Consider the following 41995-nt stretch of genomic DNA (forward strand, 5'->3'; position numbering starts at 1 on the left):
GTTGGGCTCGGACACCAGCCGCACGCGCGGCAGGCGCACCGTGCCGGTCACTTCCACGCCGGCCGCCACTTCCTGGTTGCGGCGCATGGCGCGGATGTTCAGGTTGGGATTGTCCACCGGCCCGTTGAAATTGACGATGCCGCGCTCGATGTCCAGCTTGCGCCCGAACGCCTCGTAGGTGCCGTCGGTCACGCGGATGGTGCCGGTGGCGCGCAGCGGCGTGAGCGGCGCGCTGCGCACGCCGAGCTGGCCGCCCAGCCGCAGGTCGGCGCCGGCGCCGCGGAAGCGGAAGTTGTCGCCGAGGTCCAGCGTGAGGTCGATCAGCGGGCTGAAGCGGCCGGCCGGCTTGGTTTCCGGCACCGGCGTGGCGGCGGTCTTCAGCTCGCGCTGGTCGCGCCGGCGCACCACCACCACGTCGTCGCCAAGCACCGGGGCGCCGGCCTTGGGCAGGTCGAACAGCCCGCGGTCCACGCGGAACTTGCCGCGGATCACGATCTGGCGGTTCTCGTTGAGGATGCTGGCGTCGCCGGAAACGATCAGCGTGCGCTCCGGGCTGGCGAAGATCTGCAGCTTGTCGGCCACGATCCGGCCGGTCAGGTTGGGGTCGGTGTCGCCCAGCTTGATGTTGCCGGTGGCGACGATCTTGCCGTCGCCGCCGTGGAACTCCACCTGCCGGAGCTCGATCGTGTCCTGGTCCAGCGCCACGCGCACCACGCCGCCAGTCAGGCGGATGCCTTCGTCGTACAGCGTCAGCGCGATGTCCTCGCCGTCGATGTTGCCGGTCAGCAGCGGCTTGCCCACCGTGCCCGCCAGTTGCAGCACGGCCGCCAGCCGGCCCTCGAACGCATATTGCGGGCCGCTCAGCGCCTCGAGCGTCTTGAGCCGGGGGATGTCCGCCGTCACCTTGCCCGCCAGCGCCGAGGCCGGCGTCACCGTCATCAGGCCCTGTTCCTGCAGCAGCCCGGCCGAGGCGTCCACCGTCACCCGGCCCAGCCGCGAAGCCTCGATGCCGCCGCGCAGGTTGACGCGGTTGCCGGCCAGGTCGGCGCGCAGCGCGCTCTCGCCCAAACCCAGCGTGGTGAAGCCGCGCCCCGCGTTGACCGAGAGGTCGCCGCTGCGCCGGCGCAGCTCGGCGAAGCCGGCCGCGCTCTCGGCCAGCGTGACGTTCCAGCGCCCGTCCAGCACCAGGTCCGAGCGCAGCGGCGGCGCCTCGCCGGTGAACGCCTCGGCGAGGCGCAGCAGGTTCGCCACCTCCAGGCCGTCGAGCTTGCCCTGCGTGCGGATGCGCCCGTGGTCGAACTCGAAGCCGTCCACGTCGACGCGGGCGTGCTCGAACTGCAGGCCGGCCGCGCCCAGCTTCACGCGCTGGTCCGCCACCTGCAGCGACGCCGGCGCCAGCAGGCGCACGTTGGCGGTGCCGCGCTCCTCGAGCGTGCGGATGGTGCCGCTCCAGCCCGCCGCCCCCTGCCACGCGCCCTGCCCGGCCAGGGCCAGGTCGAGCGGCTTGCCGTGCATCGCGCCGGCCGCCTTGAGGTCGAACACGTGGCTGGCCTGGGTGCCGCTGATGGAGGCGTCGAGCGTGCGCAGCGCGGCGAACGGGCCGCGGTAGTCGCGCACGTTGAGCTGCAGCGCCAGCGTGCCGTCCAGGCCGCCGCGCAGATCGGCCTTGCCGCTGGCGCTGGCCACCTTGTGCGGGCCCACCGCCAGCGCCTGCGCGCTGTAGCTGCCCGCCACCTCGGGCCGGGCCAGCGTGCCGGTGATGTCGGCGTCGAGCTTGAGCAGGCCGGCCACGCCAAACTTGAGCCGCTCGAGCTGGGGCGCGTCCACGTGCAGCCTGAGGCGATCGCCGCGCGCGCCGAAGCTGCCGTCGAGGCGGGCCTGGTTGCCGGCCATGTCGAGCGTGGCCTGGCTCGGCAGCAGGCGCTCGCCGGCCAGCCGCAGCTTGCCCTCGCCGCGCATCGGCAGGCCCGCGTAGACGCTGTCGCCCACCGTGAAATCGAGCGCCACGCGCCGCTCGGGCGCGAGCGTGCCGCTGGCGGCGAACTCCGCGTTGATGTTGCCGGGCGCCACCGCGGCCAGCCGCGCGGGGTCGAAGTTGGCCAGCTTGCCCTTGAAGCTGAAGGGCTGCGCGTCCTTGAGCGAGAGCGTGCCCTCGGCGCTGAGCGTGCCGCGGCCGATGCCGGCGCGCAGCGCGGTCAGCGTCACCGCGTCGGCGTCGAGGCGCGCGTCGGCGAACAGCTTGAGCTCGCCGCCGGACAGGTCCACCGCCAGGCTCTGGCGGCCCGGCTCCAGCCGCACGATCACCGGCCCGGACAGGCGCACGCGGTTCAGGCTGCCGTGCAGCGCCTTGGGGTCGAGGTCGCGCACGTCGAGGTCGAAGCCGCCGCGGCCGTCGCGCAGCGCGCCGCTGCCGCGGATCTCGCCGCCGCCCGGCAGCGCCACGCGCAGGTCGCGCACCACCTGCGAGGCCTCGCTCACCTCGATGCGCGCCTGCGCGGACGCCACCGGCAGGCGCTGCGCGTCGATCGGGCCGGCCTCGTGGTTGACCACGCGCACCTCGCCGGCCACGCGCAGCGGCGCCGCGCCGGCCGCTTGCGCCGCCGGCGCGGAAGCCCCGGCGGCCGACGCCCCCGCGGCGGCCGGGGCCGGGGCCGGGGCCGGGGCCGATGCCGATGCCGATGCCGGAGTCGATGCCGCGGCCCCGTCCACCGGCCGCAGCTCGGCATGCACGGACAGGTTGGCGCGCGGCGCCGACGGGCTGAACAGTTGCGGGTTGATCTGCTCGGCGTCGATGCCCACGTGGGTAAACGGCACCTTGCCGAACGGCGTCAGGTCCGCCGCGGCGCGGCCGCGCAGGCGGTCGCCGCTGGCCTCGGCCTGCGCGTGCAGCGCGGCCAGCGTGCCGCTCACGCCGGCGCTGATGCTGAACGATTCCTTCTGCCAGTTGCCTTCGAGCAGCGCCCCGCCGTTGAGCGCGAACGGCGCCTGGCCGGCGAGCTGCGCGTTGGCGGCCAGCTTGCCGTAGGGCGTGAGCAGCTGGTCGATGCTGACGCGGTGGCGCAGCCCGTCCGAATGGAGCGAGCCCGCCAGCCCGGAGAACACCAACTCGTCGGGCGTGGCCGGCGGCCCCTGCAGCAGCGCCAGGCGCTCCAGCGTGAGCGAGTCCACGTCCACCGCGAGCGGCAGCTCGAGCGACGCCGGCAGCGTGGCCGGCGCGCTGCCGGGCGCGGCCGGCGCGGCGGGCGGCAGGCGCAGCGTGACCTTGCCGATGCGCAGCCAGTTCACGTGCAGCCGCGCCGGCGACCAGCCCAGCGCCCAGTCGCCCTCGGCGCGGTCCACCGTGACGCGGGTCTGGCCGCTGGCGAAGACCACGTCGCGCAGGCGCAGTCCGTGCGCCACCGTGCCGCCCTCCAGCGTGCCCGACAGGGCGCCGGCGGAAAGCCGCGTCGCCAGCGACCACAAATGGCGCGTGCCGGCTTCCGTGCGCAGCGCCAGCACCACCGCCAGCACCGTGGCCACCAGTGCCAGCAGCACGAGCGCGGCCAGCCAGGCCAGCCAGCGTCCCAGGCGACGGCGGCCCGGCCGCGGCGGCGGCGGCGCGCCGTCGCCGGCCGGCACCGGGGGCATGTCGGGAATGCTCATGCGGCAGGTCCTCCGCGGGCGGGCGCGCGCAGCGTCATCAGAATGCGACTCCCAGCGAGATATGCGGGCGGAACTGCTTCTCCTGGATGCCGTAGCCCACGTCGAGCTGCACCGGCCCGACCGGGCTGCGCCAGCGCGCGCCGATGCCCACGCCGTTGTAGAGCCGCACGCCGGTCAGGTTGTCGGTGGCGGTGCCGGTATCCCAGAAGACCGCCACGCCCCAGTCGTACAGGAACCAGTATTGGTATTCCAGGCTGGCCGTGCCCAGGTACTTGGCGGGCAGCACGCTGGCGCCGCTGCGCGTGCCGATGGACTGGTAGCCGTAGCCGCGGATCGAATCGGTGCCGCCGGCGCGAAAGCGCAGCGAGGCCGGCACGCCGGTCACGTCGCCGCGAGTGATGTCGGCGCCCAGCTCCAGCCGGGCCACCACGAGATCGCGCTTGCCCACCGGGATGTACTGGCGGATGCGGCCATAGAGGCGGAAGAAGGTCTCGTCGCTGAGCACGTGCTTGGCCGCCACCCCGAGCTGCGTGTTGATGACGTTGCCGCGCCGGGGGAAGACCGGGTTGTCGACGTCGCGCCGGGTCCAGGCGAAGGCCGGCACCAGCGCGCGGCTGAGCTGCGCCTCCTCGCCGTAGGGCTGCAGGCTGTCGTAGTAGTAGTCCAGCGACAGCGTGGTGTCGTACTTCTCGCGCGAGCGCGAGCGCTTGAGGCCCGTGCGCAGGCTGGTCAGGTCGGTGCTTTCCAGGTCGATGGTGCGCTCGTAGCTGCCATAGACGCTGTTGCGGTAGGTGCGGGTGTCGGGCGGCATGGCCACCTCGGCGAAGGCGTACTGGCGCTTCTGCTCGATGCGGGCCTGCGAGTCGAACACCCAGGCGCGGTTGAACAGGTTGTAGTACGAATAGCGCCCCTCCACCTGGGCCCCGGTGTCGGTGGTGTAGCCCACGCCCGAGGTGAGCCGGTTGGCCGGGTATTCGCGCACGCGCACGTGGACCGGCGCGGTCACGCGCTCGGCGTTCTGGTCCAGCGGCGGGTCGGCCGGCGCGCCGGACGGCTGGTCGTCGGCGCCCTGGTCGTCGGTGCTCCGGGCGTCGCTCTGCGGGCCCAGGTCGATCTCCACGTTGGAGAAATACGGCTGGTTCTGGATCGCGCGCTGGAACTCGAGCAGCCGCTCCACGCGGTAGGGCTCGCCCTGCGACAACGGGTTGACGTTGCGGATGATCTGCTCGGGATAGCGGCGCAGCCCGCTGATCCGCAGCGGCCCGAGGCTGTAGGCCGGCCCGCTGGCGTAACGCGCGTTCAGGTCGGCGGCGCGCTCGTCGGGGTCGACGCGCGCCTGCGAGCCGGCCAGCCGCGCGCCGTAATAGGTATGGCTCTGCAATTCGGCCAGCGCGTCGTCCTTGGCCTTGTCCCAGTCCGCCTGGCGGAACGGCTCGCCCGCAGGCAAGCCCCATTTGGCGCGCAGCTCGGCCACCTGCGCCGGCGACTGGGTGGCGGCCGGGCCGGTCACGTCGACGTCCACGTTGCGGATCAGCGTGCGCGCGCCGGGCTCCACGGTGAGGTACACGGTGCGCTGGTCGCCGCGGCCTTCCACCCGCGTGGTGGTGGCCGGGTCGAAATAGCCTTCGGTGGAGGTGAACTGGCGCACCTGCTCGCCCACGGTCTCGACCATGTAGTTGAACTGGTCCGGCGAGATGTCGTCGCGCGTGCGGTAGCGCGACAGGTCGAGGTGCTCCTCGAGCATGTCCTTGATCGCCTTGGGCGCGTCCACCTCGACCTTGTAGGTGGCCGCGGCCGGCGGCGCGCACAGCGCCAGGACGGCCCAGACAACCCAGCCGGCCGGCGTGGCCGCCGGCGGCAGTCGCCGCGAGCGGCGCCGGACGGACGCATTCCCCGGCGGCGGGCCGGAGGGCGCGGCAGGCGGCAGGCGCTCGTTCCCTGGATCCATCCTCATCGATCGGTGCACTTCATGCGAAGTCGACATTTGACCACACCGCGCGCCCAGCCTGCCGATGCGGGCGAAAAAGAGCGCCCGCGTGCGGCCCCGGCCGGGCCGCCCCGGGGAGGGTCCGCAGGCAGACCCGCGCGCAAACCCCTGCCGGCGCCTGCCGATACGGTAAAATCCCGGCTGCCCCTTCAATTTCACCAATTTCCCCGTCATGGCTGCCTACGAATCGGATATCACCCAGTTCCTGAAGTCGCTCAAGGAAGAGCGCCCGTCGCTCGAGACGGAACAGCGCCAGGGCCGCGCCCTGCTGTGGGACAAGGCGCCGATCAACCTCGAGGAACGCGATCGCGCCATCGCCTCGCGCGTGGCGCAGAAGCCCTACGTCTACGCGCTGGACTGAGGCAGCCGCCGCGCCGCCCCCGCCCCCGATGAACCAGAGCGAGCAGGACAAGCTGTCGCTGGCGATCGAGCTGCCGAGCGTCGCGCCCGGCCAGGACTCCACGCCCGCGGCGGTGGACGGCATGGCCTTCGCGCGCCTGTACGGCGAGCCGCTGTTCAAGCTGCCGCAGGATCTCTACATCCCGCCGGACGCGCTCGAGGTCTTCCTGGAAGCGTTCGAAGGCCCGCTCGACCTGCTGCTGTACCTGATCCGCAAGCAGAACTTCAACGTCCTCGACATCCCGATGGCGCAAGTGACGCGCCAGTACCTCGCGTATATCGAGCAGATCCGCAAGAGCAACCTGGAACTGGCCGCCGAGTACCTGCTGATGGCGGCCATGCTCATCGAGATCAAGTCGCGCATGCTGCTGCCGGTCAGGAAGACCGACAGCGACGAGGAAGCCGAGGACCCGCGCGCCGAACTGGTGCGCCGCCTGCTGGAATACGAGCAGATGAAGCTCGCCGCGATGCGCATCGACCAGGTGCCGCAGCTCGGCCGCGACTTCCTGCACTCGCAGGTGTACATCGAGCAGAGCCTGGCGCCGCGCTTCCCCGACGTGGAGCTGACGGACCTGCAGGCCGCCTGGGCCGACGTGCTCAAGCGCGCCCGGCTCAACCAGCACCACAAGATCTCGCGCGAGGAATTGTCGGTGCGCGAGCACATGAGCAACATCCTGCGCCGCCTGCAGCATGCGCGCTTCATGGAGTTCACCCAGCTCTTCGACGAAGCGGTGCGCTCCGGCAAGGGCGTGCCGGTGGTGGTGGTCAACTTCATCGCCATGCTCGAGCTGTCGCGCGAGTCGCTGGTCGAGATCACCCAGGCCGAGCCCTTCGCGCCGATTTATGTGCGATTGGCGTACATTCCCAACTAGTCCGCATTCCCCGGCGCCGTCCGAACGGCGCGACTTGCTCTACAATCCGCCGACAGCCGGCGCCGACAAGAGCGCCAGCCCGGTTCCCCACCCGCCGCCATCCGCGCGGGACCACGCCGGGCATACTCCTACCACGACCAGCACACCAACTTCATGAAAGTCATTTCCTCCATTCACGAGTTGCGGGACCAGTTGCGCGGGCAGAACCGGGTGGCCTTCGTGCCGACGATGGGCAACCTGCACGAAGGGCACCTGTCGCTGATGCGCCTGGCGCGCCAGCACGGCGACCCGGTGGTCGCCTCGATCTTCGTCAACCGGCTCCAGTTCGGGCCCAACGAAGACTTCGACAAGTACCCGCGCACGCTGCAGGATGACATCGAGAAGCTGCAGAAGGAAGGCGTCTATGTCCTGTTCGCGCCGACCGAGCGCGACATGTACCCCGAGCCGCAGGAATACCGCGTCGAGCCGCCGCACGACCTCGGCGACATCCTCGAAGGCGAGTTCCGCCCCGGCTTCTTCAAGGGCGTGTGCACCGTGGTGATGAAGCTGTTCTCGTGCGCGCAGCCGCGCGTGGCCGTGTTCGGCAAGAAGGACTACCAGCAGCTCATGATCGTGCGCCGCATGGCCAACCAGTTCGCGCTGCCGATCGACATCGTGCCGGCCGAGACCGTGCGCGCCGAGGACGGCCTCGCGCTGTCCTCGCGCAACCGCTACCTGACCCCCGGCGAGCGCGCCGAGGCGCCCGTGCTCTACCAGACCCTGCACCAGGTGCGCGACACCGTGCTGGCCGCCAACAGCGCCAGCGCGGACCTGGCCGCGATCGAGGCCGGCGCCGTGTCCGCGCTGGCCGCGCGCGGCTGGAAGCCGGACTACGTCGCGGTGCGCAAGCGCGCCGATCTGCAGCCGCCCAGCCGCGAGGAGTTCGTCGCCGGCGAGCCGCTGGTGGTGCTGACCGCCGCCAAGCTCGGCGCCACCCGCCTGATCGACAATCTCGAGATCTGAGCCGCGGGCGAAGGCCGGCCGGTCGCGGCGGCGCCCTGGGTGTCAGGCCGGCTCGCCGCCATCCTCGTCGTCTTCGAGCACCTCGCGCACGGCGTCCTCGATGAGGCCGAAATACGCCTCCGGCACTTTGTTCGCATACCGCTTTCGTTTCTTGTTGGAGAGGGTTCCGCCCGCGTCCAGGCAGATGACGACCAAGGTGCTGAGGTCGCTTCCGATCATGTCCACCTGATCGTTCACCCGGCGCAGCACCTTGTCGTACCGCTGGAGGAAAACGGTCTCCTGGCGCAGTTCCACATCCAGTGCCAGCGCGGCCATCCTGAAACCGAACTCCACGCACGGGGTGGCATCCCAGAAGCGGAAGATGGCGTCATCGGCCTTGAAGTCGAACGTGTATTCGCCTTCACCGATCCAGCTGACTTTCACCCGCTCCCTGGCCGGGCGCGAATACGATTGCAGCGCAGCCAGGTACTCGTCCTCATGGTGCTTCATCGCCACCGACACCGGCAGAAGCAGGCCTTTGGCCAGCTTGCCCGAGCTGCACAGGGCCTTGTGAAACATGAAGCGGGACAAGCGGCCATTGCCATCCCAGAACGGGTGGATGAATACGAACCCGAATGAGGCGATGCCTGCCGCGACGATCGGGTCGATCTGGCCCGGCGCATCATTGGCGAATGCCATCCACTCGGCCATGAGCGGCTCGACAAGCTCGGGCCGCGGCGGCACGTAGGTAACGCCGCTGGCGCCACGGCCAGGGCCGCGCAGCCAGTTCTGCCCGGTCCTGAACTGGTCGGCCTGCAGATGGGGATTGCTCACCGTCGACGACTGGAGCTCGCAGAGGTAGTCCTCGCTGAGCCGGCGGCCGTCGTGAGCCTGGTGGAGCAACTGCACGAAGAGCTCGGCTTTGTCCTCGCTGGGCGTTTCGCGCTCAATGGCGTAGGAGTCCTCGGTCTCATGGAGGTACGCCCACGCCAGCGCGCGGTCGCGCATTTCGGGCCCCAGGCCGTCCAGGAATTCGGCGGTACGCTCCAGGACCCGGCTTTGGATGCCGGCCATGATCGCCGGCGTGCGTTCCACCGTGGCGCAGTAGGCGAGCGTGCCCAGGCCGTTGAAATTGACCCGCCATCGTGGGTCGCGCCGCGCCAGCCCCGTCACGTAGCGGGCCGGGTCGAACACGTCAACGTAGGCGGCCGTGGTTTCCGGATGCCCTGCCAGCCGTTGCCCCGTGAAATGCTCCCAGAGGTAGGCTGCCACTCGCACGTACTGGCCATTCGGCGTATCGCAGACCGCCCGCAGCACGCGCTGCGCGGGAATCAGCGGCAGTGCCTGTGCAAGCACCTGGAGATTCACGCCTTCGTGTTTGAGCGCGAACAGGAGGTGTTCAAGCCTGTCTTCGGTCCGGGGCGCAACCGAAGCCGGCACCGCGATGAAACCGTGCTCGACGAGCACGCGCGTGACCGGCCGGACCTCCGCCTGGCGCTTGAGAGGAAAAGCAGATAGCCCGTCCGCGCGGCGCAAGAACTCGTATCCCACCACGGCCATGTTTTTCCTCACCGGACAATGATTTCTCTCAGAATCACAGTGTAGGACAGGCTTTTGTTCAGTAGTGCCCCAAACAACACGCCGTCGGGGAGGGCCCACGTGCATCGCACACATGGATTTTCTTCAGCGAGACCGGATTTTATTCAGAAACGCCGAAATTCCCTGAATTTCTTTGTCGGCATCTCGCCTCAGGCGCCCCTGACCCCGCCGACCTGCGCCCGCGCCATCGTGCGCGCGACATGCCTGCGGTGGCCGCGCCGCCGCTTCCACCAGATCAGGAAGCCGGTCAGGCCGAACGCCAGCGGCGCCAGGCCGAACACCGAGATGAAGATCCGCCCGGGCAGCCCGAACGCCTCGCCGGTGTGCAGCGGGTACATCCAGTTGAGGAAGGTGTCGCCGGCGGGCGCCTTGAGCGGATCGCGCACCGCCACGCGCTGGCCGGTATGGGCGTCGAGCCAGAGCCGGGTGGCGCCGGTGTCGCGGCGCACCTCGCCGGGCTGGCGCAGGCGCACTTCGAACGGATCGCCGGGCTTGCGCGGGAAGCTCACGCGGGTGACTTCGGCCGCCGGGTACAGGCCGCGCGCGGCGGCGACCGCCTGCGTGATGTCCAGCAACGGCGTGCCGGCCGGCGCGGGCGCCGAGACCGGCTTGCCCGGCGGCGTCACCGTCATCACGCTGGCCACGATCGGCGTCACCCACTTGGGCAGGTTCAGGTACCAGCCGGAGAACGCCATCGTGGCCAGCACCGGCGCGGCGAAGATGCCGGCGGTGCGGTGCAGCGAGTAGTTGAAGCGCGACCACGAGCCGCCGTGGCTGATGCGGAACGCGCGCAGCAGCGCGCGCGGCCGGGGCTTGGGCAGCCACAGCAGCACGCCGGCCACGACCAGCACCAGCACCAGCATGCCGGTCACGCCGAGGATGGTGCGCCCGGTCTCGCCGGACAGCAGGTAGTGGTGCAACTGGAACAGCGTGGGCATCAGCAGCGGGCGCGACAGGCCCGGCTGGCCCCAGATGCGCTCGCCCTTCACCGCCAGCGTGACCGGGTCGACCATGACCTGGCGCGAGCGGCCCTCGCCGCCCGGCCCCTTGAGCGGATACCAGGCGACGAAGACCTCGCGCGGCGAGGACGGCAGCATCAGCATGCGCGGCCGGCCATAGCGCGGGTCGGCTTCGAGGCGCCCGGCGACGGCCTTGATGGTGGCCGGCGCCAGCGGCATCGGCACGTCCGCCGTGGCGGTCAGCAGTTCGGGATTGATCAGCGCGTCGAGCTCGTCGCGCCAGGCGATGGTGGTGCCGGTCAGCCCCAGCATGATGAACAGCAGCCCCAGCGACAGGCCGATGTACAGGTGGGTCTTGACGATGACGACGCGCAGGCGGCCGGTGACCATGAGGACGGGAATCCGTGTGTGGGGTGGGTAAGGCGCACAGCATGCGGCGACAGCAGGCAAGAGTACCTGGCAGGCCGCCGGCAACAATGAGAATGCGAAGGATTCGCGATTCTATCAGGACGGCCGCGCGGCTGTGCATTGGCTGTGTAGCGGCCATATGTCAGCGGTGTCAGCAATGCCGGCGGTGCCGGCGGACGCGCGAGTTGGCGCAGAATGTCGGTCCGGGGCCGGCGCGGCCCCAGGAACCGCCGGTCCCCTGGACCGGACCGGCCAAACCATGACCGACATGAACAGGACCATCGAACTGACCCCGGCCGGCCCGCACGACGCGGCGCTGGTCGCCTCGCTCCACGCGCGCAGCTGGCAGCACGCCTACCGCGGCATCCTGCCGGACGGCTACCTGGAGCACGAAGCCCCGGCGCAGCGCCTGCGCACCTGGCACGCGCGGCTGGTGGAAGGCGCCGAGGCGCCGCTGGAGGTCACGCTGGCGCGCGTGGACGGCGAGCCGGCCGGCTTTTCCTGCCTGCAGCCGCAGGCCGAGCCGGCCTTCGGCATCTACCTGGACAACCTGCATGTGATGCCGCAATGGCACGGCACCGGCGTGGGCAAGCGCCTGCTGGCCGCCTGCGCGCGCCGCGTCGCCACCGGCTGGCCCGGGCAGCCGCTGTTCCTCTACGTGCTGGACGCCAACGCGCAGGCGCGCGAGTTCTACCGGCGGCTGGGCGGCGCCGAGAGCGAGCCGTTCGAGGACCCGTTCCCGGGCGCCGGCCTCATCGTGACCGTGCGCCGTGTCAGCTGGGGCGACGTGGGCGCCCTGCTCGCGCGGCTGGGCGGCTAGGCCGCCGAGGCATCGTTGGCCGCATCGGGCGCGGCCTCGGGCAGCGCCGACGCGCCCGGCGCCCGCGGCGCGCCGGCCCCGGTGGCCCCGTTGGCCCTGGCGGCGGCGGGATCGAGCCAGCCGATGATCGGCTGCCACTGCTCCCAGTCGCGCGCCACGCGCGACGGCGCCACGTCCCACAGCGTCAGGCCGTGCGCGGCCAGCTGCACGTAGTTCTGCGTGTCGCGCAGGAAGCCGAGCACCGGCAGCCCGAGCCCCGCCACGAAGCGCTGCAGCTGCTCGGCCGCGCGCGTGCGCAGGTCCACCCGCATGCCGATCACGCCCACCGCCACGTCGCCGTGGCGCACGCGCTTGTCGTCGGCCAGGCGCGCGAGGAAGTCCTGGGTGGCGAGGATGTCGAACATGGATGGCTGCAGCGGCACCACCACGCGGTGGGCCAGCTTCATCACCTCGTTGAAGCGCCAGCCGTGCAGGCCGGCCGGCGTGTCCAGCACCACATGCGTGGTGCCCTTGGGCGGCCGGGCGATGTGGTCGGAGCTGATTTCCCAGGTGCGGATCGCGGGCGCCGTGGGCGGGCGCAGGCCCAGCCACGCACGCGAGGACTGCTGGCGGTCGGTGTCGCCCAGCATCACCGCGTGGCCGGCGCGGGCAAAATAGCCGGCCAGGTTGGTGGCCAGCGTGGTCTTGCCTACGCCGCCCTTGGGATTGGCGATCACGACTACGGGCATTTCCGGGCTCTCCGCAAGCGATTTCCAGGGCGGCCGCCATCGGGCGCCGCATCGGCTCCTGCCGCCCGCGACGCCGATGCCGCCGGCCCTGGCGGCGCGGGCCCGCGTGCGAGTTTAGCAGTTGGCGGCGGCTTCGTGACAGCCGCCCGCGGGCGTTTGCAGCGGGGCAAACAGCGCGGCCAGGTCCAGATGGGCGGCCAGCGTGTCGGCCAGCCGCGCCAGCGAGGCCTCGCGCAGCGCCGCCAGGTCCACGCCCTCGGCCCGCGCCAGCCCGGCCCAGCGCAGCAGCGCGCCGCACGCGGCGGGCTGGTCGAACAGGCCGTGCACGTAGGACGCCAGCACCTGCCCGTCCTCCGACAGCGCGCCGTCCGGGCGCGCGCCGTCGAGCCACAGCGCCGGCCGCGCCAGCGCCGGGCCGGTGCTCACGCCCATGTGGATCTCGTAGCCCTGCACCGCCGCGTCCCCGCTCTCCAGCGCCAGGCGCCCGGCCACCACGCGCAATTGCTTGTGCGGCGCCAGCTCGGTGGCGTAGTCGAGCAGGCCGAAGCCGTCGCTGCCGCCGGCCGGGCCTTCGTGGCCGGCCGGGTCTTCCACGCGCCGGCCCAGCATCTGCATGCCGCCGCAGATGCCGATCACCTTGCCGCCGTAGCGCAGGTGCCGCCGCAGCGCCGCTTCCCAGCCGTTGGCGCGCAGGAAGGCGAGGTCGGCGCGCACGCTCTTGCTGCCGGGCAGCACGATCAGGTCCGCTGGCGGAACCGGCATGCCGGGGCCGACGAAGCGCAGGTCCACCTGCGGATGGGCGCGCAGCGCGTCGAAATCGGTGTGGTTGGAAATGCGCGGCAGCACCGGCACGATCACGCGCAGCAGCTCGCCGTGCTTGGCCGCCTGCGCGCCGATGATGGCGTCCTCGGCATCCAGGTGCAGGCCGTGCAGGTAAGGCAGCACGCCCAGCACCGGCTTGCCGGTGCGCGCCTCGAGCCAGTCCAGGCCCGGCTCGAGCAGCGCGATGTCGCCGCGGAAGCGGTTGATGACGAAACCCTTCACGCGCGCGCGCTCCGAGTCCGACAGGCAGTCGAGCGTGCCCACCAGGTGCGCGAACACGCCGCCGCGGTCGATGTCGGCCACCAGCACCACCGGGCAGTCGACCGCCTCGGCAAAACCCATGTTGGCGATGTCGCGCTCGCGCAGGTTGATCTCGGCCGGGCTGCCGGCGCCTTCCACCAGCACCACCTCGTAGGCATCCGACAGGCGCCGGTGCGACGCCAGCACCGCCTGCATCGCCACCGGCTTGTAGGCGTGGTAGTCGCGCGCACTCAGGTCCATGCGCGCCTGGCCGTGGATGATGACCTGCGCGCCGGTATCGCTGCTGGGCTTGAGCAGCACCGGATTCATATCGGTGTGCGGCGCCAGCCCGGCGGCCTGCGCCTGCAGCGCCTGGGCGCGGCCGATCTCGCCGCCGTCGGCGGTGACGGCGCTGTTGAGCGCCATGTTCTGCGGCTTGAACGGCGCCACGCGCACGCCGGCGCGCGCCAGCAGGCGGCACAGGCCCGCCACCAGCGTGCTCTTGCCCGCGTCGGAGGTCGTGCCCTGCACCATCAAGGTACCGCGCAAGCCACCCGGCAGCGCGCCGGGACCGGCTTCGGAGAGAGGATTTTGCATCGCGGGATTATCGCACCCGCCTGCGCGCCGGCGGCGGCCTCGCCGAGCGTGCGGAGCCCGGATGCGCCCGCTACAATACCCGGATGACGCCGGCCAACGCTTCCGCTACCGCCACCGAGCCCGCCGCCACGGCCACCGCCGTGCCGCAAGGCGAGCGTGCGCCCCGCGCCGCTGCGGCGCCGCATGCCGCCGCTGCCACCGCTGCCGCCGGACCGGCGCGCCAGCTCACGCTGGTGCTCGGCGGCGCGCGCTCCGGCAAGAGCCATTTCGCCGAGCAGCTGGCCACCGACCACGCCGCCGCCTGCGGCGGCCCCGTCACCTACATCGCCACCGCGCGCCACGACGACGACAGCGCCGACGAGGAAATGCAACTGCGCATCGCGCTGCACCGCGCGCGCCGCCCGGTCGACTGGGGCCTGGTGGAAGCGCCGCTGCACCTGGCCGACGCGCTCTACGCCAACGCCACCCGCGACGGCTGCATCCTGGTCGACTGCGTCACGCTGTGGCTCAACAACCTGCTGTTCCTCGACGCGCGCAGCTATCCCGAGCACGGCCTGGTGACGCCGCCGCCCGCGTTCACCGAGGAAATCGACGCGCTGCTGGCCGCGCTGCCCACGCTGCCCGGCCACGTGATCCTGGTCTCCAACGAGATCGGCTTCGGCGTGGTGCCGATGGGCGCCATCACGCGCTTCTACGTCGACGAACTGGGCCGCCTCAACCAGAAGCTGGCCGCCGCCGCGGACCGCGTGCGGCTGGTGGTGGCCGGCATTCCCGTGAGCGTCAAGGGCGCCGATCCGGCGTGCTGATACTGTCCGCGCTTTTCACCTGGCCCGCCTGCGTGGCGGCGGCCGTGGCCGGCGTGCTGCTGGACCAGTGGCTGGGCGAGCCGCGCCGCTGGCATCCGCTGGTCGGTTTCGGCAACCTCGCCGCCGCGCTCGAGCGGCGCGTCAACCGCGGCGGCGCGCCGCTGCGCCAGCGCATCGCCGGCATCGGCGCGTGGCTGCTGATGGTGCTGGTGCCCGCCGCACTCACCGCCCTGCTGGTGCAGGCCGCCGCGCAACTGAGCGTGGCGCTGGCCTGGCTGCTGCAGGCGCTGGCGTTGTACGCCGCGCTCGGCGCGCGCAGCCTGCACCAGCACATCGCGCCGATCGCCACCGCGCTCGCGCGCGGCGACCTTGCCGAGGCGCGCCGCCTGACCGCGCGCATCGTCTCGCGCGACACCGCCGACGCGGACGCCGAGGCGGTGGCGCGCGCCGCCTGCGAGTCCGCGCTGGAAAACGGCAACGACGCCGTGTTCGGCGCGCTGTTCTGGTTCCTGCTCGGCGGCGCGCCGGCCGTGGTCGCCTTCCGCCTGGCCAACACGCTCGACGCGATGTGGGGCTACCGCACCCCGCGCCTCGTGTATTTCGGCTGGGCCGCGGCGCGGCTCGACGACCTGCTCAACCTGATTCCCGCGCGCCTGACCGCGCTGTCCTACGCGCTGCTCGGCCACACCGCGCAGGCGCTGCGCTGCTGGCGCGCGCAGGCGCCGGCCTGGTCCAGCCCCAACGCCGGGCCGGTCATGGCGGCCGGTGCCGGCGCGGTCGGCGTGGCCCTCGGCGGCCCCGCGCGCTACCACGGCGAATGGGAAGACCGCCCGCCGATGGGCGCGGGCGCGGCCCCCGGCAGCGCCGAAGTGCGGGCCTGCCTGCGGCTGGTCCGGCGCACCTTGTGGCTGTGGCTGGCCCTTGCCGCCGCCAGCGCCATCCTCCTTCATTTCTTGCCCGCATGACCATGCCCATCCGCCACGGCGGCGACCTGCTCGCCGCCGAGCGCCGCTACGGCCGGCCCGCCGCCGGCTGGCTCGACCTCTCCACCGGCATCAACCCCGACGGCTATCCGGTGCCGGCGCTGCCCGCCGACGCCTGGCAGCGCCTGCCGCAGGACGACGACGGCCTCGCCGCGCTGGCCGCGCGGGCCTGCGGCGCCGCGCACGCGCTGCCGGTGGCCGGCTCGCAGGCCGCCATCCGCGCGCTGCCGCTGCTGCTGCGGCCGGGCCGCACGGGCGTGGCCGCGCAGGGCTACAGCGAATACGCGCCCGCCTTCGCGCGCGCCGGCCACGAGGTGGTGGCGCTGGCCGAGGCGGACTTCGCGCGGCCGGACCTGCCCGCGCGGCTCGACCACCTCGTGGTGGTCAACCCCAACAACCCGACCGCGCGCACGCTGGCGCCGGACACGCTGCTGCGCTGGCACGCGCAGCTGGCCGCGCGCGGCGGCACGCTGCTGCTCGACGAAGCGTTCATGGACTGCACGCCCGCGCTGTCGCTGGCGGCGCACGCGCACCGGCCCGGGCTGGCGGTGCTGCGCTCGCTCGGCAAGTTCTACGGGCTGGCCGGCGTGCGCTGCGGCTTCGTGCTGGCCGAACCCGCGCTGCTGGCCGCGCTGTCGGCGCATCTCGGCCACTGGACCGTGGCCGGCCCGGCGCGCGCGGTGGCGCGCCTGGCGCTGGCCGACACGGCCTGGCAGGACGCTACGCGCGCGCGGCTGCGCCAGTCCGGCGAGCGCCTGGCGGCGCTGCTGCGCGCGCACGGGCTGGCGCCCGCGAGCCATGCGCTGTTCAGCTGGGTGCCGCACGCCGATGCCGCGCGGCTGCACGACGCGCTGGCGCGGCAAGGCGTGTGGACGCGGCTGTTCGACGCGCCCGGCAACGGCGCGCCGCCGAGCCTGCGCCTGGGTTTGCCGCCGGCGCGCGACGACGCCTGGCAGCGGCTCGACGCCGCCCTGGCCAGTGCTTGCGGCCACGCCTCCAATCCCACCCATGCATGAGCCGCACATGAGCCGCCCGCCGATGATCCGCGCCCTGCTTTCCCTCTCCGTCCTGCTCGGCTGTGCGCTGTGCGCCGGCGCCCACGCCACCGTCTCGGTGGTCGACGACGCCGGCCAGACCGTCACGCTGGCGCAGCCCGCGCAGCGCGTGATCTCGCTGGCGCCGCACGCCACCGAGCTGCTGTTCGCCGCCGGCGGCGGCGCGCGCATCGTCGGCACGGTGAGCTACAGCGACTATCCGCCGCAGGCGCGCGAGATCCCGCGCGTGGGCGACAACAAGGCGCTCGACCTCGAACGCATCGCCGCGCTCAAGCCGGACCTGATCGTGGTGTGGCGCCACGGCAATGCGCAGAAGCAGACCGACCGCCTGCGCGCGCTCGGCCTGCCGCTGTTCTTCAGCGAGCCGCGCAAGCTCGACGGCATACCCGGCAATATCGAGCGGCTCGGCACGCTGATGGGCACCGAACCCGCCGCCGGCGCCGCCGCGGCCAGCTTCCGCCAGCAGATCGACAAGCTGCGCCAGACCTACGCCGCGCGCGCGCCGGTGACGGTGTTCTACCAGGTCTGGCAGCAGCCGCTGATGACGCTCAACGGCCAGCACCTGATCAGCGACGTGCTGGCGCTGTGCGGCGGGCGCAACCTGTTCGCCAGCGAATCGCTGCTGGTGCCGACGGTCTCGGTGGAGTCGGTGGTGGCCGGCAATCCCGAAGTCATGATGACCGCGAGCATGGGCGCCACGCGCGCCGACCGCCCGCTGCCGGACTTCGCCATGTGGGAGCGCTGGAAGCAGGTCACGGCGGTGGCGCGCGGCAACCTGTACGCGATCGACGGCGACCTCGTCAACCGCGCCGGGCCGCGCCTGGCGCGCGGGGCGGAGATCATCTGCAAGGACCTCGACGAAGCGCGCGCCAGGCGGCCCGCGCAGTAGCGCCGAGACGGATCGTCAGATCCGGTTCCACCAGCGCAGCCGCGCCGCGCCGCCGCCCAGCGCGAAGCGGCAACTGGCGCCGAACGCCAGATCCCAGCCCAGCGTGGTGGCCAGCGGCACGCCGAGCCAGTGCGCGGCCAGCATGCGCATCGGCCCGGCGTGCGTGACCACCCACAGGCAATCGCCCGAATCCGCCGGCAGCGCATCGGCCCAGGCCGCCACGCGCGCCAGCGCCGCGGCCGCGCTCTCGCCGCCGTGCGGCGCCGCGTGCAGCAGGTCGGCGGCCCAGGCGTCCAGCTCCGCGCGCGGCACCGCGTCCCAGGCCAGCCCTTCCCAGCTGCCGAAATCCAGCTCGCGCAGGCGCGCGTCGGGCTCGGGCACGAGCGCATGGCCCGCGGCCAGCAGCGCCGCGGTCGCCCGCGCGCGCTGCTGCGTGCTGCACAGGATGCGCCGCGGGGCCAGCCCATCGAGCGCGGCCAGCATGCGCGCCGGCGCGGGCGCGACCGGCTCGGCCAGCGCGAGGTCGAACGCGCCGTAGCACAGGCCCGGCGCCACCTGCGGCTGCGCGTGGCGGATCAGGACCAGGTCCATGCCGCCGCCACGAGGTAGATCAGCAGTTCGGCCAGTTGCTGCGCCATGCCGAGGCAGTCGCCGGTATAACCGCCGATGCGCCGCACGAAGTAGCGGCCCAGCAGCCAGCGCAGCAGCGCCAGCGCGGCCAGCGCGGCGCCGGCGAACGCGGGCGACACCAGCAGCAGCGGCAGCGCGCCGCACAGCAGCGCGAAGGCCAGGCCGAAGCCGGACAGGCGCTGCGCCACCGGCTTGGCCTTGCCTTCGGGACGCACGTAGTCGAGCGTGGCGAGATAGCTCGCCGCGAGCGCGCGGCTGGCGCCGTGCGCGGCCACCAGCACCAGCAGCAGGTCCGCGGTGCCGCCGCGCATGGCGATGGCCAGCAGCAGCTGCCACTTGAGCAGCAGCGCCATCACCAGCGCGATGGCGCCGAACGCGCCGATGCGCGAGTCGTGCATGATGCGCAGCACGTCCTCGGCCCGGTAGCCGCCGCCGAACGCATCCACGCAATCGGCCAGCCCGTCTTCGTGGAAGGCGCCGGTGGCCAGCAGCGTCACCGCCATGCCGAGCAGCAGCGCCACGCCGGGCGGCCACCATTGCAGCGCGCCCCAGCTCGCCAGCGCGCCGAGCGCGCCCACCAGCAGCCCCACCAGCGGGAAATAGCGCGCCGCCGCGTTCAGGTAGTGCGGCGCGAAGCCGACCCAGCGCGGCACCGGCACGCGCGTGAAATAGCCGACCGCGGTGAGGAAGTAGCGAAGTTCGTCGAGCATGGGCCGGTGCCTGGGAGCGATCCGCGCAGTCTACGCCGACGCCGTGCTGACGCCGGCGCCGCCGAAGGTGGCCATCTCGCGCAGGAACGCGGTGGCCGACACCAGCAGCGGATAGGCCAGCGCCGCGCCGGTGCCCTCGCCCAGGCGCAGGTCCAGCGCCAGCAGCGGCTCGGCGCCGAAGCGCGCGAGCAGCTCGCGGTGGCCGTGCTCGTGCGAGCAGTGCGAGAACACGCAGTAGTCCAGCACCGCGGGATCGAGGCGCTGCGCCACCAGCAGCGCGGCCGAGGCGATGAAGCCGTCCACCACGATCACCATGCGGCTGGCGGCGGCGGCCAGGAAGGCGCCGGCCATCATGGCGACCTCGAAGCCGCCGAACGCGGCCAGCGCGTCGAGCGGCTCGACCGCATCGGCATGCAGTTCCAGCGCCTGCGCCAGCACCGCGCGCTTGCGCGCGAGGCCGGCGTCATCCAGCCCGGTGCCGCGGCCGATGCAGGCGTCGAGCGGCGTGCCGGCGAGCCGGCTCATCAGGCAGGCGGCCGACGAGGTATTGGCGATGCCCATCTCGCCGAAGGCGATCACGTTGGTGCCCAGCTGCGCGTGGCGCAGCACACGCGCCATGCCGGCGGTGAGCGCCGCCTCGGCCTGCTCCGCGCTCATCGCGCGCTCCCGCGCGAAGTTGCGCGTGCCGGCGGCGATGCGGCAGTTGACCAGCCCCGGCGCCGCCGGCAGCGGCGCGCGCACGCCGGCGTCCACCACCTCCAGCGCCAGCCCGTGCTGGCGCGCGAGCACGTTGATGGCGGCGCCGCCGCCGAGGAAGTTGAGCACCATCTGCGCCGTCACCTCGGCCGGATAGGCGCTCACGCCGGCATCGGCGATGCCGTGGTCGGCGGCGAACACGATCACCGCCGGGCGCCGGAGCTCGGGCGCGGTGCTGCCTGTGATGAGGCCGATCCGCAGGGCCAGCGATTCGAGCCGGCCCAGCGCGCCGAGCGGCTTGGTCTTGGCGTCGATGGCAGCCTGCAGCGCCGGGCGGAGAGAAGCATCGAGCGGGACGATGGCGGGAAACTGCATGATGTTCGAATACTCGTAGTCGTTCTGGAATCGCGTAGCGCGAGCTTACATCTCGATGCCGCGCTGGGCCTTGATGCCTTGCTTGAACGCGTGCTTGACCGGCGTCATCTCCGTCACCGTGTCGGCGGCGTCGATCAGCGCCTGCGGCGCGCCGCGGCCGGTGATCACCACGTGCTGCATCGGCGGGCGCGCGCGCAGGTCGGCGATCACGGTGTCCACGTCGAGGTAGTGCAGCTTGAGCGCGATGTTGAGCTCGTCCAGCAGCACCAGGCCGATGGCCGGGTCGCGCAGCAGGCCGCGCGCGACTTCCCACGCGGCTTCGGCCTTGGCCACGTCGCGCGCGCGGTCCTGGGTCTCCCAGGTGTAGCCCTCGCCCATCACGTGGAACGCGCACTGGTCCGGGAAGCGGCGCAGGAACATTTCCTCGCCGCTCGGGATCGCGCCCTTGATGAACTGCACCACGGCGGCCTGCATGCCGTGGCCGAGCGCGCGCACCACCATGCCGAAGCCGGAGCTGGACTTGCCCTTGCCGTTGCCGGTGGTGATGACGATCACGCCGCGCTCGTCCTGCGCGGCGGCGATCTTGGCGTCGACCACGTCCTTCTTGCGCGCCATGCGCGCGTTGTGGCGCTCGTCGCGCGCGGCGTCTTCCGGCGTGGGGGTGGAAGTGGTATTGGAGTTGGGTTCGGTCATGATGAAATTCCGTCTTGTTCGTCTGGCCCGCCCGGGTGCGGGTGGAAGGCGCCGTGCGCGATCAGCGCGGTATGCCGGCCGTCGCTGACGCTGACGATCGGCGTGCGCAGCGCGTGCGAGCAGTGCGCCGGCGTGAGGACGTCGGCGGCCGCGCCGTGCAGGCACAGGCCGTCCTCGGCCAGCAGCAGCGCGTGGGTGGCGTAGCGGCGCGCGAGGTTGAGGTCGTGCAGGATCACGATCACGGCATGGCGGCCGGCGCGCGCCAGGCCCGCCATCGTGTCCAGCACCATGATCTGGTGGCGCAGGTCGAGGTGCGCGGCGGGTTCGTCGAGCAGCAGCAGCGGCGCCTGCTGCGCCAGCGTGGCGGCCAGCGAGACGCGCTGGCGCTCGCCGCCGGACAGGGTCAGCACGTCGCGCGCGGCGAGCGCGTCGAGATCGAGCTCGCGCATCACCGCGGCGACGACGGCATCGTCCTCGCGGCGCGCCCAGCCCCAGCCCGACAGGTGCGGATGGCGGCCGACCGCCACCGCGTCGCGCACGCGCATCGAGAAGGTGTCGCTGACCGCCTGCGGCAGATACGCGCGCTGCAACGCGAGCGCGGCCGGCGCGATCTCCAGCGGCGCGCGGCCGTCGAGCAGCACCGCGCCGCCGTCCGGCTTGCGCAGCCCGGCCAGCACCGACATCAGCGTGGACTTGCCCACGCCGTTGGGGCCGACCACGCACCACAGCTCGCCGGCCCGCACCGACAAGCTCAGGCCGTCGAGCAGCACGCGCGCGCCGGCGCGCAACTGCAGGGCCTGCAATTCCAGCACGGGACAGTTCGAGACGGGTTCGTTCCAGCTTGGCATCGGCATCAGCGCGGCCTGCGCAGCAACAGGAAGAGGAAGGTCGGCACGCCCAGCAGCGCGGTGATGACGCCCACCGGCAACTGCGTCGGCGCGATCACGGTGCGCGCCACCAGGTCGGCCGCCATCAGCAGCGCGCCGCCCAGCAGCGCCGAGGCCGGCAGCAGCAGGCGCTGGTCGTTGCCCCACGCGAGCCGCACCAGGTGCGGCACCACCAGCCCGACGAAGCCGATCGAGCCGGCCGAGGTGATGGCCACCGCGATCGCCACCGAGGCCAGCACGAACACCGACATGCGCACCGCGCCCACGCGCACGCCGAGCGCCTGCGCCACGGTCTCGCCCATCAGCATGGCGTTGAGCGCGCGCGCCAGCGGCATGGCCAGCAGCACGGCCAGCGCCAGCGCGCCGAGCGCGAGACCGTAGCTGGCGGTGCCGCCGAGGTCGCCGGTCAGCCAGAACAGCATGCCGCGCAGGCGCGCCTCGGGCGCCACGCTCAGGATCAGCGTGATCAGCGCGCCCCAGCCCGCGGCCAGGATCACGCCGGTCAGCAGCAGGCGCGAGCCGGCCTCGTGGTGGCCGCCCTGCACCTGCGGATGCAGCAGGTCGCGCCGCGCCAGCGTGGCCACCAGCAGCATCGAGAACAGCGCGCCGCCGGCGGCGCCGGCCTGCACGGTCCACAGCGGCCACATCATCAGCATGGCGCCGAGCGCGCCGGTGGCCGCGCCGCCCGAGACGCCCAGCACGTAGGGCTCGGCCAGCGGGTTGCGCAGCAGCACCTGCATCAGCGCGCCGGTCAGCGCCAGCAGGCCGCCGCAGGCGAAGGCCGCGGCCGCGCGCGGCAGGCGCAGCTCGCGCACGATGGCGCTGGCGGTGTCGGCGGTGTCGGCGCCGCCGCCGGCCAGCGCGTGCCACACCTGCGCCGCGCTCAGCGGCACGCTGCCCACCGCCAGCGACAGCACGAACACCGCCGCGCCGGCGGCGGCGAGCATCAGCCAGACGGCCAGCGCGCGGCGCATCTCAGGCCGCCGTCAACGCTGGCGCCAGCCCAGCGTGACAAAGCCGGCGCGCCCCTGCGTGTTGTAGGGATAGGCGAGCTGGTAGTTCTTGTCGAACAGGTTTTCCACGCGGGCGGCGATGAACCATTGCTTGTCGATGTTGTAGCGGGCGTTGAGGTTGACGATACCGTATCCGCCCAGCGTGCGCGAGCCGCTGTCCAGGCGCGCCGACGAAATGACCCACTCGCCGCCGAGGCGGAAGTCGCCGAACTGGCGGCCCACGTCGAAGGCGGCGTGGCGGCGCGCGCGGCGCAGCAACTGGGTGTTGTTCTGCTCGTCGAGCGGGTTCTGGAAGGTCACGCTGGCGCCCACGTCGGTGCCCAGCAGGCGCGCGCGCCACGAGGCCTCGACGCCCTGCACCTTGGCTTCGGCGACATTCTGCGCCAGGTACAGGCCATTGGGCTGCAGCGCCGAGACGATCAGGTTGTCGTAGCGGGTCTCGAACGCGGTCACGCGCAGCAGGCCGGCGCCGTCGGTGCTGTACTGCGCGCCGAGCTCGACCGAGCGGGCGCGCTCGGGCTGGATGCCGGGCTGGCCGTAGCCGGGGTAGTACAGCTCGTTGAAGGTGGGCGCGCGGAAGGCGTTGCTGGCGTTGGCGATCAGCTTGAACGCCTCGGTCAGGTTGTAGCCGTAGCCCGCGAAGTAGCTGGCCTGGCTGCCGAAGTCCGAGTAGTGGTCGTTGCGCACGTTGAGCTGCAGCTGGTGCTTGCCCAGGCGGCCGTCGTAGCCGGCGAACACCGAGGCGATATTGCGCACCGGCGTGGCGTAGGAGCTCGAATCGAGCTCCTGCTGCGCGTACTCGGCACCGAACAGCAGCGTGTGCGTGGGCGCCAGCGCGTATTCGTTCTGCCAGGTGTACTGGCGGTTGCGCGTGTTGAAGCGGCTGTCGAACAGGCCGTTCCTGGTCGTGGTGCTGCGGTCCTCGCTCTGCGCCACCTTGAAATGCGTGCTCCAGTCCCGGCCCAGCTTGCCGTTGACGAAACCCGATACGGTGTAGAGCTCGCTGTCCATCCACCAGACGTCGGTCGGCTTGCCCGAGGTACTGTCGTAGGACAGCTTGCTCTTGGAGTAATAGGCCGTGACGCCCGCGTCCCAGTCGCTGGTGAAGCGGTGCTTGACCTGGCCCGACACGCTCTTGTTGTCGTAGGGGTTGTCGTTGGGATTGGCCTTGGGCTGCTGCTGCGGGTTGACGGCGGAGAAACCGTCGGTCTTGAAGATCGAGCCGGTAAGGTTGAACGAGGTGTCGCCGACCTGGCCGCCGTAGCCCACCGTGGCCTGGCGCGTGTTGTTGCTGCCGTACTCGATCTGCGCGTTGGCCGCGGGCGGCTTGCCCGCGCCGGTCTTGGTGAAGATCTGCACCACGCCGCCGATGGCGTCCGAGCCGTACAGCGCCGACACGTTGCCGCGCACCACCTCGATGTGGTCGATCTGGTCGGGCAGGATGTTGGCCAGCTGCGCCGTGCCGCTGCTGGCCGACGACACGCGCACGCCGTCGATCAGGATCAGGGTCTGGTTGCCGTTGGCGCCGCGCATGAACAGCGTGGTGTTGGCGCCCATGCCGCCGTTGGCGGCGAATTCCACGCCGGCCTGCGAGCGCAGCAGCGTGCGCAGGTCGGGCGCCTGCGAGTTGACGATGTCCTGCTGCGTGACCACGGTGGTGTGCGGCAGCGCCTCGGTCAGCGCCTGCGCGGTGCGCGTGGCCGTCACCACCACCGGGGCCAGCGGCGTGGCGGCGGGTTGCGTGGCCGGTTGCGTGGCCGGTTGCGTGGCAGATTGCGCGGCGGGTTGTGCGACCGGTTGCGCAACGGCAGGCTGCGCGGCCGGCTGCGGCGCGGGTTCGCTGTCGGGCGCCGGCTGGGCCTGGGCCAGGCCGTGCGCGCCGGCGGCGAGCACGGCAAGCAGGCCGGCGAACAATGGCCGGCGCGCGCGCGCGGCAACGAGAACGGGAACAGACTGGCGAAGCGCCGGCGATGCCGGCCGGCGATGCCGGGAAGACGATGAACGCATGGTGCGAAGAGGGAGAGAGCAGCCTGGTCCGTTCCCCCGCGGACCGTCTGGCGACGAAGCGCGCCACGCATCCTGCGGAAGGCGGCGCACTCTCGTTCAGGCCGGTATCCGGGCTGGCGACACCAGTCCGACCGCCTTCCCGGACCTTGCGGTTCAGTGGCTGATGGGTCGGCCTTGCGATATTTCCGATCGCGGTCGCTTACCGTTGCGGGGGCAGCACAGGTTGGCCCGGCACGCGCCCTGGCGGCGGCGGCTGGCTCCCTGTTTCCCGTTGAACTGCAACCCTGTAGTGAACAGGATTGCGAGCACCTGGAACGTGCGCGAGTGTAGGCAGTTTCACCGCGAGCGTCAATGACGCCCCGCGCACCGCCCCGGGCCGCGCGAAAATGCATGGAAGCAGGCGGGAAATGCCACCGCGGCGCCCGTTGGGCGACGTTGCATGCAACTTCGGCGCGCTGGCCCGGTCACACCGGGCTGCTTTCCACGGCTGCGCGCGGAGCGCTTGGGCTAAAATCCCAGAACCCGAAACCCGGATATGACAGGCTCTATGCTCACCGAACTCGAACAACTCGCCGCCAAGATCGGGCGCGTGCTGCATCACGCCGACACCCTGGCAGCGGAGAACCAGCGCCTGCGCGAGGAGATCGAACGCCTGCAGGCCGAGGCCAGCCAGCTGCGCGGCGACCGCGAGGCGATGGCCGCCGACCGGGAGCTGCTCAATATCAAGATCGAGGAAGCGCAGTTGCGCATCCAGTCGATCCTCGACAAGCTCCCCACCGCCAGCGACGCCCGCCAGCTCGACCTGCTCGGCGACGGCGCCGCGCAGGCCGCGGACAGCGCCCTCACCAAGGCACCCGGAGAAAACGCATGAGCAACAAGCAAGTCGAAGTCAGCATCGCCGGCCAGTCCTACCGCTTCGCCATCGCGCCGGACAACGAAGCCGCGCTGCTGGAAGCGGTGGCCCTGGTAGACGACCAGATGACCCGCCTCAAGAGCGGCGTCTCCGCCAAGGGCGTGGAGCGCGTGGCGGTGATGGCGGCCATCAGCATCGCCTCGGACCTGCTCTCGCTCAAGCGCAAGCAGCAGGAAGACGGCGCGATTCCGGTGGACGCCGTGCGCGCGCGCATCCGCGAGCTCAACGAGCGCGCCGACGAGGCGCTGCGCCAGTACGCCCATGTCGGCACCGGCGCGCCCATTTCCCGCGGCTGAACGGGGCCGGGCGCGGACCGGGCAGGACCGCGCGCGGCCGGCCGCGGCGCGGTGCCCCGCACGGCACAGTTGTGACACCGCAATGACCGCGATGTGCCCGAGGTGCCGCGCGCGTCGGCAAAATGTAACGGCCCGGCACGGCGGGCTTGGTATGAAATGCCCGGCGGTGTATAGTGGAGCCAAGTCGCGCCAAGCCACATAGTCGCGACACCAAAGGTCGGGTTATCGTGCCTGACCGCCGTTTTCATCCCATCCAAGTTAGAAACGGCAAACGTCTGACAGCCTGCGGAAGCGATTGGTCCTACGGCAACAAAGTCAGACGTTTGACAGTTTCCCTGCCTGGTTCGTCAGGATCATATTCCTTGAACCGATAAGCATTTGTTGGTGCGGGACAATGCCGTGTGGGCGAGCGCGTCGCTTGATTCAAAGTTCGCAGTCGGGACTCCCTGAGTCAGTGATGTACCCAAAATGCGGCTTCCGCAGCCACTCTGAACCTCACTTGGGTTCAGGATGCCGATCCAGCGGCCGAGGCGGGGACCCCAACGAGAGAAGGCGGTGGTTTGAAACCACCGCCTTTTTTTTGCGCTCGTTTTTTTTGCGCGGCCTCTTTTTGCGCGGCCCTGGCGATGCCTGCCGGTTCCTCGCGCCTCCCCGCATTTCCTCGCGTTTTTCGCATTTTTCACGCTTCGCGCCCGCGCGGCGCACCCGGCCGCGCGAGCCGCGCACGGCTGGCGCACGGCTGCTGCGCGACTGCCGCACGATTGGCATACACGGTTTTCTTTTGGCCGGGCTTGCTGCACCATAGCGCTGTCGCCAACGCCACTCCGCCGTGAGCCAACCCGCCAATGAGCCGCACCTCGCAAGCCAATGCCGCCGACCGGGCCCGCCAGTACTGGCTGATGAAATCGGAGCCGAACGAGGCCAGCATCGACGACCTCGCCAGGCGCGGCACGCTGCCCTGGACCGGCGTGCGCAACTACCAGGCGCGCAACTTCATGCGCGACGCCATGCGCATCGGCGACGGCGTGCTGTTCTATCACTCGTCGTGCCCGCAGCCCGGCATCGCCGGCCTGGCCGAGGTCGGCTCGCAGCCCTACCCTGATCCCACCCAGTTCGATCCCGAGAGCGAGTATTACGACGACGCCTCCAGGCCCGACGCGCCGCGCTGGGTGCTGGTCGACGTGCGCTACGTCGGCAAGGGCCCGCTGATCTCGCTGGCCGATCTGCGCGCGCACGAGGAACTGGCCGACATGGTGGTGCTGCGGCGGGGCAATCGCCTGTCCATCACGCCGGTGACGCCGGCCGAATGGCGCTTCATCACCACGCGGCTGATGGGCTGACCGCTTGATCGGCTGACCGGCTGACCGGCTGATCGGCCGGTCGGCTGCCCCCGCGCGGCGCGCGCCGCGTCCGCCCTCCCCGGCGCATCGGCGCCAACGACATCCACAAGGCCGGCCTCGTTCCATGCATGTCTCCCTGATTCCCGGGCTGTTGCTGCTCGGCGCCTTTACCGGCTTCTGCGCCGGCCTGCTCGGCGTGGGCGGCGGCATGCTGATGGTGCCCTTCCTCACGCTGCTGTTCACCTACCTGGATTTCCCGCACGAGGCCATCGTCCACATGGCGATCGCCACCTCGATGGCGACCATCCTGTTTACCTCGCTGTCCTCGGTGCGCGCCCACCACCTGCACGGCATGGTGCGCTGGAAGCTGGTGCTCGCGCTGGCGCCCGGCATCCTGGCCGGCGGCCTGCTCGGCGGCGGCAAGGTCTTCGCCGCGCTCAAGACCGGCTGGCTGTCGCTGCTGTTCTCGGTGTTCGTCGGCTTCTCGGCCTGGCAGATGCTGCGCAACCGCAAGCCCGCGCCGCACCGCCAGTTGCCGGCCACGCCGGGCATGCTCGGCGCGGGCGGCGTGATCGGCTTCCTGTCCAGCCTGGTGGGCGCCGGCGGCGGCTTCATCTCGGTGCCGTTCATGACCTGGTGCAACGTGCCGATCCACAACGCCGTGGCCACCTCGGCCGCGCTCGGCTTCCCGATCGCGGTAGCCAGCGTGATCGGCTACGTGTGGAGCGGCTTCGGCGTGGCGGGGCTGCCGGCCGGCTCGCTCGGCTACATCTACCTGCCCGCGCTGGCGGTGATCGCGCTGGCCAGCGTGCTGACCGCGCCGCTGGGCGCGCGCACCGCGCACCGCCTGGACGTGGCGCAGCTGAAGAAGGTCTTCGCCTGCCTGCTGTTCTGCCTGTCGGCCTACATGCTGTGGAAGGCGTGGCACGCGTTCGCGCTCCAGGCGCTCTAGCGGGCAGATACAAGTGGGCGGATACAAGTGGATACAAGGTCGATCCCGCATCGTGGAACGATCGCGCCGCGGGTGCGTCAGAATACGCATTGCCAGAAACGGGAGAACACCATGAAAAAACTGCTTGCCGCCACGCTGCTCGGCACCACCGCCATGATCGCCTCGGCCCAGGGCGGTGCCCCGGCCCGCGATCCCGCGCCCGCCGGCGTGCTGTCGCTGTCGGCCCAGGCCGCCACCGACGTGCCCACCGACGTGGTCCACCTGACCCTGGCCGCCGAGCAGGAAGGCGCCGAGCCCGGCGCGATCTCGTCCGCGCTGTCCGCCAAGGCGCAGCAGGTCATCGCGCAGGCCCGGCGCACGGCCGGCGTGCAGGCGGAATCGGGCGGCTTCACGATCAACCCGTCCACCGACCGCAACGGCCGCATCAGCACCTGGCGCGGGCGCGCCGAGGTGATCCTGCAATCGCGCGACTTCGCCGCGGTCTCGAAGCTCGCCGGCCAGCTTGCCAGCCAGATGCAGGTGCAGAACATCGCCTTCTCGCTCTCGCGCGAAACGCGCCAGGCCACCGAGGCCAGGCTGGCCGAGCAGGCCGTGGCCTCGTTCCGCGCCAAGGCCGACACCACCACCAAGCTGTTCGGCTACAGCAGCTACGCGATCCGCGAAGTGCAGGTCAGCGAGATCGGCGCGGTGCAGCCGATGCCGCGCATGTACGCGGCCAAGGCCATGATGTCGGATGCGGCGCCGGTGCCGGTCGAGGGCGGCAAGGCCCAGGTCACGGTGACGGTGAACGGCTCGGTGCAGATGCTGAAGTGAGCCGCGCCACGCGCGCGGCGATGCGCGCGTAGTCTTCCGGCGTATCCATGTCGGTGGTGAAGCGGTCGTGGCCGGCCTCGTGGACGAAGACCTCGTCCGGGTGCTCGGCGATCAGCCTGCGGCAGCCCGGATTCACGTGCCCGGCCACGACCTCCGCGGCGTAGCTCGCCGAGAACGCCACCGGGTTGCCGCGCTGCCCCGCGTGCATGGGCACCACGATCGCGCCGCGCGGCATCGCCGCGAACGCGCGCACCAGCTCCAGGTAGTCGGCCGCCTCCAGCAGGACTTGGTCGGCCAGGCACACCAGCACCACGCGGCACGGCATGCGCAGCGCCGCCACGCCGGCGGCCACCGAAGTCATCTGCCCCTCCTCGTAGCGCGGGTTCGGCTGGAAAGCGACCGGCAGGCCGTCGAGCGCGCCGATCACCTCGCGGCCCTTGTACCCCGTCACCACCACGATCTCCCGCGGCCGCGCCGCCAGCAGCGCGCGCACCGTGCGCCGCACCGCCGGCTCGCCGTCCAGCGGCAGCAGCAGCTTGTGCGGCCCGCCCATGCGCGACGACATGCCCGCGGCCAGCACCACCGCCGAGAAGGCCGGCAACGCCGCGTCCGCCGGCGCGCTCATGTGGCCTTGCGCGCGCCGCGCGCGGCCGGCAGGTATTTGTCCGGGTCGCGCTCGAACTCCACCTTGCAGCCGTCGCAGCAGAAATACACGCGCTGCCCGCCATGCTCGACCACGTGCCTGGCCGACGCGATGTCGACCGCCATGCCGCACACCGGATTGACGTAGCGCGCGGCGGTGGCAGCGGGAGCCGGTGCCATCGATTCGCACGGCAGCATCGCCGGCAGCGCCTCGCCGCTCTGCGCGGGCGCCTGCGCGGCCTGTTCTTCCTCCATCTGCCGGCGCAGCGCCACCAGCCCGGCCACCGCGCCGAGCGCGATCTCCTGCGGCGTGCGCGCGTGGATGTGCGGGCCGGCCGGCGCATGCAGCGCGGCCAGCCGCTGCGGCGCGATGCCGCGCCGCTGCATGGCCTCGCGCAGCGTCCGCGCCTTGCGCTGGCTCGCCACCAGCAGCACCGCCGCGGCCGGGCCGCGCAGCGCCGCTTCCAGCGCGTCCTCGTCGCCGTCGCCCTGGGTGGCCACCAGCACCAGCCGCGGCGCCAGCGCGGCGAGCGCGGCCGGGTCATAGCCCGCCACCACCTGGCGCAGGCCCAGCGCCGCCAGCGGCACCGTCATGCCGGCCGCGGCCACCACGGCGAAGCCCATGCGCTGCGCCAGCACGCAGGCTTCCAGCGCGGTCGGCGTGGCGCCCAGCACCAGCGCCACCGGCGGCGGCAGGGTCGGCTGGATGAACAGCTCCAGCGTGCCGTTGCTCGCGCACGGCATGGCGTGCATCTCGATGCCGGCCTCCGCCGCCGCGGGCGCGTTGCTGATGCGCAGCAGCTTGGGGGCGCCGGTGCGGATCGCCTCCAGCGCGGCCTGGATCACGATGGCGCGCGAACAGCCGCCGCCGACCCAGCCGTGCAGCGCGCCGTCCTCTTCCAGCAGCGCCTGCGCGCCCACCCAGGCCGAGGTGGGCGGCTGCGCGCGGATCACGGTGATCACCGCGAACGGGCGCAGCGCGTCGATCAGCCGCTGCTCGCGCAGCAGCAGCGCTTCGCCGTCGATGGCGTCCGTGGCGGTGTCTGTGGCGGGGTCTATGGTGGCGTGGTTCATGGCAGGGTCCGGAACGTCGTTTACTGCAATACCGACAGGACTTGCGGCAGCACCTGCCGCAGGCTCGCCAGGTCGCGCGCGCCGGCCAGTAGGTCGAGATACGGCAGCGCCGCCGACATGCCGGCGCTGGCCGGCGTGAAGCCGGTCTGGCCCATCAGCGGGTTGAGCCAGACCAGCCGGCGGCAGCGCCGCCGCATCTTGCGCAGGGCTTCCTGCAGCAGGCCGGGCTCGCCCGCGTCGTAGCCGTCGCTGACGATCACCACCGCCGTGCGCGAATGCAGCAGCGCCGCGCCGTGGCGGCGGTTGAACGCCTCCAGGCTTTCGCCGATGCGCGTGCCGCCGGCCCAGCCCGCCGACAGCAGCGCCAGGCGCTCCTGCGAGCGCCACGGGTCGGGGTCGCGCAGCGCCTGCCCCACGTTCGCCAGCGTAGTGTGGAAGATGAAGCAGTGCACGTCGGCCAGCCGCGCGCTCAGCACGCGCGCCAGGCGCAGGAAGAAAAAGCTGTACAGGCTCATCGAGCGGCTCACGTCCAGCAGCAGCACGATGCGCGGGCGTTGCCGCCGGCGCTGCCGCCACGCCAGCTCCAGCGGCAGGCCGCCGCGCGACACGCTGCGCCGGATGGTGGCGGCCATGTCGATCATGCGGCCCGACGCCGCGCTGCGCTCGCGCCGCGTCTGCACGCCGCGCAGCCGCTGCGCGAAGCGCCGGATCGCGTCGTCGATGGCGAACAGCGCGTCGGGCTGGTTGAGATGGCGGAAATCCGCGTGCGCGAGCGACTCCGCCGCGCTGGCGCCGCGCGCGGCCGCGCGGCCCTCCGCCGCCAGCGTCTCCGCCTCGGGGCCGGCGCAAGCCAGCGCGGTGCCTTCGCTGTCGTCGCCCGGCCCGGCGTCGCGGCGCGGCTCCAGGCGCCCGGCGCCGCTGGCCTGCGCCGGCGCCAGCGCGCGCCGGTTGGGCCGCTGGAAGTAGGCATCGAACAGTGCGTCGAAGCGGCGCCATTCCTCGGCGCGCGAGCACAGCAGCGCGCGCAGGCTCCAGCGCAGCAGCTCGCTGTCGAGCTGGCCCATGCGCCGCGCCACTTCCATCGAGGCCGCCATGTCCTCGCTCGCCACGCGGAAGCCGTTGGCGCGCAGCCAGCCCGCGAAGCCGGTGTAGCGCGACACCAGCCGCGCCGCCAGGTCCGTCTCGGGAGCGCGCTGCGCGGCGCCGGGCAGCGCGTTCAGCATGCCGCCGCCAGTTTTTCGACGACCGGGCGCGTGAGCCCGGCCAGGTCCGCGCGCGTCTTCACCAGCGCGGCCAGCGAATCCATGATGCGCTCGGCGCCGCCGGGGTCGAGCGCGCTCACGCCCAGGCGCAGCAGCGCCGAGGCCCAGTCCAGCGTCTCGGCCAGGCCGGGGCGCTTCTGCATGTCCATCTGCCGCACCGCCTGCACGAACTCCACGATCTGCCGCGCCAGCGCCTCGGGCACGTCCGGCACCTGCATGCGCACGATCAGCAGTTCCTTGTCGAAGCCCGGATAGTCCACGTACTGGTAGAGGCAGCGGCGGCGCAGCGCGTCGGAGATCTCGCGCGTGCCGTTGGAGGTCAGCACCACGTAGGGCCGCTCGGTTGCGCGCACCACGCCCAGCTCGGGAATCGACATCTGGAAGTCCGACAGCAGCTCCAGCAGGTAGGCCTCGAACGCTTCGTCGGTGCGGTCGATCTCGTCGATCAGCAGCACCGGCGCCGGCGTGGCGGTGATCGCGTCGAGCAGCGGGCGCTTGAGCAGGTAGCGTTCGGAGAAGATGTCCTGCTCCTTGTCGGCCACCGAGCGCGGGTCCTGCTCCAGCAGCTTGATCGCCAGCAACTGGTGCTGGTAGTTCCATTCGTAGAGCGCCGCGTGCGCGTCCAGCCCCTCGTAGCATTGCAGGCGGATCAGGCGCGTGCCGAGCAGCCGCGCCAGCGCCTTGGCGACCTCGGTCTTGCCCACGCCGGCCTCGCCCTCGAGCAGCAGCGGGCGGCGCATCTCCAGCGTCAGCAGCAAGGTGGCGGCGAAGCTGCGCTCGGCGATGTAGCCATGCTGCGCCAGGCGCTGCTGCAGCGCCGCCACGTCGGGCATGCGGTCGGCTGGCATGGCGGCGTGCCTGCGTCAGGTGGCCTTGCGCGAGAAGATCCCGCGCAGCCAGTCGCGCAGCACCGCCCACGCCAGCGCGAGGCCGTTGAGTTCGGTGCGCGGCGGCGCGGCCTGGGCCACCGTGGCCGGCGCGGTGTCGCCGTCCGGCGCCGCCGCATCCCGCGCGGGCGCCTGCCGCGACTGCGCCAGCGCGTCGAAGTTGGCCGCGAACTGCTTGAGGATCTGGTCGGCCACGGTGTTCATCATGCGGCCGCCGAACGCGGCCGCCTTGCCGCTCATCGTCACCTCGCTCCTGCCGGACAGCGCGCAGGCGCCGCCGCTGCCCTCGCTGCCCTGCACGGTCGCCAGCAGGTCCATCGACGCGCCCGAGGTGCCGGTCGAGTCCGCGCCCTTGCCCGCCAGGTGCAGGCTGCGCGCGGCCGGGTCCAGGCCGAGCACCTCGATCTCGCCCTTGAACGACATCGTGGCCGGCCCGAGCCGCACGACGATGGTGCCCTTGTAGTGCGTGTCGTCCACGCGCTCGGTGATGGCGGCGCCCGGCATGCAGCCGGCCACCGCGGCGATGTCCTGCAGCGACTGCCAGGCCGCGTCGGCACCGGCGGCGAGCGGGAAGACCTTTTCGAGCACGACTTTCATCAGCTTGTCCTCGCAGGCTTGCGCGCCGCGGCGCGGCGCGCGTGGTCGGGCCCGGCGTCAGCGCTGCGCCAGGCCGAGCGCGCGGCATTGCTGCCAGACGCGGTAGGCGTTGTGCGGCATGTTCATGTGCGTGATGCCGAGATGGGCGAACGCATCGACCACCGCCGAGGTGAAGCACGGGATCGAGCCCACGTGCGGCGACTCGGCCACGCCCTTGGCACCGATCGGATGGTGCGGCGACGGCGTGACGGTGAAGTCGGTGTCCCAGTGCGGCGTCTCCAGCGCGGTCGGCACGAAGTAGTCCATCAGCGTGCCGCCCAGCAGGTTGCCGGCTTCGTCGTAGGGCAGCTCCTGCCCCATCGCCACCGCGAAGCCTTCGGTCAGGCCGCCGTGGATCTGCCCTTCGATGATCATCGGGTTGATGCGCGTGCCGCAGTCGTCGAGCGCGTAGAAGCGCCGCACGCGCGTCTCGCCCGAATGGCGGTTGATGTCGAGCACGCACAGGTAGGCGCCGAACGGGAACGTGAAGTTGGGCGGGTCGTAGTAGTCCACCGCCTCCAGCCCCATCTCCATGCCTTCGGGCACGTTGTTGTAGGCGGCCCAGGCCACTTCCTTCAAGGTCTTGAACTTGCCCGGCGAGCCCTTGAGCACGAAGCGGTCGAGGTCGAACTCCACGTCGTCGGGGCCGGCCTCGAACAGGTGCGCGGCGATCAGCCGGGCCTTCTCGCGGATCTTGCGCGCCGCGCGCGCCACCGCCGCGCCCGCCACCGGCGTGGAGCGCGAGCCGTAGGTGCCCAGCCCGTAGGGCGCGGTGGACGTGTCGCCCTCCTCCACCTGGATCACCGAGGCCGGGATGCCGGCCTCCGACGCGATGATCTGCGCGTAGGTGGTCTGGTGGCCCTGTCCCTGCGTGATGGTGCCCATGCGCGCGATGGCCGAGCCGTCCGGATGCACGCGGATCTCGCACGAGTCGAACATGCCGATGCCGAGGATGTCGCACGCCTTGGACGGCCCCGCGCCGACGATCTCGGTGAAGGTGCACACGCCGATGCCCATCAGCCACTCGGCCTTGGGGTCGGCGCGGCGCGCGTCCTGCTCGGCGCGCAGCGCGCGATAGTCCACGGCGGCCAGCACCTTGCGCAGCGCCGGCTCGTAGTCGCCCGAGTCGTACTCCAGCCCGAGCGGCGTGAGATACGGGAACTGGTCCTTGCGGATGAAGTTGCGCAGCCGCAGCTCGGTCTTGTCGATGCCGAGCTTGAGCGCCAGCACGTCGATCATGCGCTCGATCAGGTAGACCGCCTCGGTCACGCGGAACGAGCAGCGGTAGGCCACGCCGCCCGGGAATTTGTTGGTGTAGACGCCATCGACCGAGACGAAGGCGTTGGGAATCGCATACGAGCCGGTGCAGACGTGGAACATGCCGGCCGGCCACTTGCTCGGGTCGGCGCATGCATCGAACGCGCCGTGGTCGGCGACGACGTTCACGCGCAGCGCCTTGATGCGCCCGTCGCGGTCGGCGGCCAGCTCGCCCTTCATGTGATAGTCGCGCGCGAACGCGGTGCTGCTCAGGTTCTCGGCGCGCGACTCGATCCACTTGACCGGCCGGCCCAGCACGATCGACGCCACGATCGACACCACGTAGCCCGGATACACGCCGACCTTGTTGCCGAAGCCGCCGCCGATGTCGGGCGAGACGATGCGGATCTTGGACTCCGGGATCGCCGACAGCATGCCCACCACGGTGCGCACCACGTGCGGCGCCTGCGAGGTGATGTACACGGTCAGGTCGCCGCGCGCCTTGTCGTAGGACGCGACGCAGCCGCAGGTCTCCAGCGGGCACGGATGCACGCGCGGATACAGCATCTCCTGCGTGACCGTGACCTCGGCATTGTCGAAGGCGCGGTCGGTCTTGTCCTTGTCGCCGATCTTCCAGTTGAAGATGTGGTTGGGATGCCGGCGCGCGCCGTGCGCGCCCACCTGCTTGTCGCGGATGTCCTCGCGGATCACCGGCGCGTCCGGCGCCAGCGCCAGGTGCGGGTCCACCAGCGCGGGCAGCTCCTCGTATTCCACCTCGACCAGCTCGGCGGCGTCGGCCGCCACGTAGCGGTCGTCGGCCACCACGAAGGCCACCTCCTGGTTCTGGAAGCAGACCTTCTCGTCGGCCAGCACCGCCTGCACGTCGCCGGCCAGCGTCGGCATCCAGTGCAGCTTGAGCGGCTTGAGGTCGTCGGCGGTCAGCACCGCGTGCACGCCGGGGTGCGCCAGCGCGCGCGACTTGTCGATCTTCTTCACGCGGGCGTGCGCGTACGGGCTGCGCACCATCGCGCCGAACAGCATGCCCGGCATCTTGATGTCATCGACATAGGTGCCCTTGCCCTGCAGGAAGCGCGGGTCTTCGCGGCGCTTGCGCGAGCAGCCCATGCCCTCCAGCGCGGCGAGGCGCTCGGCTTCGGCGTTCATCGTTCCCATGGTGCGTCTCCGTGCGTCTGCTTCAGACGCCGGGCACGGCCATTGCGCGCCCGGCATGGTCCATTCGGCCGCGTCAGTGCGTTGCCTCGTTCATCAGCGGATGCGAGGTCTGCACCGCTTCGCCGCGCAGCTTGCGGGCGGCATACTGCACCGCTTTGACGATGTTCTGGTAGCCCGTGCAGCGGCACAGGTTGCCGGCCATCCAGTAGCGGATCTCTTCTTCGGACGGGTCGGGGTTTTCCTGCAGGAGGCGGTACGCGCGCATCAGCATGCCGGGCGTACAGAAGCCGCACTGCAGCGCGTGCTCCTGCATGAAGGCCTCCTGCAGCGCATGCAGCTCGCCGCCCTGCGCCAGGCCCTCCACGGTCAGCACCTCGGCGCCCTCGGCCTGCACCGTGAGCACCGTGCAGGACTTGACCGACATGCCGTCCAGGTCCACCGTGCAGGCCCCGCAGTGCGAGGTCTCGCAGCCGATGTGCGGGCCGGTGTGCAGGCAGCGCTCGCGCAGGGTGTGGATCAGCAGCTCGCGCGGCTCGGCCACCACGTCGGTGTCCTTGCCGTTGAGCTTGAACGACACCATCACTTTCTTGATCATGTGCGGTCTCCGCTGGGGCTTGCGATGGTCGCCGCGCGCGTGCGCGGCCTGCGGTGCTGTTTGCTGTGCTGCTTGCCGTGCTGTCTGCCGTGCAACCCGCCGCGCGGCTGGCGCCCGGCTACGGCGCGGCGCGCGACCACGCGGTGCGCAGCGCCCGCTGCGTCATCTCGCCCGCCATCGCGGTCTTGTATTCGGCGTCGCCGCGCAGGTCCTCGGCCGGGTCGCAGATGGCCATCGCCAGCCGCGCCGCCTCGGCGATGGCCGCGTCGTCGAGCGGCTTGCCGCGCAGGCTCTGCTCGGCGTCGGTGGCGCGGATCGCCGTGGGCGCGACGTTGGTCAGCGCGATGCGCACGTCCTCCACCGTCTCGCCGCGCCGGCGCAGCATCACGGCCGCCGCCGCGGTGGCGAAGTCGCCGGACTTGCGCTTGAGCTTGGCGTAGCAGTGTCCGCTGCCCGGCGCCGGCGCCGGGATGCGGATTTCCGTGAGGATCTCGCCCGGCTCCAGCAGCGTCATGTAAGTGCCGAGGAAGAAGCCGTCGGCCGGCACCACGCGCTCGGCCAGCCTGCCGGCCAGCACGAAGGAAGCGTCCAGCGCGATCATCAGCGCCGGATGGTCGTTGCCCGGATCGCCGTGCGAGATGTCGCCGCCGATGGTGCCGCGGTAGCGCACCTGCGGGTCCGAGATCAGGCGCGCGCCCTCCACCAGCAGCGGGCACTTCTGCTGCAGCAGCGCCGACCAGATCAGCTCGTTCTCGGTGGTCATGGCGCCGATGCGCAGCTCGCCGCCTTCCTCGCGGATGCCCTTCAGGCCCTCGACCTTGCCGAGGTCGATCAGGTGGGCCGGCTCGGCGAAGCGCAGCTTCATCATCGGCAGCAGGCTGTGCCCGCCGGCCAGCAGCTTGGCGCCGTCGCCGTATTCCTCGAGCATGGCCACCGCCTCGGGCAGCGTCCTGGGCGCATGATATTCAAACGGGCGGGGGATCACGCTGGTCTCCTTGTCTCGCTCGCGCGCCCGCGCCTGCGGTCCGTGCCGGCGGCCTTGCGCGCATCGCTGTGTTTTCAGGAGCATTTCATAATGCAGCGCAGCAAAGCAATGTGACTTCCCGAACGCCCGGCAAGGCTGCGTCAACCGCCGGGAAACTTGCACGAACTACGGCAGGGACGTACAACAGAATTGCCGCGCAGGCGCGCGATGGGCAGCAACCGGGCAACCGCGAGCGCGAAGACAAGAACAACGACAGGCCGACATCGAAACCAGGAGATTGCACAATGGACCGCCTCGCGCCGTTCACCCCGCCAGCCCCCGAGGTGCGCCGCAACGAGACCTTCCAGCACAAGCTGGAACAGTTCAACCCGGGCATCGTCTGGCTCGATGCGCAAGGCCGCGTCACCGCCTTCAACGATGTTGCGCTGCAAATCCTCGGCCCCGCCAGCGAGCAGTCGCTCGGCGTCAGCCAGGACCGGCTGATCGGCATCGACGTGGTGCAGCTGCACCCGGAAAAAAGCCGCGAGAAACTGCGCTTCCTGCTGCAGTCCGAGGACGCCAGCGGCTGCCCGGTCAAGTCGCCGCCGCCGCTGGCGATGATGATCAACATCCCGGACCGCGTGCTGCTCATCAAGGTGTCCAAGATGGCGGACAGCGGCGGTGTATGCGGCACCTGCATGATCTTCTACGACGTGACCGACATCACCACCGAGCCGCACCACGCGCCCGCGTCAGGCAGCGCGCCGCTGCCGCGCCGGCTGTTCAAGATCCCCGTGTACCGCAAGAACCGCGTGATCCTGGTGGACCTCAAGGACATCGTGCGCTTCCAGGGCGACGGGCACTACACGACCATCGTCACCAGGGACGAACACTATCTCTCCAACCTGTCGCTGACCGACCTGGAGATGCGGCTCGACGACAGTGTTTATCTGCGGGTGCACCGCAGCCATATCGTCAGCCTGGCTTACGCGGTGGAGGTAGTGAGGAACGAGGAGCGTGTGCAACTGGTCATGGATGATGCGCAGCGCACGCTAGTGCCGGTCAGCCGGGCGAAGATCGCGGAGTTGAGGGAGAGGTTGGGGGTGGCGTGATTTTTTTTGGAATTTTATTCAGGTTCAAGGTCAACGGCTTTAAGAGCTTTAACGTCAAGATCGAAGTCAACTTTAAAGCCAGCGGCTTAACGTCAAAGTCAAAGTCAACATCAAAGTCAAAGGCTTTCGCTCCCCCGGAGCGACCTACTTTCTTTTCCCCGAAAAGAAAGTAGGCAAAGAAAGCGGGCTGCCTGGCCGGCAGGGGCAGAGCCGAACAGGGTTGCTGGTTGTTGGTGGTTTCGTGGTGGGGGTGGTGGTTCTGCTGGGATTCTGCCGGTACCGGTTTTGGCGGCCACTGTCTCTCGGGTGGTGTTCGATTCGTGGTGGCGCTGCATGATGGCGGTGGCCCAGGCCCTTCGGGCTGCTGCCGCGACCGGGGCAAATGCACACGGCAGAGGGACGGTGCTGGTTTCGTGGTGGGCGTGGTGGCCCCCCATTCGATCTCACTGCCAAACGGTTTTGACTTGAGAGGCAATCCGGTTCAAAGCAACCCCGCACACCCGCGCGGGGTCCACCACGCCCACCACGAAACCAGTGCCGGTGGTGCTACGCCGTGACCGCCAGCACCGGTAACGGCAGATGTCCGAACCAGCAGTGCGCCCGCCATCATAGGTCTGACCCCGCAACCCATACCGCCAGCCAGATCGTGGCCAGCCGAACCGGTAACGGCAGGATGCCAGCAGAACCACGAACCCCACGACGAAACCACCAACAAGAAGAAACCCCAACGTTTCTGCCCCTGCCGGCCAGGCAGCCCGCTTTCTTTGCCTACTTTCTTTTCGGGGAAAAGAAAGTAGGTCGCTCCGGGGGAGCGAAAGCCTTTGACTTTGACTTTGACTTTGACTTTGACTTTGACTTTGACTTTGACTTTGACTTTGACTTTGACTTTGACTTTGACGTTCAGCCGTTGACGTTAAGCAGTTGACTTTAACGTTAAGCCAAAGCCCCCCCTTAATCCCCCCCAAACTGCACCCTCAACAAATTCTTCTGCACCTTCCCCATCGTATTCCGCGGCAGCTCATCCACCAGATGCACCCGCTTCGGCACCTTGAAATTCGCAATCCGCCCCTTCAGCAAGCCGATCAGGCTGGCCTCCTCCAGCGCCGAGCCGGGCTTGCCCACCACCACCGCCACCACGGCTTCGCCGAAGTCGGCGTGCGGCACGCCGATCACCGCGCTCTCCGCCACGCCGGGCATCTCGTCGATGAAGCTTTCGATCTCCTTCGGGTAGACGTTGTAGCCGCCCGAGATGATGAGGTCCTTGCTGCGGCCGACGATGGTCAGGTAGTCGTCGGGCACCTTGCGCTCGCCGGACTGGCTGACGATGGCGCCGCCGAAGCGGCCGACGTCGCCGGTCTTGAACCAGCCGTCGGCGGTGAATTCTTCCTGCGTCTTCTCGGGCATGCGCCAGTAGCCCTTGAACACGTTCGGGCCGCGCACTTCCACGTTGCCGATCTCGCCGGGCGCGCAGGGCTTGCCGTCGCCGTCAACCACGCGCACCGAGACGCCGGGCAGCGGCTTGCCGACGGTGCCGCCGATGCGCTCGCCGTCGGCGGCGTCATACGGGTTGGAGACCAGCATCACGGTCTCGCTCATGCCGTAGCGCTCGAGGATGGTGTGGCCGGTGCGCGCGCGGAAGGCGTCGAAGGTTTCCATCAGCAGCGGCGCGGAGCCGGACACGAACAGGCGCATGCGGCGGCAGGTGTCGTCGTCGAAGCGCGATTCCTGCAGCATGCGCACGTAGTACGTGGGTACGCCCATCATCACGGTGGAGCGCGGCAGGAATTTCAGGATCTGGGCCATGTCGAGGCGGGGCGCCCAGATCATCTTGGCGCCGGCCAGCAGCGCGCCGTGCGAGGCCACGAACAGGCCGTGCACGTGGAAGATCGGCAGCATGTGCAGCAGCACGTCGTCGCTGCGCCAGCCCCAGTACGCGTGCAGCGTCTTGGCGTTGGAGGCGAGATTGCCGTGCGTGAGCATGGCGCCCTTGCTGCGGCCCGTGGTGCCGGAGGTGTACAGGATGGCGGCGAGGTCGTCGGCGCCGCGCGCCACCGTGGCGAAGGTATCCGGCTTGCCGGCCGCGCGCGCCAGCAGCGAGCCGGAGCGGTCGTCGTCGAGCGTGAACACGTGCCGGGTGCCGTGGCGGAAGGCCACCTTGGAGACCCACGGGAAGCTGGCGCTGCTGCACACCACCACGTCGGGCTCGGCATTGCCGATGAAGTAGTCGATCTCGGCTTCCTGATACGCGGTGTTGAGCGGCAGGTAGACGTAGCCGGCGCGCAGCGTGGCGAGGTAGAGGAACAGCGCCTCGGGCGACTTTTCCACCTGCACGGCCACGCGCGCGCCTTCGGGCAGCTTGAGCGCGGCCAGCAGGCTGGCCAGCCTGGCGGTGGCGCGGTCGAGGTCGTCCCAGCTGTAGTAGAGGCCGTCGTGGGTTTCGATGCAGCAGGCGCTGCGGTCTGCCGGGAAGCGGGATTCGAACAGGGCGAACAGGTTGGCGTTCATGTTGCGGAAGATATGGAACGGGATCGTCAGTAACATTGGCAATCGGGGGCCGGGAGCCCGGGAGATCGGCCCGAGAGGTCAATGAGGCGGTACGAGTGCGGTTTAGCGGACTTCATCGGGCCCGGACTTTCGGGCGGGCCGACAGCCGGCCATGATAGGCCCGCGGCTAGTGCCCGGTAAAGTGCGGCGCGCGCCGGGCCAGGAAGGCGGCCACGCCTTCGGCGTGGTCGGCGCTGCCGGCGTAGCGGAAATGCGCGGCCAGCTCGTGCGCGCCGAGCGGCTCGGGCGCGGGCGCCAGGCGGCGGATGGTCTCCTTGTTGATGCGCGCGGCCAGCGGCGCGCCGGCGGCGATGCGCGCGGTGGCGGCGGCCACCTCGCCGGCCAGCGCGGCGGCCGGCACCACGCGCGTGAGCAGCCCTTTCGCGTGCGCCTCGGCGGCGTCGAACACGCGGCCTTCGAGCAGGATCTCCAGCGCCACCGCGCGGCCGGCCAGCGCCAGCAGCCCGCCCAGCTCGCCCGGCGCCATCGGGAAGCCGAGCCGGTTGATGGGCACGCCGAAGCGGCTGTCGGCGGCGGCGATGCGCAGGTCGCAATGGCAGGCGATCTCCAGCCCGCCGCCCACGCAGACCCCTTCGATCATCGCCACCGTGGGATGGACGCAGTCCGCCACCGCGGCCAGCGCCGGCGCGATGATCTCCATGTGGTAGCGGCGCAGCGCGGCGTCGTCGCCGCGCTCCTGCGGGAATTCGGCGATGTCGGCGCCGGCGGCGCACTTG

Annotated in this window: 38 protein-coding genes, 1 other RNA gene and 1 riboswitch (1 of these 40 running past the window's edge); of the genes, 16 read left to right on the forward strand and 23 right to left on the reverse strand. The window is 71.2% G+C overall.

Annotated elements, in window-relative coordinates; genetic code table 11:
- Window positions 1-3642, reverse strand: the 5' portion of a protein-coding gene (locus AC3WXD_RS29960; RefSeq protein WP_492325280.1) for a translocation/assembly module TamB domain-containing protein. The gene continues 519 nt to the left of window position 1, outside the view; 3642 of the gene's 4161 nt are visible here — the first part of the coding sequence; its start codon is at window positions 3640-3642; its stop codon lies beyond the left edge, outside the window.
- A 37-nt stretch (window positions 3643-3679) separates the two neighbouring features.
- Entirely contained in the window at window positions 3680-5590 is a 1911-nt protein-coding gene (locus AC3WXD_RS29965) for an autotransporter assembly complex protein TamA (RefSeq protein ID WP_492325281.1), read from the reverse strand.
- A gap of 211 nt (window positions 5591-5801) precedes the next feature.
- Between AC3WXD_RS29965 and AC3WXD_RS29970 the strand changes: the two genes are divergently transcribed.
- The 3 genes from AC3WXD_RS29970 to panC all read left to right on the forward strand — a co-directional run bounded on the left by AC3WXD_RS29970 (window position 5802) and on the right by panC (window position 7902).
- Entirely contained in the window at window positions 5802-5990 is a 189-nt protein-coding gene (locus AC3WXD_RS29970) for a DUF3460 family protein (RefSeq protein WP_059411089.1), read from the forward strand.
- Between the two features lie 28 nt (window positions 5991-6018).
- Window positions 6019-6900, forward strand: coding sequence for a segregation and condensation protein A (locus AC3WXD_RS29975; protein ID WP_020204334.1), 882 nt, complete (start codon window positions 6019-6021; stop codon window positions 6898-6900).
- A gap of 153 nt (window positions 6901-7053) precedes the next feature.
- The gene (panC, locus tag AC3WXD_RS29980) at window positions 7054-7902 is read left to right on the forward strand and encodes a pantoate--beta-alanine ligase (protein WP_029043881.1); all 849 of its coding nucleotides are present in this window, start codon (window positions 7054-7056) and stop codon (window positions 7900-7902) included.
- Between the two features lie 42 nt (window positions 7903-7944).
- Here the strand turns inward: panC and AC3WXD_RS29985 are convergent, their stop codons facing one another.
- The gene (locus AC3WXD_RS29985; RefSeq protein WP_492325282.1) at window positions 7945-9441 is read right to left on the reverse strand and encodes a Fic family protein; all 1497 of its coding nucleotides are present in this window, start codon (window positions 9439-9441) and stop codon (window positions 7945-7947) included.
- 188 nt (window positions 9442-9629) lie between these two features.
- Window positions 9630-10829: a PepSY-associated TM helix domain-containing protein gene (locus AC3WXD_RS29990; RefSeq protein ID WP_059411086.1), complete on the reverse strand. Its 1200-nt coding sequence runs from the start codon at window positions 10827-10829 to the stop codon at window positions 9630-9632.
- 277 nt (window positions 10830-11106) lie between these two features.
- Between AC3WXD_RS29990 and AC3WXD_RS29995 the strand changes: the two genes are divergently transcribed.
- Complete coding sequence (locus tag AC3WXD_RS29995; RefSeq protein WP_020204331.1) at window positions 11107-11667, forward strand: GNAT family N-acetyltransferase; 561 nt, start codon at window positions 11107-11109, stop codon at window positions 11665-11667.
- Here the strand turns inward: AC3WXD_RS29995 and AC3WXD_RS30000 are convergent.
- Both AC3WXD_RS30000 and AC3WXD_RS30005 read right to left on the reverse strand, forming a co-directional pair.
- Window positions 11664-12395, reverse strand: coding sequence for a nucleotide-binding protein (locus tag AC3WXD_RS30000; RefSeq protein ID WP_059411082.1), 732 nt, complete (start codon window positions 12393-12395; stop codon window positions 11664-11666). The two genes, AC3WXD_RS29995 and AC3WXD_RS30000, sit on opposite strands and share 4 nt — an antisense overlap.
- 114 nt (window positions 12396-12509) lie before the next feature.
- On the reverse strand, window positions 12510-14054 hold the full coding sequence (locus tag AC3WXD_RS30005; protein ID WP_454732121.1) for a cobyric acid synthase: 1545 nt from the start codon (window positions 14052-14054) through the stop codon (window positions 12510-12512).
- A gap of 83 nt (window positions 14055-14137) precedes the next feature.
- Here AC3WXD_RS30005 and cobU point away from each other — a divergent pair, with 83 nt between their 5' ends.
- The 4 genes from cobU to AC3WXD_RS30025 are packed head-to-tail and all read left to right on the forward strand — an operon-like array spanning window position 14138 to window position 17787.
- Window positions 14138-14860, forward strand: a complete 723-nt coding sequence (gene cobU / locus AC3WXD_RS30010; RefSeq protein WP_020204328.1) for a bifunctional adenosylcobinamide kinase/adenosylcobinamide-phosphate guanylyltransferase — start codon at window positions 14138-14140, stop codon at window positions 14858-14860.
- On the forward strand, window positions 14854-15825 hold the full coding sequence (gene cbiB / locus AC3WXD_RS30015; protein ID WP_492325283.1) for an adenosylcobinamide-phosphate synthase CbiB: 972 nt from the start codon (window positions 14854-14856) through the stop codon (window positions 15823-15825). Before cobU ends, cbiB begins: the two co-directional genes overlap by 7 nt.
- A complete protein-coding gene (gene cobD / locus AC3WXD_RS30020) occupies window positions 15822-16859 on the forward strand; it encodes a threonine-phosphate decarboxylase CobD (RefSeq protein ID WP_492325284.1) in 1038 nt (345 codons plus the stop codon). Before cbiB ends, cobD begins: the two co-directional genes overlap by 4 nt.
- 22 nt (window positions 16860-16881) lie before the next feature.
- Window positions 16882-17787, forward strand: coding sequence for a cobalamin-binding protein (locus AC3WXD_RS30025; protein WP_492325307.1), 906 nt, complete (start codon window positions 16882-16884; stop codon window positions 17785-17787).
- Window positions 17788-17802: 15 nt separating this feature from the next.
- Here AC3WXD_RS30025 and AC3WXD_RS30030 read toward each other — a convergent pair whose 3' ends face one another.
- From AC3WXD_RS30030 to AC3WXD_RS30060, 7 genes are read right to left on the reverse strand one after another with little or no spacing between them, the layout of a single operon-like run.
- Window positions 17803-18378, reverse strand: coding sequence for a histidine phosphatase family protein (locus AC3WXD_RS30030; RefSeq protein ID WP_492325285.1), 576 nt, complete (start codon window positions 18376-18378; stop codon window positions 17803-17805).
- The gene (locus tag AC3WXD_RS30035) at window positions 18363-19127 is read right to left on the reverse strand and encodes an adenosylcobinamide-GDP ribazoletransferase (protein ID WP_492325286.1); all 765 of its coding nucleotides are present in this window, start codon (window positions 19125-19127) and stop codon (window positions 18363-18365) included. The genes AC3WXD_RS30030 and AC3WXD_RS30035 overlap by 16 nt, the downstream gene beginning before the upstream one ends.
- 30 nt (window positions 19128-19157) lie before the next feature.
- The gene (cobT, locus tag AC3WXD_RS30040; RefSeq protein WP_492325287.1) at window positions 19158-20198 is read right to left on the reverse strand and encodes a nicotinate-nucleotide--dimethylbenzimidazole phosphoribosyltransferase; all 1041 of its coding nucleotides are present in this window, start codon (window positions 20196-20198) and stop codon (window positions 19158-19160) included.
- A 45-nt stretch (window positions 20199-20243) separates the two neighbouring features.
- Window positions 20244-20891 carry a cob(I)yrinic acid a,c-diamide adenosyltransferase gene (gene cobO / locus AC3WXD_RS30045; protein WP_492325288.1) on the reverse strand — a complete coding sequence of 216 codons (648 nt, stop codon included), beginning with the start codon at window positions 20889-20891 and terminating at the stop codon, window positions 20244-20246.
- Window positions 20888-21739, reverse strand: a complete 852-nt coding sequence (locus AC3WXD_RS30050; RefSeq protein WP_492325289.1) for an ABC transporter ATP-binding protein — start codon at window positions 21737-21739, stop codon at window positions 20888-20890. Before AC3WXD_RS30050 ends, cobO begins: the two co-directional genes overlap by 4 nt.
- 5 nt (window positions 21740-21744) lie before the next feature.
- A complete protein-coding gene (locus AC3WXD_RS30055; protein WP_492325290.1) occupies window positions 21745-22752 on the reverse strand; it encodes a FecCD family ABC transporter permease in 1008 nt (335 codons plus the stop codon).
- Between the two features lie 12 nt (window positions 22753-22764).
- The gene (locus tag AC3WXD_RS30060) at window positions 22765-24684 is read right to left on the reverse strand and encodes a TonB-dependent receptor plug domain-containing protein (protein ID WP_492325308.1); all 1920 of its coding nucleotides are present in this window, start codon (window positions 24682-24684) and stop codon (window positions 22765-22767) included.
- A gap of 196 nt (window positions 24685-24880) precedes the next feature.
- A riboswitch (cobalamin riboswitch) is annotated at window positions 24881-25127 on the reverse strand.
- A 218-nt stretch (window positions 25128-25345) separates the two neighbouring features.
- Here AC3WXD_RS30060 and AC3WXD_RS30065 point away from each other — a divergent pair.
- The 6 genes from AC3WXD_RS30065 to AC3WXD_RS30090 all read left to right on the forward strand — a co-directional run bounded on the left by AC3WXD_RS30065 (window position 25346) and on the right by AC3WXD_RS30090 (window position 29112).
- Complete coding sequence (locus AC3WXD_RS30065) at window positions 25346-25669, forward strand: hypothetical protein (RefSeq protein ID WP_020204317.1); 324 nt, start codon at window positions 25346-25348, stop codon at window positions 25667-25669.
- Window positions 25666-26007, forward strand: a complete 342-nt coding sequence (locus tag AC3WXD_RS30070) for a cell division protein ZapA (RefSeq protein WP_020204316.1) — start codon at window positions 25666-25668, stop codon at window positions 26005-26007. Before AC3WXD_RS30065 ends, AC3WXD_RS30070 begins: the two co-directional genes overlap by 4 nt.
- Before the next feature lie 329 nt (window positions 26008-26336).
- Window positions 26337-26548, forward strand: a non-coding RNA gene (gene ssrS, locus AC3WXD_RS30075) — 6S RNA.
- Between the two features lie 304 nt (window positions 26549-26852).
- Window positions 26853-27347, forward strand: a complete 495-nt coding sequence (locus tag AC3WXD_RS30080; protein ID WP_492325291.1) for an EVE domain-containing protein — start codon at window positions 26853-26855, stop codon at window positions 27345-27347.
- 124 nt (window positions 27348-27471) lie between these two features.
- Window positions 27472-28299 (forward strand): sulfite exporter TauE/SafE family protein, encoded by an 828-nt coding sequence (locus AC3WXD_RS30085; protein WP_492325292.1) that lies wholly within the window; start codon window positions 27472-27474, stop codon window positions 28297-28299.
- Between the two features lie 111 nt (window positions 28300-28410).
- A complete protein-coding gene (locus AC3WXD_RS30090) occupies window positions 28411-29112 on the forward strand; it encodes an SIMPL domain-containing protein (RefSeq protein ID WP_020204313.1) in 702 nt (233 codons plus the stop codon).
- On the opposite strand, the gene AC3WXD_RS30095 is transcribed toward AC3WXD_RS30090, so the two are convergent.
- The 8 genes from AC3WXD_RS30095 to AC3WXD_RS30130 all read right to left on the reverse strand — a co-directional run bounded on the left by AC3WXD_RS30095 (window position 29072) and on the right by AC3WXD_RS30130 (window position 37623).
- Complete coding sequence (locus tag AC3WXD_RS30095; RefSeq protein WP_492325293.1) at window positions 29072-29737, reverse strand: nucleotidyltransferase family protein; 666 nt, start codon at window positions 29735-29737, stop codon at window positions 29072-29074. The genes AC3WXD_RS30090 and AC3WXD_RS30095 overlap by 41 nt on opposite strands.
- Window positions 29734-30828 carry an XdhC family protein gene (locus AC3WXD_RS30100; RefSeq protein WP_492325294.1) on the reverse strand — a complete coding sequence of 365 codons (1095 nt, stop codon included), beginning with the start codon at window positions 30826-30828 and terminating at the stop codon, window positions 29734-29736. The genes AC3WXD_RS30095 and AC3WXD_RS30100 overlap by 4 nt, the downstream gene beginning before the upstream one ends.
- 20 nt (window positions 30829-30848) lie before the next feature.
- Entirely contained in the window at window positions 30849-32051 is a 1203-nt protein-coding gene (locus AC3WXD_RS30105) for a vWA domain-containing protein (RefSeq protein WP_492325295.1), read from the reverse strand.
- A complete protein-coding gene (locus tag AC3WXD_RS30110) occupies window positions 32045-32938 on the reverse strand; it encodes an AAA family ATPase (protein WP_020206936.1) in 894 nt (297 codons plus the stop codon). Before AC3WXD_RS30110 ends, AC3WXD_RS30105 begins: the two co-directional genes overlap by 7 nt.
- 15 nt (window positions 32939-32953) lie before the next feature.
- Complete coding sequence (locus AC3WXD_RS30115) at window positions 32954-33574, reverse strand: SRPBCC family protein (protein ID WP_059411063.1); 621 nt, start codon at window positions 33572-33574, stop codon at window positions 32954-32956.
- A 57-nt stretch (window positions 33575-33631) separates the two neighbouring features.
- Window positions 33632-36043: an aerobic carbon-monoxide dehydrogenase large subunit gene (locus AC3WXD_RS30120; protein WP_492325296.1), complete on the reverse strand. Its 2412-nt coding sequence runs from the start codon at window positions 36041-36043 to the stop codon at window positions 33632-33634.
- 73 nt (window positions 36044-36116) lie between these two features.
- Window positions 36117-36638: a (2Fe-2S)-binding protein gene (locus AC3WXD_RS30125; RefSeq protein WP_492325297.1), complete on the reverse strand. Its 522-nt coding sequence runs from the start codon at window positions 36636-36638 to the stop codon at window positions 36117-36119.
- 118 nt (window positions 36639-36756) lie between these two features.
- Complete coding sequence (locus AC3WXD_RS30130) at window positions 36757-37623, reverse strand: FAD binding domain-containing protein (RefSeq protein WP_020206940.1); 867 nt, start codon at window positions 37621-37623, stop codon at window positions 36757-36759.
- A 284-nt stretch (window positions 37624-37907) separates the two neighbouring features.
- Here AC3WXD_RS30130 and AC3WXD_RS30135 point away from each other — a divergent pair, with 284 nt between their 5' ends.
- Window positions 37908-38714, forward strand: a complete 807-nt coding sequence (locus tag AC3WXD_RS30135; protein ID WP_492325298.1) for a LytTR family DNA-binding domain-containing protein — start codon at window positions 37908-37910, stop codon at window positions 38712-38714.
- A 553-nt stretch (window positions 38715-39267) separates the two neighbouring features.
- A complete protein-coding gene (locus AC3WXD_RS30140) occupies window positions 39268-39639 on the forward strand; it encodes a hypothetical protein (RefSeq protein WP_492325299.1) in 372 nt (123 codons plus the stop codon).
- A gap of 26 nt (window positions 39640-39665) precedes the next feature.
- Here the strand turns inward: AC3WXD_RS30140 and AC3WXD_RS30145 are convergent, their stop codons facing one another.
- Both AC3WXD_RS30145 and AC3WXD_RS30150 read right to left on the reverse strand, forming a co-directional pair.
- Complete coding sequence (locus AC3WXD_RS30145) at window positions 39666-41219, reverse strand: malonate--CoA ligase (RefSeq protein ID WP_492325309.1); 1554 nt, start codon at window positions 41217-41219, stop codon at window positions 39666-39668.
- A gap of 166 nt (window positions 41220-41385) precedes the next feature.
- The coding region (locus tag AC3WXD_RS30150) for an enoyl-CoA hydratase-related protein (protein ID WP_492325300.1) at window positions 41386-41995 on the reverse strand (610 nt) is incomplete at its 5' end.

It is taken from the genome of Cupriavidus sp. FW216-B1 (assembly GCF_058789195.1).

What these genes read in the sequence shown, in the direction of transcription:
- AC3WXD_RS29965 (WP_492325281.1), bottom strand. Translation starts at nt 5,590, where the DNA reads ATGGATCCAGGGAACGAGCGCCTGCCGCCTGCCGCGCCCTCCGGCCCG.
- AC3WXD_RS29970 (WP_059411089.1), top strand. Translation starts at nt 5,802, where the DNA reads ATGGCTGCCTACGAATCGGATATCACCCAGTTCCTGAAGTCGCTCAAG.
- AC3WXD_RS29975 (WP_020204334.1), top strand. Translation starts at nt 6,019, where the DNA reads ATGAACCAGAGCGAGCAGGACAAGCTGTCGCTGGCGATCGAGCTGCCG.
- panC (WP_029043881.1), top strand. Translation starts at nt 7,054, where the DNA reads ATGAAAGTCATTTCCTCCATTCACGAGTTGCGGGACCAGTTGCGCGGG.
- AC3WXD_RS29985 (WP_492325282.1), bottom strand. Translation starts at nt 9,441, where the DNA reads ATGGCCGTGGTGGGATACGAGTTCTTGCGCCGCGCGGACGGGCTATCT.
- AC3WXD_RS29990 (WP_059411086.1), bottom strand. Translation starts at nt 10,829, where the DNA reads ATGGTCACCGGCCGCCTGCGCGTCGTCATCGTCAAGACCCACCTGTAC.
- AC3WXD_RS29995 (WP_020204331.1), top strand. Translation starts at nt 11,107, where the DNA reads ATGACCGACATGAACAGGACCATCGAACTGACCCCGGCCGGCCCGCAC.
- AC3WXD_RS30000 (WP_059411082.1), bottom strand. Translation starts at nt 12,395, where the DNA reads ATGCCCGTAGTCGTGATCGCCAATCCCAAGGGCGGCGTAGGCAAGACC.
- AC3WXD_RS30005 (WP_454732121.1), bottom strand. Translation starts at nt 14,054, where the DNA reads ATGCAAAATCCTCTCTCCGAAGCCGGTCCCGGCGCGCTGCCGGGTGGC.
- cobU (WP_020204328.1), top strand. Translation starts at nt 14,138, where the DNA reads ATGACGCCGGCCAACGCTTCCGCTACCGCCACCGAGCCCGCCGCCACG.
- cobD (WP_492325284.1), top strand. Translation starts at nt 15,822, where the DNA reads ATGACCATGCCCATCCGCCACGGCGGCGACCTGCTCGCCGCCGAGCGC.
- AC3WXD_RS30025 (WP_492325307.1), top strand. Translation starts at nt 16,882, where the DNA reads ATGATCCGCGCCCTGCTTTCCCTCTCCGTCCTGCTCGGCTGTGCGCTG.
- AC3WXD_RS30030 (WP_492325285.1), bottom strand. Translation starts at nt 18,378, where the DNA reads ATGGACCTGGTCCTGATCCGCCACGCGCAGCCGCAGGTGGCGCCGGGC.
- AC3WXD_RS30035 (WP_492325286.1), bottom strand. Translation starts at nt 19,127, where the DNA reads ATGCTCGACGAACTTCGCTACTTCCTCACCGCGGTCGGCTATTTCACG.
- cobT (WP_492325287.1), bottom strand. Translation starts at nt 20,198, where the DNA reads ATGCAGTTTCCCGCCATCGTCCCGCTCGATGCTTCTCTCCGCCCGGCG.
- cobO (WP_492325288.1), bottom strand. Translation starts at nt 20,891, where the DNA reads ATGACCGAACCCAACTCCAATACCACTTCCACCCCCACGCCGGAAGAC.
- AC3WXD_RS30050 (WP_492325289.1), bottom strand. Translation starts at nt 21,739, where the DNA reads ATGCCAAGCTGGAACGAACCCGTCTCGAACTGTCCCGTGCTGGAATTG.
- AC3WXD_RS30055 (WP_492325290.1), bottom strand. Translation starts at nt 22,752, where the DNA reads ATGCGCCGCGCGCTGGCCGTCTGGCTGATGCTCGCCGCCGCCGGCGCG.
- AC3WXD_RS30065 (WP_020204317.1), top strand. Translation starts at nt 25,346, where the DNA reads ATGCTCACCGAACTCGAACAACTCGCCGCCAAGATCGGGCGCGTGCTG.
- AC3WXD_RS30070 (WP_020204316.1), top strand. Translation starts at nt 25,666, where the DNA reads ATGAGCAACAAGCAAGTCGAAGTCAGCATCGCCGGCCAGTCCTACCGC.
- AC3WXD_RS30080 (WP_492325291.1), top strand. Translation starts at nt 26,853, where the DNA reads ATGAGCCGCACCTCGCAAGCCAATGCCGCCGACCGGGCCCGCCAGTAC.
- AC3WXD_RS30085 (WP_492325292.1), top strand. Translation starts at nt 27,472, where the DNA reads ATGCATGTCTCCCTGATTCCCGGGCTGTTGCTGCTCGGCGCCTTTACC.
- AC3WXD_RS30090 (WP_020204313.1), top strand. Translation starts at nt 28,411, where the DNA reads ATGAAAAAACTGCTTGCCGCCACGCTGCTCGGCACCACCGCCATGATC.
- AC3WXD_RS30095 (WP_492325293.1), bottom strand. Translation starts at nt 29,737, where the DNA reads ATGAGCGCGCCGGCGGACGCGGCGTTGCCGGCCTTCTCGGCGGTGGTG.
- AC3WXD_RS30100 (WP_492325294.1), bottom strand. Translation starts at nt 30,828, where the DNA reads ATGAACCACGCCACCATAGACCCCGCCACAGACACCGCCACGGACGCC.
- AC3WXD_RS30105 (WP_492325295.1), bottom strand. Translation starts at nt 32,051, where the DNA reads ATGCTGAACGCGCTGCCCGGCGCCGCGCAGCGCGCTCCCGAGACGGAC.
- AC3WXD_RS30110 (WP_020206936.1), bottom strand. Translation starts at nt 32,938, where the DNA reads ATGCCAGCCGACCGCATGCCCGACGTGGCGGCGCTGCAGCAGCGCCTG.
- AC3WXD_RS30115 (WP_059411063.1), bottom strand. Translation starts at nt 33,574, where the DNA reads ATGAAAGTCGTGCTCGAAAAGGTCTTCCCGCTCGCCGCCGGTGCCGAC.
- AC3WXD_RS30120 (WP_492325296.1), bottom strand. Translation starts at nt 36,043, where the DNA reads ATGGGAACGATGAACGCCGAAGCCGAGCGCCTCGCCGCGCTGGAGGGC.
- AC3WXD_RS30125 (WP_492325297.1), bottom strand. Translation starts at nt 36,638, where the DNA reads ATGATCAAGAAAGTGATGGTGTCGTTCAAGCTCAACGGCAAGGACACC.
- AC3WXD_RS30135 (WP_492325298.1), top strand. Translation starts at nt 37,908, where the DNA reads ATGGACCGCCTCGCGCCGTTCACCCCGCCAGCCCCCGAGGTGCGCCGC.
- AC3WXD_RS30145 (WP_492325309.1), bottom strand. Translation starts at nt 41,219, where the DNA reads ATGAACGCCAACCTGTTCGCCCTGTTCGAATCCCGCTTCCCGGCAGAC.